Annotated in this window: 52 protein-coding genes and 1 pseudogene (1 of these 53 running past the window's edge); 44 read left to right on the forward strand and 9 right to left on the reverse strand. The window is 29.0% G+C overall.

Annotated features, from left to right (window positions below; translation table 11 throughout):
• Positions 1–264 precede the first annotated feature (264 nt).
• The 6 genes from L3B98_RS19270 to L3B98_RS19295 all read left to right on the forward strand — a co-directional run bounded on the left by L3B98_RS19270 (position 265) and on the right by L3B98_RS19295 (position 10,605).
• Complete coding sequence (locus tag L3B98_RS19270; protein WP_015395264.1) at positions 265–1,155, forward strand: AraC family transcriptional regulator; 891 nt, start codon at positions 265–267, stop codon at positions 1,153–1,155.
• A 194-nt stretch (positions 1,156–1,349) separates the two neighbouring features.
• The gene (locus L3B98_RS19275) at positions 1,350–5,555 is read left to right on the forward strand and encodes a DUF445 family protein (protein WP_238917893.1); all 4,206 of its coding nucleotides are present in this window, start codon (positions 1,350–1,352) and stop codon (positions 5,553–5,555) included.
• A 163-nt stretch (positions 5,556–5,718) separates the two neighbouring features.
• A complete protein-coding gene (locus L3B98_RS19280; RefSeq protein WP_238917894.1) occupies positions 5,719–6,105 on the forward strand; it encodes a hypothetical protein in 387 nt (128 codons plus the stop codon).
• A gap of 151 nt (positions 6,106–6,256) precedes the next feature.
• A complete protein-coding gene (locus L3B98_RS19285) occupies positions 6,257–8,113 on the forward strand; it encodes a TIGR03960 family B12-binding radical SAM protein (protein ID WP_238917895.1) in 1,857 nt (618 codons plus the stop codon).
• Entirely contained in the window at positions 8,097–8,846 is a 750-nt protein-coding gene (locus L3B98_RS19290; protein WP_238917896.1) for a TIGR03936 family radical SAM-associated protein, read from the forward strand. The genes L3B98_RS19285 and L3B98_RS19290 overlap by 17 nt, the downstream gene beginning before the upstream one ends.
• A gap of 310 nt (positions 8,847–9,156) precedes the next feature.
• Positions 9,157–10,605, forward strand: a complete 1,449-nt coding sequence (locus L3B98_RS19295) for an Rne/Rng family ribonuclease (protein WP_238917897.1) — start codon at positions 9,157–9,159, stop codon at positions 10,603–10,605.
• A 1,038-nt stretch (positions 10,606–11,643) separates the two neighbouring features.
• Here L3B98_RS19295 and L3B98_RS19300 read toward each other — a convergent pair.
• A complete protein-coding gene (locus L3B98_RS19300; RefSeq protein ID WP_238917898.1) occupies positions 11,644–12,582 on the reverse strand; it encodes a lysozyme inhibitor LprI family protein in 939 nt (312 codons plus the stop codon).
• A gap of 458 nt (positions 12,583–13,040) precedes the next feature.
• Between L3B98_RS19300 and rplU the strand changes: the two genes are divergently transcribed.
• From rplU to L3B98_RS19355, 11 genes are all read left to right on the forward strand, one after another.
• Positions 13,041–13,352, forward strand: a complete 312-nt coding sequence (gene rplU, locus L3B98_RS19305; RefSeq protein ID WP_015395257.1) for a 50S ribosomal protein L21 — start codon at positions 13,041–13,043, stop codon at positions 13,350–13,352.
• 4 nt (positions 13,353–13,356) lie between these two features.
• Complete coding sequence (locus L3B98_RS19310) at positions 13,357–13,743, forward strand: ribosomal-processing cysteine protease Prp (protein ID WP_015395256.1); 387 nt, start codon at positions 13,357–13,359, stop codon at positions 13,741–13,743.
• Positions 13,744–13,747: 4 nt separating this feature from the next.
• Complete coding sequence (gene rpmA / locus L3B98_RS19315; protein ID WP_015395255.1) at positions 13,748–14,047, forward strand: 50S ribosomal protein L27; 300 nt, start codon at positions 13,748–13,750, stop codon at positions 14,045–14,047.
• A gap of 332 nt (positions 14,048–14,379) precedes the next feature.
• Complete coding sequence (gene obgE, locus L3B98_RS19320) at positions 14,380–15,672, forward strand: GTPase ObgE (protein WP_077366289.1); 1,293 nt, start codon at positions 14,380–14,382, stop codon at positions 15,670–15,672.
• A gap of 189 nt (positions 15,673–15,861) precedes the next feature.
• On the forward strand, positions 15,862–16,164 hold the full coding sequence (gene yhbY / locus L3B98_RS19325) for a ribosome assembly RNA-binding protein YhbY (RefSeq protein ID WP_015395253.1): 303 nt from the start codon (positions 15,862–15,864) through the stop codon (positions 16,162–16,164).
• Positions 16,165–16,319: 155 nt separating this feature from the next.
• On the forward strand, positions 16,320–16,937 hold the full coding sequence (nadD, locus tag L3B98_RS19330) for a nicotinate-nucleotide adenylyltransferase (RefSeq protein WP_077366288.1): 618 nt from the start codon (positions 16,320–16,322) through the stop codon (positions 16,935–16,937).
• A gap of 154 nt (positions 16,938–17,091) precedes the next feature.
• Positions 17,092–17,670, forward strand: a complete 579-nt coding sequence (yqeK, locus tag L3B98_RS19335; RefSeq protein ID WP_238917899.1) for a bis(5'-nucleosyl)-tetraphosphatase (symmetrical) YqeK — start codon at positions 17,092–17,094, stop codon at positions 17,668–17,670.
• A gap of 50 nt (positions 17,671–17,720) precedes the next feature.
• On the forward strand, positions 17,721–19,013 hold the full coding sequence (locus L3B98_RS19340; RefSeq protein ID WP_238917900.1) for an LCP family protein: 1,293 nt from the start codon (positions 17,721–17,723) through the stop codon (positions 19,011–19,013).
• 32 nt (positions 19,014–19,045) lie between these two features.
• Positions 19,046–19,948 carry an RluA family pseudouridine synthase gene (locus L3B98_RS19345; RefSeq protein ID WP_238917901.1) on the forward strand — a complete coding sequence of 301 codons (903 nt, stop codon included), beginning with the start codon at positions 19,046–19,048 and terminating at the stop codon, positions 19,946–19,948.
• Positions 19,949–20,362: 414 nt separating this feature from the next.
• Positions 20,363–21,070 (forward strand): response regulator transcription factor, encoded by a 708-nt coding sequence (locus L3B98_RS19350; RefSeq protein ID WP_238917902.1) that lies wholly within the window; start codon positions 20,363–20,365, stop codon positions 21,068–21,070.
• On the forward strand, positions 21,060–22,823 hold the full coding sequence (locus L3B98_RS19355) for a HAMP domain-containing sensor histidine kinase (RefSeq protein ID WP_238917903.1): 1,764 nt from the start codon (positions 21,060–21,062) through the stop codon (positions 22,821–22,823). The genes L3B98_RS19350 and L3B98_RS19355 overlap by 11 nt, the downstream gene beginning before the upstream one ends.
• Positions 22,824–22,905: 82 nt before the next feature.
• Here L3B98_RS19355 and L3B98_RS19360 read toward each other — a convergent pair whose 3' ends face one another.
• Positions 22,906–23,802, reverse strand: a complete 897-nt coding sequence (locus L3B98_RS19360; protein WP_238917904.1) for a LysR family transcriptional regulator — start codon at positions 23,800–23,802, stop codon at positions 22,906–22,908.
• Positions 23,803–23,923: 121 nt separating this feature from the next.
• On the opposite strand from L3B98_RS19360, the gene asd reads away from it, so the two are divergent.
• The gene (asd, locus tag L3B98_RS19365; protein WP_077366281.1) at positions 23,924–25,009 is read left to right on the forward strand and encodes an aspartate-semialdehyde dehydrogenase; all 1,086 of its coding nucleotides are present in this window, start codon (positions 23,924–23,926) and stop codon (positions 25,007–25,009) included.
• Between the two features lie 216 nt (positions 25,010–25,225).
• Here the strand turns inward: asd and L3B98_RS19370 are convergent, their stop codons facing one another.
• Positions 25,226–26,455 (reverse strand): D-alanyl-D-alanine carboxypeptidase family protein, encoded by a 1,230-nt coding sequence (locus L3B98_RS19370; protein WP_238917905.1) that lies wholly within the window; start codon positions 26,453–26,455, stop codon positions 25,226–25,228.
• 166 nt (positions 26,456–26,621) lie between these two features.
• Here L3B98_RS19370 and L3B98_RS19375 point away from each other — a divergent pair, with 166 nt between their 5' ends.
• From L3B98_RS19375 to L3B98_RS19410, 9 genes are all read left to right on the forward strand, one after another.
• Positions 26,622–27,329 carry a helix-hairpin-helix domain-containing protein gene (locus L3B98_RS19375; RefSeq protein ID WP_238917906.1) on the forward strand — a complete coding sequence of 236 codons (708 nt, stop codon included), beginning with the start codon at positions 26,622–26,624 and terminating at the stop codon, positions 27,327–27,329.
• A gap of 245 nt (positions 27,330–27,574) precedes the next feature.
• Positions 27,575–28,276, forward strand: coding sequence for a hypothetical protein (locus L3B98_RS19380; protein WP_015395242.1), 702 nt, complete (start codon positions 27,575–27,577; stop codon positions 28,274–28,276).
• Between the two features lie 19 nt (positions 28,277–28,295).
• Complete coding sequence (locus L3B98_RS19385; protein ID WP_238917907.1) at positions 28,296–28,700, forward strand: RDD family protein; 405 nt, start codon at positions 28,296–28,298, stop codon at positions 28,698–28,700.
• Between the two features lie 176 nt (positions 28,701–28,876).
• Positions 28,877–30,235, forward strand: a complete 1,359-nt coding sequence (rlmD, locus tag L3B98_RS19390) for a 23S rRNA (uracil(1939)-C(5))-methyltransferase RlmD (RefSeq protein ID WP_238917908.1) — start codon at positions 28,877–28,879, stop codon at positions 30,233–30,235.
• Between the two features lie 406 nt (positions 30,236–30,641).
• Positions 30,642–30,755, forward strand: a complete 114-nt coding sequence (locus tag L3B98_RS19395) for a recombinase family protein (protein WP_238917909.1) — start codon at positions 30,642–30,644, stop codon at positions 30,753–30,755.
• An 8-nt stretch (positions 30,756–30,763) separates the two neighbouring features.
• Positions 30,764–30,958 carry a hypothetical protein gene (locus L3B98_RS19400; RefSeq protein WP_238917910.1) on the forward strand — a complete coding sequence of 65 codons (195 nt, stop codon included), beginning with the start codon at positions 30,764–30,766 and terminating at the stop codon, positions 30,956–30,958.
• Positions 30,931–31,203: a recombinase family protein gene (locus L3B98_RS28985; RefSeq protein WP_343073697.1), complete on the forward strand. Its 273-nt coding sequence runs from the start codon at positions 30,931–30,933 to the stop codon at positions 31,201–31,203. Before L3B98_RS19400 ends, L3B98_RS28985 begins: the two co-directional genes overlap by 28 nt.
• Before the next feature lie 26 nt (positions 31,204–31,229).
• Positions 31,230–31,388: a hypothetical protein gene (locus L3B98_RS28990; RefSeq protein ID WP_275298463.1), complete on the forward strand. Its 159-nt coding sequence runs from the start codon at positions 31,230–31,232 to the stop codon at positions 31,386–31,388.
• A 127-nt stretch (positions 31,389–31,515) separates the two neighbouring features.
• Positions 31,516–31,707 (forward strand): YwbE family protein, encoded by a 192-nt coding sequence (locus L3B98_RS19410; RefSeq protein ID WP_015395237.1) that lies wholly within the window; start codon positions 31,516–31,518, stop codon positions 31,705–31,707.
• Between the two features lie 414 nt (positions 31,708–32,121).
• Here the strand turns inward: L3B98_RS19410 and L3B98_RS19415 are convergent, their stop codons facing one another.
• Together L3B98_RS19415 and L3B98_RS19420 are read right to left on the reverse strand one after the other, a co-directional pair.
• Positions 32,122–32,472, reverse strand: a complete 351-nt coding sequence (locus L3B98_RS19415) for a WHG domain-containing protein (protein ID WP_343073698.1) — start codon at positions 32,470–32,472, stop codon at positions 32,122–32,124.
• Positions 32,473–32,697: a TetR/AcrR family transcriptional regulator gene (locus tag L3B98_RS19420; protein ID WP_238917912.1), complete on the reverse strand. Its 225-nt coding sequence runs from the start codon at positions 32,695–32,697 to the stop codon at positions 32,473–32,475.
• Between the two features lie 45 nt (positions 32,698–32,742).
• On the opposite strand from L3B98_RS19420, the pseudogene L3B98_RS19425 reads away from it, so the two are divergent.
• Positions 32,743–33,339: pseudogene (locus L3B98_RS19425) on the forward strand (ATP-binding protein); the annotation flags it as partial.
• 233 nt (positions 33,340–33,572) lie between these two features.
• Here L3B98_RS19425 and L3B98_RS19430 read toward each other — a convergent pair.
• Positions 33,573–34,598: a LacI family DNA-binding transcriptional regulator gene (locus L3B98_RS19430; RefSeq protein ID WP_238917913.1), complete on the reverse strand. Its 1,026-nt coding sequence runs from the start codon at positions 34,596–34,598 to the stop codon at positions 33,573–33,575.
• 658 nt (positions 34,599–35,256) lie between these two features.
• Between L3B98_RS19430 and L3B98_RS19435 the strand changes: the two genes are divergently transcribed.
• From L3B98_RS19435 to L3B98_RS19510, 15 genes are all read left to right on the forward strand, one after another.
• Complete coding sequence (locus L3B98_RS19435; protein ID WP_238917914.1) at positions 35,257–36,468, forward strand: maltose ABC transporter substrate-binding protein; 1,212 nt, start codon at positions 35,257–35,259, stop codon at positions 36,466–36,468.
• A 393-nt stretch (positions 36,469–36,861) separates the two neighbouring features.
• A complete protein-coding gene (locus tag L3B98_RS19440) occupies positions 36,862–38,886 on the forward strand; it encodes an alpha-amylase family glycosyl hydrolase (protein WP_238917915.1) in 2,025 nt (674 codons plus the stop codon).
• 330 nt (positions 38,887–39,216) lie between these two features.
• On the forward strand, positions 39,217–40,467 hold the full coding sequence (locus L3B98_RS19445; protein ID WP_238917916.1) for a glycoside hydrolase family 13 protein: 1,251 nt from the start codon (positions 39,217–39,219) through the stop codon (positions 40,465–40,467).
• Positions 40,468–40,781: 314 nt separating this feature from the next.
• Positions 40,782–41,714: a sugar ABC transporter permease gene (locus L3B98_RS19450; protein WP_015395230.1), complete on the forward strand. Its 933-nt coding sequence runs from the start codon at positions 40,782–40,784 to the stop codon at positions 41,712–41,714.
• 1 nt (position 41,715) lies between these two features.
• Positions 41,716–42,636, forward strand: a complete 921-nt coding sequence (locus L3B98_RS19455; RefSeq protein ID WP_238917917.1) for an ABC transporter permease subunit — start codon at positions 41,716–41,718, stop codon at positions 42,634–42,636.
• Between the two features lie 267 nt (positions 42,637–42,903).
• Positions 42,904–43,080 carry a hypothetical protein gene (locus L3B98_RS19460; protein WP_156875947.1) on the forward strand — a complete coding sequence of 59 codons (177 nt, stop codon included), beginning with the start codon at positions 42,904–42,906 and terminating at the stop codon, positions 43,078–43,080.
• A gap of 35 nt (positions 43,081–43,115) precedes the next feature.
• Positions 43,116–44,876 carry a glycoside hydrolase family 13 protein gene (locus tag L3B98_RS19465; RefSeq protein WP_238917918.1) on the forward strand — a complete coding sequence of 587 codons (1,761 nt, stop codon included), beginning with the start codon at positions 43,116–43,118 and terminating at the stop codon, positions 44,874–44,876.
• A 161-nt stretch (positions 44,877–45,037) separates the two neighbouring features.
• Positions 45,038–47,053: an amylo-alpha-1,6-glucosidase gene (locus L3B98_RS19470; protein ID WP_238917919.1), complete on the forward strand. Its 2,016-nt coding sequence runs from the start codon at positions 45,038–45,040 to the stop codon at positions 47,051–47,053.
• Positions 47,054–48,147: 1,094 nt separating this feature from the next.
• Positions 48,148–48,906 (forward strand): phage replisome organizer N-terminal domain-containing protein, encoded by a 759-nt coding sequence (locus L3B98_RS19480; protein WP_238917920.1) that lies wholly within the window; start codon positions 48,148–48,150, stop codon positions 48,904–48,906.
• A 104-nt stretch (positions 48,907–49,010) separates the two neighbouring features.
• On the forward strand, positions 49,011–49,943 hold the full coding sequence (locus L3B98_RS19485; RefSeq protein ID WP_238917921.1) for a DUF2935 domain-containing protein: 933 nt from the start codon (positions 49,011–49,013) through the stop codon (positions 49,941–49,943).
• A 168-nt stretch (positions 49,944–50,111) separates the two neighbouring features.
• The gene (locus L3B98_RS19490; RefSeq protein ID WP_077366266.1) at positions 50,112–50,507 is read left to right on the forward strand and encodes a YmaF family protein; all 396 of its coding nucleotides are present in this window, start codon (positions 50,112–50,114) and stop codon (positions 50,505–50,507) included.
• A gap of 220 nt (positions 50,508–50,727) precedes the next feature.
• Positions 50,728–51,015, forward strand: a complete 288-nt coding sequence (locus L3B98_RS19495) for a GNAT family N-acetyltransferase (protein WP_077366265.1) — start codon at positions 50,728–50,730, stop codon at positions 51,013–51,015.
• A gap of 24 nt (positions 51,016–51,039) precedes the next feature.
• The gene (locus L3B98_RS19500) at positions 51,040–51,468 is read left to right on the forward strand and encodes an HD domain-containing protein (protein ID WP_077366264.1); all 429 of its coding nucleotides are present in this window, start codon (positions 51,040–51,042) and stop codon (positions 51,466–51,468) included.
• Between the two features lie 64 nt (positions 51,469–51,532).
• Complete coding sequence (locus L3B98_RS19505) at positions 51,533–52,099, forward strand: TetR/AcrR family transcriptional regulator (protein ID WP_077366263.1); 567 nt, start codon at positions 51,533–51,535, stop codon at positions 52,097–52,099.
• A 129-nt stretch (positions 52,100–52,228) separates the two neighbouring features.
• Positions 52,229–53,209: a DUF5692 family protein gene (locus L3B98_RS19510; protein WP_238917922.1), complete on the forward strand. Its 981-nt coding sequence runs from the start codon at positions 52,229–52,231 to the stop codon at positions 53,207–53,209.
• Between the two features lie 81 nt (positions 53,210–53,290).
• Here the strand turns inward: L3B98_RS19510 and L3B98_RS19515 are convergent, their stop codons facing one another.
• Positions 53,291–55,018, reverse strand: coding sequence for a methyl-accepting chemotaxis protein (locus L3B98_RS19515; protein WP_238917923.1), 1,728 nt, complete (start codon positions 55,016–55,018; stop codon positions 53,291–53,293).
• 372 nt (positions 55,019–55,390) lie between these two features.
• Here L3B98_RS19515 and L3B98_RS19520 point away from each other — a divergent pair, with 372 nt between their 5' ends.
• Entirely contained in the window at positions 55,391–56,068 is a 678-nt protein-coding gene (locus L3B98_RS19520) for a peptidylprolyl isomerase (RefSeq protein WP_238917924.1), read from the forward strand.
• Positions 56,069–56,239: 171 nt separating this feature from the next.
• Here L3B98_RS19520 and L3B98_RS19525 read toward each other — a convergent pair whose 3' ends face one another.
• Entirely contained in the window at positions 56,240–57,568 is a 1,329-nt protein-coding gene (locus L3B98_RS19525; protein WP_238917925.1) for an efflux RND transporter periplasmic adaptor subunit, read from the reverse strand.
• Positions 57,569–57,602: 34 nt separating this feature from the next.
• Positions 57,603–57,671, reverse strand: the 3' end of a protein-coding gene (locus tag L3B98_RS19530) for an efflux RND transporter periplasmic adaptor subunit (RefSeq protein WP_238917926.1). 594 nt of this gene lie beyond the right edge of the window; the window shows 69 of its 663 coding nt (coding positions 595–663); the start codon falls outside the window, past its right edge — the gene reads right to left on this strand; it ends in the stop codon at positions 57,603–57,605.

Raw genomic sequence — 57,671 nt, forward strand, 5'->3', positions numbered from 1 at the left:
TATAGCGCCGATGGTACTGCATGGGAGACTGTGTGGCAGAGTAGGACGTTGCGAGGTAAGATAAAAAGATAGTCGTTTAGGCTATCTTTTTTTGTGTTAAAAAAGGTATAATTATATGAGTTATGAGTTATGAGTTATGAGTTATGAGTTATGAGTTATGAGTTATGAGGAAAGTATAGATATAATACTTACATATAAGAGCAAAAAATGTAGGGTAATATGATTTATATTTTGATATCCTTATATTAAAAGGGAGGGAGATAAATGGATTGGCTTCAAAGAATAAATGGTGCTATGAACTATATTGAAGATAATCTCACAGAGGATATTGATTATAGCAAAATAGCAAAAATTGCCTGCTGTTCATCCTATCATTTTCAGAGAATGTTTTCTTTTATTACTGATGTTACAATGGCAGAATATGTGAGACGAAGAAGGTTGACTTTGGCTGCTTTTGAGCTTCAGAATAGTAAAATAAAAGTGATTGATCTAGCTGTAAAGTATGGATATGAATCTCCAGAATCTTTTAGTAGAGCTTTTCAAAATATGCATGGAGTTACTCCTAGTTTAGCACGAGAAAAAGGAATTCAACTAAAAGCTTATCCAAGAATGTCCTTTCATATTTCAATAAAAGGAGATGTAGAAATGAATTATAAAATTGAAGAAAAGGATTCGTTTAAGGTATTTGGAGTAGAAGAGATAATTGATACTACAGGAGGAAATAATCTTGTTAGAATACCTAGAATGTGGAGTGAATCTTTTGAAAATGGGACATACAAGCGTTTAGAGGATGCAGCTCCAAAAGGACAAATTCAAGGATTATGCAGTGTGAATGCAATAATGTGCTATCGTTGTACTGATACAGATACTTTTCCTTATATGATAGGTGCAATTGATTTTAAAGGAGATGCAGAAGTTCCAGAAGAGTTCACTTCAATTTCTGTACCTGCATTAACTTGGGCTATATTTAAAACTGAAGAGCATAAAGAAGAAGAAACTACTGAAAAGATTCAAGATATATGGAAGCGTATTTTTCCAGAATGGTTTCCCAATTCAGGATATGAGCATGCAGAAGGTCCAGAACTTGAATTATATTATTCTTTAGGTAAAGATAGATGCTATTCAGAAGTGTGGATACCAGTAGTAAAAAAATAGAAAATTTATTTAGGTAAGACTCAGGCAAAAGCTTGGGTCTTATTTTAGGCATACAGAAAAGTAATCGAAAATTGATTTTTTAAATGTAATGTGGTTAAATTGATAGAGATAAGTCACATTCACCAAATGAAGCGTGTATTGTGGAGTATAAGATATATTTAAAAATACTTTTAAGTAAAAGGAGATTAGTACAAATGTTGACATCAATTTTTTTGTTAATATTTCAAGGGATTTCAGGTGGAGTCTCAGGATATATTACAAATAAATATGCAGTAGATATGCTTTTTAAGGAATATACACCATTAAAGTTAGGTGGAGTAATTAAAAAGAAAAAAGAAAAATTTATAGAAGAGATGAGTGAATTAGTTGAAAGAGATGTGATAAATTCTCAGACATTAAAAGCACAAATCTCAAGCAAAAATTTTAATACATATATTGAAAAGATAGCAGAAACTGTTTTTGAAAAAGGGTTAAAAAGTAATCTTGAAAACATTAAAATTAGTGAAATGCCTGGTTTTAGTACTACTGTAGCTAAAAGTGAAGAGTTTGCTATAAAAAATCTTAATTTATTCATACCAGAGATACTTGATAATATTGCTAACAACATTAAGTTAGACAATATTATAACTGATGAGCAAGTTTCTAAAATAGCAGAAGCTTGTTATGATTTATTAACAGAGGAAATTGAAACTAATAGTTCTGTAGATGACTTTCTATATAGTCTTTATAAAGAAAATGAAGACATAACACTTTCTAATGTTTTTTCAGATGATATACAGAAAAAACTTACTACAAATATTATTAATGAAGTTAAGTCTATTATAAAAGAGAATATTTTAAACAATGAAGAAAAATGTAAAATGTTTGTTGATAAGCTTCTTTTAAGTGCAAATGTTGATTTAACTCTTATAAAAGTACAGGGATTAATAGGAGATTATGAATTCAATCAAATTTTTAATAAATCTGATGAAAAGGAGTTTTCAGTAAGTTTATTTAAGAAAATTAATGAATTTATTAAATCTGAGAATGGGAAAAACTTATTAGAAAGTTTAACAAATGACATAATACTAATTGGTAAAGATATAGAATTTACTTTATATGAAATACTTCCAAGTGAAATTGAAGAATCTCTTACAGAGTTCATAAGAATAATAATTCCTAAAGTTATGCCATACATTTCAGAATGGATTTCTAGCAATAAGGATAATCTAGATGAAATGATTGAAGAAGCTATTGACGAAGCTATTCAAGGTGTTGATGAGAATATAAAGAAACTCATTATATCAAAAGTTAGAACTGCACTTATGGGGGATATCTCGTCAAAGAATAATATTGTAAGTAAAGTTATTGATTATCTTAATAATAATTTTAATGAGGAATCCTATAGTAAATTAGCTGATTACATAATAGCATATTTAAAGGAAACAAAAGTTAAAGATATTATTATTAATCTTGAAAATAAAAATTTAATTGATTTAGATAAATTAGTGAAGTTTCTTACAAAGGAATTTGAATTACATGGCGAAAAGTTAATAGGTAAAATAATAAAATTGCAATTTACTAAAAAGATACATAAAGTTTTCAATGTAGATTTAGTGAAATTATTTAATGAAAAGTTTAAACCAACATTATATAAAAACATATTTGATAATAAAAACAATATAGCAGAAAAATTAAATTATTTAATTGATAATTTCATTAATTCAAAAATAGATAAAATCTTTAATACTAAGTTGAGTAATCTAATATCAGAGGATTCTGTTAAAAACTATTCTAAAGACATTGGGAAATTAACTCACAAATACATAAATACTGATAATAGTATTATTGAAAGACAAATTAGTGATTATATAAGGTCTGAAGTTAAAAAAGCAGATTTATCGTTAAAGCTTAAGGAGTATAAAGTGGATATCTCTAGGTTTATTGTGGATAAGTCTATAGGGCTTATGAGCAAAACTGTGGATAATTATAAAAACTATGAATTAAAACAATTTGTTAATATGAATTTCACTAAAAAACAATTATCAGATATATTAATCAATGAAGGTTATCCACTATTGATTAATAAGTTGCCGGGATTAGTTGATGGAAAGATTAAAGAATTTGTTAAGAATAATTTAAATAAATACAATGAAGATGAAATTTGTGATATAGTTCAAGATTTTATGGGAAATCAGCTAAAACCTCTTTCTGTTTTTGGTGCATTTTTAGGGGTAATAGTAGGAGTAGTGTGGCAATTAATATATCCTATAAGTACATTAGGAAACTTTGGATTCCCTAATAATATTGTAGATGGATTAATATCTTGTGGGATTATGGCATTTATTGGTATTATTACAAATGTTATTGCTTTGTGGATGATATTCCATCCATATAAAGAAAACAAGATAGCAGCTAAAATACCATTTATAAAGAATTTTGCTACAGGATATATTCCAGCACATAAAAATGAATTTGCACTTGGTATGGCAAAATTGATAGATGAGCAATTATTAAATAAAGAAGAGATCAATAAGACTTTTGAATTACAAAAGCATAAGATCCAAAATTCATTAATGCATTTGGTTAAAAACAATGGTTACCAAATATTAATTGAGTATGTTAGAAATAAAAAATCGTCTATAACAAATTATGTTTACAAAAAAATATTAAAATATAGTGATGAAAATTCAGATTTATCAAGAAAACTATCGAAATTATTGGGTGAAGTTAAAGTTAATAAAATCTTAAAAGAAGAAAGTGTTTTTGATTTATCAGATAAGGTAATTAATAATATAATTAAGTTGAAAGATTGTTTAGTTAAGTTAGTACAAAATAAAATATCTTCTAATAATAAAGTAAATATTCTTATGCCAAAGGCACTTGTTTCTAAATTAGATGAATATGTTGAAGGTGAAACTTCAAAAGTTATTAATGAGAAAATTGAAGCTGTTGGAAATCTAAGTTTTGTAAAACAATATATTTATGAACAATATGAAGATAAATATAATACAACTATTGAAAAATCCTGTGAAGAAATTTTTGATAAAGAATTATTAGTTAATATTAAAAATCAGATGTCTGAAAAAGTATGTAACTACTTTTATAATGATTTTAAATATCAAGCAGCTAGTTCAGTAAAAGAATTTTTATCTAACGAATTAGATGGAAATAAGGATATTGGATCAATGTTTGATGGAAAAATAAAAACTTTAATCGAGGACAATTTATATCCATTAACTAATTTAGCTTCAAATAAAGTATTAACTTATTTACAAAAATATAAATTTGAAATCACACTAGAGGTTCAAGAAACAATTAAAGATGGATTAAATTTCTTTGAAAAGATAGCTTATGCAAGTTTTGGTGGAGATGAAATAGCAGGAAGAGTTGTAGAAATAATATTGAGTGAAAAACTACCAATAATGTTTAAGTATGAAACGGATAGTATGGTAGAGGTAGCAAAGGCTGCATTTAAAGACGGTATATATCCTGTGAAAATGAGTAGTTTAAAAATTGAAGCTGATGATTTTAATATATCTATAATAATGGATAATATTTCTGATAAGCTAAATAGAAATATTGAATCAAAAGAATATATCAGTAGGGGTGTAAAACTAATACTAGAGTCTATAAGTTCAACACCTATTGTTGATTACCTTAAGCCGTGCAATTTAAATAGTTTAGAGTTAATATATAATAAATTAAATAATGAATTTAGAATTATCGAAGAGGACATTTACAATAATATTAAAAAGAATAGTACAGTATTATCGAAAGAATTAAGTGGATTATTAAAGAAAGAAATTATTGTACCATTGTTAAACTGTGATAATTCCATAATTTTTAATGAAATAAAAGCAATAGAAATTGAAAAAAGTGTGAGTAACATTTTAAATTTAGTTACTTTAAGTAAAGAAACAAAGAAGTATCTAAATAGACTTCTAGAAAATATTCATAAAAATACAATTTCGAAATTGTCAATTGAAAAGTTCGTTGATATGGATGTATTAAATAAGGATATTAACAATGTTATTAAAAATATTTTTGGCAATAATGAAATTAAGGAAAGAAATGTGCTTATTATTAATCAGATTGTCAATAATGCAATAGATGATGGTTTTGAGTTTATTTCAGATGAAACTAAGGATTATTTATTAAATAAAACAATAGAAATAGGGTTATATTCAACGAATGAATACATTATACCAGTAGTGCAGGAAGTTGATTTAAGGGATATAACACTTAGACAAATGGATTTACTTAACCCAAAAGAAATTGATGTATTGTTTAATTCTTTTGCTGGAGATCTTTTCTATAAACTTAAGCTTTATGGAGTATTCGGCTTTGTGTTTGGAATTAATGTATGGCTTTCAATGATTTTATTGGCACTTGATATTAAGCACAGCAGTAGGAATTAGTTAGAGGAGTTAAGAGTTAGGAGTTGAGGGCGAAAAGCCTCTGGATTTTCTTGAATTAAGTTAGTGTAGAAATTCTTAAAGGAATTTCTACACTAACTGTAAACTGTAATAAGAATGTGGTAAACTAATGAAAGGAATGGAATTATAAGGAAGAGGTGAGAGAATGCCGGATATAGATTTATTTAGTATTGTAAGTAAATATGCAAAAGCCGAAAGTTTTGATTTCACTGGATATCTAATGTATAAGGATAAGGAAGTAGCAGAAATTAAAGATACAAACTTTGTAAAATCTTTTGATGATAATTTATTACCTGGTGTTCTTAATGATAAAGCATTAGAAAAAAGCTGGTACTCAACCTCATTTACTAAGAATAATTACAAACCTATATTAAATGAATATAATTATGAAATGCCAAATATAAATTTTGATAGCATAAAATTAATTATAAGTAATACACTTAAGGGTTTTCCGAGTTTGGAAAGTGATGCTGAATTCAAAAATGTAGTACTTAAAATAATAGAGAATAATTATAATGAATTGTTAAATTAGAAGTCAATAAAATTTAAACTGACTAACATGGCTAAGAATTTCAATGAAGAAATTCACAATAACAATTAATTGTGTTAGAATAGTGAGAGTAAATAAGGAAGTATAACAATTAGTTTTATACTTCCTTTATTATTAAGGAGGAAATTTACGGATGAATAAAATTTCAGATGATATCTTATTTAAGGTTGAAAAGCCAAGTAGATATACAGGCGGGGAATTAAATGAAGTTGTTAAAGACCCAAAAGAAGTTGACATAAGATTTGCATTTTGCTTTCCAGATGTTTATGAAGTAGGAATGTCTCATTTAGGGAGCAGAATACTTTATCATACTATAAATCAAAGACCAGATACATATTGTGAAAGAGCATTTGCACCATGGCCAGACATGGAGGAGCAAATGAGAAAAAATAATATACCATTATTTACATTGGAGACTAAAGATTCTTTAAAAGAATTTGATATTTTAGGATTCACTCTTCAATATGAAATGAGCTATACAAACATTTTAAATATGCTTGACTTATCAGGGGTTACCTTAAGAGCATCAGAAAGAGGAGAAGATGAACCTTTAGTTATGGCTGGAGGACCTTGTGCATATAATCCAGAGCCACTTTATGACATCGTTGATTTCTTTGAAATTGGTGAAGGCGAAGAAATGATGGACGATGTTTTAGAGGTTTATAAGAATTATAAAGATAAATGGAATAAGAAAGAATTCTTAAGAGAAATATCTAGAATTCAAGGGATATATGTACCTTCATTATATGATGTTATATATAATGAAGATAATACAATAAAAGAATTTAAGCCAAAGTATGAAGATGTACCAAAGACTGTAAGAAAGAGAATTATTAATAACTATACTAAGGTAGATTTTCCTACAGAAATAATAGTTCCTTATACTGAAATTGTACATGATAGAGTAGTATTAGAATTATTTAGAGGATGTACAAATGGATGCAGATTCTGCCAAGCAGGTATGATTTATAGACCAGTTAGAGAAAAATCCAGAGAAGATTTAAAAGAACTTGCAAGAAAATTAGTTAAGAGCACTGGATATGAAGAAATTTCTCTTTCATCTTTAAGTACTTGTGACTATTCAGATATAAAAGGCTTAATAACAGATTTAATAAATGAACATGAAGATAATAGGGTTGGTATAGCACTTCCTTCAATTAGAGTTGATGCTTTTTCAGTTGACTTGCTTAAAGATATTCAAAAGGTAAGAAAAACTGGATTAACTTTTGCTCCAGAAGCTGGATCTCAAAGAATGAGAGACATAATAAATAAAGGGCTTACAGAAGAAAAAATACTAGACGCAGCAACAAGTGCTTTTGAAGCAGGTTGGAAGACTTTAAAGCTTTACTTTATGGTTGGACTTCCATATGAAGAATTAGAAGACTGCAAAGGCATTGGAGAATTAGCGGAAAAAATGGTGTATAGATATAAGCAAGTACCTAATAAGGTAAACAATAATAAGGGCTTAAGACTTACAGTAAGTACTTCAATCCTTGTACCAAAGCCATTTACTCCATTCCAATGGTCACCAATGGCTAAGTTTGAGGATGTTACTGAAAAGATCAAAGCAGTTAAATCTTCAATTAAGTCTAAGTGCATAGTTTATAATTACCATGAACAAAAGACATCTGTAATGGAATCTGTTTTTGCAAGAGGAGACAGAAGATTATGTGATGTTTTAATAAAGGCCTTTGAAAAAGGTGCTAGATTTGATGGGTGGGATCAATACTTTAAATTCGATATATGGATGGAAGCTATGGAAGAATGTAATTTAAGTCCTGATTTCTATGCATATAGAGAAAGAAGTTATGATGAAGTATTGCCTTGGGATTTCATTGATATTGGAGTTAATAGAAAATATTTAGAAATAGAAAATGAAAAGGCTAAAAAAGTGGAATTAACACAAAACTGTAGAGAAGGCTGTACAGGTTGTGGATTCGATGTAAACTTTAAAGATGGGAAGTGTTTTGAAGGTGCGATACTTAACTAAATTTACTAAAGAAGAAAATATTAAGTTCATATCACATTTAGATGTGCTTAAAACTATTCAAAAAAATATTAGAAGAGCTGGATTACCTATAGAATATTCACAGGGGTTTAATCCACATATGAATACTTCAATAGCACAACCACTATCTGTAGGAGTATATTCAAGTGGTGAATATATGGATATGGTGCTTACAACTGAAGTAGATGAAAAGGAAATTATAGATAAATTAAATGAAACAGCACCAAGTGGAATAAAGTATATAAGTGCTACAGCAATTCCTTATAAAGAAGGAGAAAAGAAAGTACCACAAGCTATGGCATTAATCGATGCAGCTAGATATATTATAAAAGTTAAGTATTCTAATACTACTAAGTTAGAAGAAGAAATGGATAAGTTATTAGAAGTTAAAGAATGGATAACTATAAAGAAAACTAAAAAAGGTGAAAAAGAAGTTGATATAAGAGCTTTTATTAAGGAAATAAGCTTTTGGATAAAAGATGAGTATTTAGTATTAAATGTAGTAATAAGCACAGGAAGTAGAGAACACTTAAGTGCAGACTTACTAGTAAGCTACATTCAAGAAAAAACATCAAATGCTATGGTAGATTATTTTGTTAATATAAAAAGAGAAGAAATGTATTTCTATAAAAATGATAAACTTATGCCACTTGGTTCAGTTAAGAGTTACACCTATAAAAAGAGCAGCTATGCTGCAACAACGGAACTTAAATAAAAAGAGCAGCTATGCTGCAACAACGGAACTTAAAATGAGTTAAGAGTTTAGTTAGGAACTCTTCCTTTAAGAGTTATGTCTCTTCTTTTGGAAGAGTTCTAAAAGTTTAGAGTAATAAATAATATGAGTTTGAAAAATAATAAGCTGATGTTTGTAATTCTTAACTTGCTTATTGAAATATTGATTTATAGCGTTTATATTTTCAGTTGTACATTTTACATAGAATTTAATCTTCAAACCAAAACTGTAAACTGCCCACATGGTATTCTAAAAGGCATAAACTGTAAACTGGAAAGGCCGGTGTTTAAGAGTGAAAGAAATTTTTATTGAGAGAAGAGAAAAGATTTTAAGAATAGCTATTAAATCTAATAATGAATTGATTGAAAGTATTGTTGAAGAAAATAATAATGAGCCAATAATTGGTGAGATCTATAAAGGAAAAATAAAAAATATTCTCCCAGCTATAAATTCTATTTTTGTGGATATTGGATTAGATAAAGAAGGTTACATGTATTATAGTGAAGAATTAAAAGCTAAAGGCATCAAGAAAGGTGAAGAAATATTAGTTGAAGTAATTAAAGAACCTATTAATGATAAAGGTGCTAAATTATCTTCGAAGGTTTCAATTCCCGGGAAATATGTTGTATTAAATTGCTATGAAAAAGGAATAAATTTTTCAAAAAGAATAGAAGATAATGAAAAAAAGAATATTATTTTAAACAACATTAAACCTTTAGAAAATGTTAGTATAACAATAAGAACTGAAGGCATAAATGTAGATTTAGTAGAGCTTAATGATGAAATAAATAAGCTTTATAAGGAATTTGAAAATATAGATAATAAAATGAAGCATTCGCTAGGTCAGAAAAAACTTTACGGAGAAGACTTAAGTTTAATAAAGATATTAAACAATTCAGATAAAAATGAAACTACTAAAATTTATGTAGATACTGATATTGACTTTGAAAAAATAGAAATGTTTGTAAGTGGGAAAGAAAATGTCAAATTAGAAAAACATGATAATTTTAGAAATCTTTTTGACTTCTATGGATTAGAAAAGGAATTATTAAAATTAAGACACAATAAAGTGAATCTACCTTGTGGAGGATACATAGTAATAGATAAAACAGAAGCTATGTATGTAATTGACATTAATACAGGAAAGAATATAAAGGAAAGAAATTTTAATAAGACAATTTTAGAAACTAATTTAGAAGCAGCTAAAGAGATAGGAAAGCAAATACGACTTAGAAATTTAAGTGGAATTATAGTTATAGATTTTATTGATATGAGGGATAAAAGTCAAAAAGATATTGTAATGGATGCGCTTAAGGAAAGTTTAAAATCAGATAAGGGTAATATAAAGATATTTCCTTTTACCCAATTGGATTTAGTTCAAATCGCAAGAAAAAGACAAGGAAAAAGTGTATATGAGTATATGGAAGAAAAGTGTACCTTGTGTAAGGGAAGAGGAATGATTTTAAAGTTATCGTATATTGCAGGTTTAATTAAAAATGACATAGTAAGAATGAAAGAAGAAAATTCTATAAGCTGCTTTCATATAGAATTAGATAATATTTATAAAGATAGAGTTAATGAAGATATGTTTAATTTTATTAGAGAAATAGAAGCTTTAGATAAAGAAATATATTTAACTTATGTAGATAATATAGAAGGATATAAGATTGAACCGTTAATCTTCCAAGGGCAAAAAGATAATTTAAAAGATTATAAAGTTTCTGTTATTGAAAAATACTAGAAAGATACACACCTTTAAAAAGAGCAGCTCTGCTGCAATTAGGATCATCTCTTTAAAAAGATCAGCTCTGCTGCAATACGGAACTATTCTGCAATTAGGAATATTTTTAATTTTTGACATGTTAAGGATATCCAAAGCAAGAATTAGATATATGCGGAACTTACCGAAATTAAACACATATTTATTACAGCGGACTAATGAAATTTTCGCTGGATGGGTTCTAAGTGGAAGGATGCACCCATTTCTGCATGTTCCTAAAGTAAATTTATGACAAGCAGAAAGTGGAACAACCTTCCACTAATAACCATCACAGCTTAATTTCATATGCCGCTTGCACAAATATGTATCTAATTTCTAGTGTAGTGTTACGATTATAACTTCTCAATAATACACATATATTACATTTATAAGTTTGATTATTTATTTGGATATCTATATTTCTAAAAAAATACACAATTATAAAAAGGAGTTGTTAATACAGCTCCAATTTTTTTGCAAAAATTTTTTAAAAAAGATACACACCTTTAAAAAGAGCAGCTCTGCTGCAATTAGGATCATCTCTTTAAAAAGAGCAGATCTGCTGCAATTAGGATCATTTATAAAAAGGAGTTATTAATACAGCTCCAATTTTTTTTTGCAAAATTTCTTTAAAAAAAGATACAACGTTTACATCGACAGTGTTATAATATATATATAAACAAGTATATAATTAAGGGAGGAATAAATATGTTAGGTATAGTTATTCTTTTATGTCTTGTATTAGTTGCTTGTAATGCTTTCTACGATACAGATACAACTCAGCAAAATATGACTGAGATTAAATCAAAATCAAACAAATGATATTAAATAATTTAAATTTTAATTATATTTATAATATAGATCTTTAGCACATAATTTGTAAGCAATTACCACCTTACAAAAATATGTGCTACTTTTTTGTAAGGTGGTAATTGCTTAATATGTGATATTCATGGGGCACATTAATACATATTATAATTTCTTATTTTTTCTGTTAATATTGAATTATCTAACTTTTAATTATTTCATGTATCTATATACCAATTCATAACATCTGCTTTGAGTTGAATACGACAAAGATGCTTGGTATCCTATTTTCCCTAGTTGGCTTCCAACGCCTTGTAATTCTTCAGATTTTTTAGCCCTATTTTCTTTTTGTGTTATCCATAGAGTTTCTTCTTTGTTTAATCTTTTCATTTCATCAGATGATAATTCTTGTCCTAATAAACCATAGATTTCATTTAATTCTTTATCCCATTCATTATATTCTTTATCTGTTAGGACTAACATATCATGAGTTACACCAGACTCCGCATTTTTATATTCTTGAGATGACTGTATTTCTCTTTCTATGCTATCTAATTTATTCTTATAGTCTTGCTTATTAGCATTTATTTTAATCTTTGAATCTGTCATGTAATTATTCACTAATTCGTAACATCTATCTTTGGTTGACTGGTATAAAGATGAATTGTATGCGACAAGTTCAAATGTTCCACCTTTATAATCTGATGCTGATTTATTTGCTGAAGCTTCTTTCTGATTTATCCACTTAGTTTCTTCGCCTTGTAGATTTTTCATTGTGTTTTGAGGTAATTGCTCTTTTAATAAATTATAAATTTCATTTAATGCTTCATCATACTTTTCATAGGCTTCACCATAATAACTTCGCATAGCATTTGTTATTCCTTCATCTGAAGCTTTCTTTTCTGGTAAATTATCTAATTGCTTTTGTATGAAATCTAATCTTCCTAGAAATTCTTCACGTCTACCATCTATTTTATCTGCTGTTGTTGGTAATGATGACTCAGTATTACTTGTGCTGCCAGTTACTTGCTCATTTTGTTCTACTTTATCTGAATTATTTTGAGCTATTTTAGTATTATTACTAGCGCATCCAACTAATGTATTAAGTGATAATACTATTGAGACAATAATTACAGTTTTTTTATATTTCATTATTATTATTCTCCTTCAGAATACTCTGTTTATTTATAATTTATATAAGTATAATTAAAAAAGTAAAATATTATCAAGGATTTTTCTTCTTTATTAAACGCATTACTTTTTATTGCCTCTAAATCCTCATATGTTATATTATAACTCATATATGAAAGAATTAACTCGTGTATGATGTTATATATATCATCTAAAATTAATATAGCACTTATGAAGTTTCTCTTTTTTTGTTTTTTCACGACGATAATATGTTAATTATAGAAGATAAATCTGCAGGATAAAGGATTTCTTATTGTAACTCTATTAATTGACTAAAAAATAATATATGATTTTTTCTTTACACAATGAAAGAAATATGGTAAACTGGATTTTGTGAACCGCACACGTAAGGTTTTTTTAGAGAACAAAGTTAAATCTTTGTACCAAAAGTGGCGAGACCGTTATGAGGAGGTGTTTTAATGTACGCAGTATTAGCAACAGGAGGAAAACAATACAGAGTTCAAGAAGGAGACGTAATATACGTTGAAAAATTAAGCGCTGATGTTGACTCAACAGTAGAATTAAATGAAGTTTTAGCTGTAGGAACTGAAGAAGGTATCAAAGTTGGTACACCAGTTGTTGAAGGAGCTAAAGTTGTAGCTAAGGTTGCAGCACAAGGTAAGGCAAAGAAGGTTATAGTTTTCAAGTATAAGTCTAAAAAAGACTATAGAAGAAAAAATGGACATAGACAACCTTACACTAAGCTAGTAATCGAAAAAATCGAAGCTTAATATTATGATTAGTGTCAAAATTAATCAACACAAAGATAATATTGTTGGTTTTATAATAGATAATCATGCTATGCCAGCTGATCGTGACTTTCAAAATGATGTTGCATTAGTAGGTGAGGCGTTTGATATGGTATGCAACTCTGTATCAGTACTTTCTCAAAGTGTGGTTATTGGTTTGGATGAAGTTTTAATGCTTAATTCAACATATGAAATCAGTGATGGATACTTAAAACTAGATCTTCAAGATTTTAATCAAGAAGAAATAGAACAAGCGCAAGTTTTACTAAAAACTTTTGAAAAAAGCTTGGAAAGTGTTATTTTAAGTTTGGATGAAACTTTTGGATGCAAAAGACGTAGAGAATATATAACTTTAATGAAAGAGGAGGTGTAGTCACATGCTAATTATGAACCTTCAATTATTCGCTCATAAAAAAGGGGTTGGTAGTTCTAAGAATGGTAGAGACTCTGAATCTAAGAGATTAGGAGCTAAATCTGCTGATGGAGAATTTGTTCTAGCTGGAAACATTCTTTATAGACAAAGAGGAACTAAGATCCACCCAGGTGAAAATGTTGGAAGAGGTAAAGATGATACTTTATTTGCTAAGATCGATGGAATTGTTAAATTCGAAAGACTTGGTAGAGATAAGAAGAAAGCAAGTGTTTACCCAGTAGACGTTGAAGCAATAGCTGAATAATTATTAAGAAATAAAGCACTCTTAATTTAAGAGTGCTTTTTTATATGATATGATATAATGAGATAAGATTTTATACATATGAAGAAAAGTTATACAATGATTATTAGAAGCATATTTACATAATAATTAATTTTTAATATATAAGTTCTAATTAAGATTATACATCTCAATTCAAGAAATCCTGAAGGAATTCTTTATTGATTGATAATTGAACAATGATAATTGGAATATATATTACGTTGTAGAGAGAATATATTATATTGTGATTAGGAAGACTTTAATTATTGTAGTAATTATTAATAGGAAAAATATATAAAGAAAGGTGATTATATATGTTTATAGATAAAGCCAAGGTTTTTGTTAAATCAGGAAAAGGCGGCGATGGTGCTATTTCATTTAGAAGAGAAAAATATGTACCATTAGGCGGTCCTGATGGTGGTGATGGAGGAAAAGGCGGAAGCATAATTTTCCAAGTTGAGACAGGTATAACTACATTGATGGATTTTAAATATAAAAAGAGATTTATTGCAGAACCAGGTGAAAATGGTGGAGGCCAAAAGTGCTATGGTAAAGATGGTCAAAGTCTTTACATTAAAGTACCAATGGGAACTATCATAAGAGAAGCTGAAAGCAATAAAATAATTGCAGACCTTTCTCATAAAGGTCAAGAATTAGTTCTACTTAGAGGTGGAAAAGGTGGAAAGGGTAATGTTAAATTTGCTACACCTACAAAGCAAGCACCTCATTATGCTGAACCAGGAATGCCAGGAGACGAATTAAACATAGTATTAGAATTAAAGTTACTTGCTGACGTTGGACTTTTAGGCTTCCCTAACGTTGGAAAATCAACATTTCTTTCTATGACAACAAAGGCAAAACCAAAGATTGCAAATTACCACTTCACAACATTAAATCCTAATTTAGGAGTAGTTGCTGTAAATGGCATTGAACCATTTGTAATGGCAGATATTCCAGGAATAATTGAAGGAGCAGCAGAAGGTGTTGGTCTTGGAATACAATTTTTAAGACATATTGAAAGAACAAGACTTTTAATTCATGTAGTTGATATTTCAGGAATTGAAGGAAGAGAACCTTTTGAAGACTTTGTAAAGATCAATGAAGAATTGAAAAAGTACTCTGTTAAGCTTTGGGATAGACCACAAATAGTAGTAGCTAATAAGAGCGATATGCTTTATGATGAAAGCGTATTTGAAGACTTTAAAAAGAAAGTTCAAGAAATGGGCTTTGATAAAGTGTTTAAAATGTCAGCAGCTACAAATGAAGGTGTTGAAGCTGTAATGAAAGAAGCAGCAAGAATGCTTAAAGAAATTCCAATTAAGGAATTAGAAATTGCAGAAGATGAAATGTATATCCCAGAAGAAAAGAGATTTACTTATGAGATTACTGTTGAAAACAATGCAGAAGAAGGTTATGATGTTTACGTAGTTGAAGGTACATTTGTAGACAGATTATTAAGCGCTGTTAATGTAAATGATGCTGACTCATTAAGATATTTCCATAAAGTTCTTAGAAACAAAGGTATCTTTGATGAACTTAGAGAAATGGGAATTAAAGATGGAGATATGGTAAGATTAAACGACTTTGAATTTGAATACGTACTTTAATCAGTTAAGAGGTAGGAGTTAGGAGTTGAGGTAGAAAAGCCTACGGCTTTTCAAAAATATAATTTAGAAATTACGAAGTAATTTCATCCACAACTCATAACTCAAAACTTATAACTATATCAAACCCCCTGGGATAATTAAATTAATACAACATGATATGTTGAGAAAGAATTTAGGAGGAACATAAAAATGATAACAGGAAAACAAAGAGCTTATTTAAGAGGCTTGGCTAATAATTTAACACCTATATTTCAAATTGGTAAAAATGGTGTTGAAGAAAACTTTTTAATACAACTTAAGCAGGCATTAGAAGCTAGAGAGTTAATAAAGATAAAAGTTCTAGAAAATAGTGGCTTAGATACTAGAGAAACTTCAGATATGATTTGTAAAGCAATTAAATGTGAAGGAATTCAAGCAATCGGAAATAAAATAGTTTTATATAAGCAATCAAGTAATCTTAAAAAAAGAAAAATTGAATTACCAACTAAATAAATTTAATATTGTTGGGAACAACTAATAAAAGAAGCTAGATAAAAATAGCTTCTTTTTTAAAATTTAAGATAATATAAATAATATTTTAAGTCCTTCATGATATAATGAAAAAGGAAATTTAATCTAAAAATGAATTAACTTTTGGAGGAAAGCTTATGAAACGGTATGGTATAATAGGTGGGACATTTGATCCTATTCATTATGCACATTTATATATAGCTTATGAAGCTAAGGAACAATTAGATTTAGATGAAGTTATTTTTATGCCAGCAGGAAAACAGCCATTTAAACTTAATAATATAGTTACAGATTCAGAATTGAGATATGATATGGTTAAAGCTGCTATAGAGCCTTTTGATAATTTTTCTGTTTCTAAATATGAAATAGATAAAGGTGGAATTAGTTTTACTTATGAAACCCTAGAATATTTTAAGAGAAGGGGCATTAATGAAGATGAAGAAAGTGAATTGTTTTTTATAACAGGAGCTGATTGTCTTCTTAATATTGAGGAATGGAAAGAGGTTGAAAAAATATTTTCATTGGCAACTCTTGTTGTATTTTCAAGAGAAGGTATGAGTCAAACGGAAATAATAAATAGAAAAAAAATAATAGAAAACAAATTTAATAAAAAGATTATTTATTTAGAGCTTAATAAATTAGAAATCTCTTCAACAGAAATAAGAGAAAGAGTAAGTCAAAATAAGAGAATTGATTTTTTTGTACCTAAAAAGGTAATGGATATTATTTCAGAGAATGGTTTATATAACAAATAAGAATATTTTAGTGGTGGAAATAACAGTAATGAAAATTTTAAAATATTTATATTGTAAAAAGGTTGAAGACTTAAGGCTTTTCAAAGGAAATCACTAATCATTGATAATTGAAATATATATTTAATTAAATTACTAGATATAGGAGGAGAGGCATTTGTTATCTATAGAAGAAATGAAAATATATCTTAAGGAAAATTTAATGGAGAAGCGTTATATTCATACTTTAGGAGTAGCAGAGACAGCAAAAAAATTAGCAAAATTAAATGGCGTTTCTGAAGAAAAAGCTGAAATTGCAGGTCTTGCACATGATGTTGCAAAAAATTTATCTATAGAAAAAATGAAAAATATAATAGAACAGAATGGAATTATTTTATCAAAAATAGAAGAGAATAATCCTAGCTTATGGCATAGTATAATAGCTCACATAGAAGCAAAAGATAAGTTAAAAATTGAAGATGAAGAAATTTTAGATGCAATAAGATGGCATACTACAGGAAAAGAAAATATGTCAACCTTAACTAAAATTATATACATAGCAGATATGATTGAACCAGGCAGGAAGTTTGAAGGAGTTGAAGAACTTAGAAAAGTTACTTTTGAAGATTTAGATAAAGGTGTTTATGCTGGATTAAATGGAAGTTTAAAGGTTTTGTTAGCAAGTAACCTATTAATAGATGACAATACTATAAAGGCAAGAAATTATTTCTTATTTAATAGCAATGTCAAAGCGTAGAGTGAAATACTATATTATGTTAGTCATAATGTGTTTCAAGAGGTGAAAATATGAGGAGAAGACAGAAAAGTAAAAATAAAATTTTATGGTTTTTAAATATATTTAGAAAAGACAATGATTCTGTGTCAGTAAAAGAGAAAATAGCTCTTGGAGTAATATCACTTATAATAACATTTATTATATTCTCAATTCTGTCAGGGGCATATGCACTAATGAAGATTGGTAGTAAATCAATGCCAAGCAGTATAAAGGCAGCATCAGATAAGCCAGTAAATATTTTGATTTTAGGAACAGATATAGGAAACGTAAAGCAGGTTGATAATCAAGGAGACAAGCGGACAGACACCATAATGGTTGCTAATTATAATCCACAAAATAAAACCTTACATATTGTATCAATTCCAAGAGATACTTTAATAAATGTAAATGGCAAAAATGCTAAAATAAATGCGGCTTATGAAATTGGAGGTTATCAAAAGATTAAATCAGAAGTCGAAAACATATTGAATGTAAATATAAATTATATGGTTAAAATTGATTACAATGCCTTTGATGAAATTATTGATGCCATTGGAGGGGTTGATATGGAAATTGATAGAAATATGATTTATGATGATGAAGCTCAAAATTTACATATTAATTTTAAAGCAGGAGAAACAGCTCATTTAGATGGAAAGAAAGCAGAAGAATTCTTTAGGTGGAGAAAGAATAATGATGGAAGTGGATTTGCTAATGGTGATTTGGATAGAATAGAAAATCAGCATAAATTTATATCAAGCGTTGTTAGTAAATGTACAAGTCCTTTAATAATATTCAGAATGCCAGGCATAATGTCAGCGATAGGCAATAATGTGGAAACTAATATGTCATCTTTTGAGGTGTTAAGCTATGGTACTAAATTCATGGGGTTGAAAAAAGATAATGTGATAATGAGTACGGTTGCAGGAACACCAAAAACTTTAAATGGACAATCATATTTGATTATTGATAAGAATGCAAATAAGAGTTTATTATCATCACTTGCATCATCAGAAGTACCATCATCTTCAAAGAATTTAACTTCAAGTGAATCAAAGAGTGATATTAAGATAAAAATAATAAATGGAACTAAAACTAGTGGCTTAGCAGCTAAAGCAGCTGAAAAATTAAAGAATGCTGGATATACAAAGGTTGATACTGGAAATGGTGAAGCAAGTGAGAAAAGCGTTGTACTTTCAAATGATAGTGAAAATGTAAATGAAATAAAGCAAGTTTTGAATATTAATGAAGTTAATAAGAAGGAAAATAAGTCTGAATATAATGATTATGATGTGATTATAATTTTAGGAAAGAAAAATAATTAAGTTAAAAATTATACAAGGAGCAGATAAGCTGAATGAGTATTTTAGAAAAACATGTTGATAAAATAGAACAAGGAACTAAAATAAGAGAATATTTAAAAACAGAACTTGGATTATCTACGAGATTAATTAGAAGTGCATCTATTAATCAAAAGATATTTGTTAATGATAAAGTAGTAAAGATGAATAGAGTGCTAAATCCTGGAGAAATAATAAAAATTGATTTAGCAAAAGATGAAAGTCAAGATATAGCTCCAGAAAAAATGGATATAGATATAGTATATGAAGATGAAGATATATTGGTGGTTAATAAGAAGCCTTTTATGGTGGTTCATCCTACAAAAAGCTATCAAAGTGGAACGCTTGCTAATGGAGTTATTAATTATTTTAGGGAAAGTGGCCAAAACTATATAGTTCGACTAGTTTCTAGATTAGATATGAATACTTCAGGTCTTATAATTATTGCAAAAAATCAATTTTCTCATGGAATGTTATCAAAAGAGATGACTGAAAATAAAGTGGAGAAAAGATATTTAGCAATAGTCCATGGAATAATGAAGGAAAAGCAAGGGACAATTGATCTACCTATATATAAGCCAGAAGGAATTGAAATGGGGACTCGCAGGGTTATAGATGAAAGAGGTCAAAGAAGCATAACTCACTATAAAGTTGTAGAAGAATTTAAAGCTGCAAGCTTAGTGGAATGCAAGCTTGAAACTGGAAGAACTCATCAAATAAGAGTTCACTTAAGCCATTTAGGACACTCTATATATGGGGATGTGTTATATGGAGATGGAGATAATGAAGGAGATTTAATTAAGAGGCAGGCATTACATGCATATGGCTTAAACTTCAAATCACCAAGAAGTGGAGAAGAACTGGCACTTAGAGCAGAACTTCCAGAGGATATGAAAGAGTTAATTAGTAAGTTAAAATAGATAATGTATAGATATTAAACGCAAGAATTATACTTATGCAAAACATACCTGAATCAGATACATATTTATTACAGCGGACTAATGAAATTTTCGCTGGATGGGTTCTAAGTGGAAGGTTGCACCCATTTATGCATGTTCCTAAAGTAAATTTATGACAAGCAGAAAATGGAACAACCTTCCACTAACAACCATCATAGCTTAATTTCATATGCCGCTTGCACAAATATGTATCTAATTTCTAGTGTAGTGTTAAGATTATAATTTCTCAATTATGCATGTATATTCCATTTATATTATTTTTAAATTGTAAAGCAGTCAAAAGTCACATTGTTCAAATGAATAATGTGATTTTTTATAGAGGACAGAAAAAATACATATAGCACTATTATCATGTAAGAGGAAGGGGGAAACAAATTGGCTTATAAGATTCTATTGGTGGAAGATGAAAAAAGGATGCAAGAGATAATCAAAGACTATTTTGAAATAAAAGAATGTGAGGTGGTTTGTGCAAATGATGGAATTGAAGCTTTGGAAGTAATGGAAAGTGAGAGTTTTGATTTAGTGTTACTAGATATTATGATGCCTAAGCTGGATGGTTTTTCAGTTTGTGAAAGAATTCGAAAAGAGAAGTTGGAAGGTTCTTTAAATAGCAGTGATATACCTATTATTTTTATCACAGCAAAAAGTGATGAAGATGAGAATCTTTATGGTTATAAACTAGGCGCAGATGATTATATTACTAAACCATTTTCATTAAAAGTATTGTATGCTAAATGTATTTCTTTGATTAAAAGATCAAAGGGAATAATGTTAGAGGACAAGCTTTATGCAGATGAGATTTGTTTGGAATGCAAAACTCATAGAGTTTATGTAGAGAATGAAGAAATATCGCTTCCTAAGATGGAGTATGATTTACTTTATTATTTCATTGTGAATAAAAATAGGATTATAGAAAGGGAACAGCTCTTAATTAAGTTTTGGGGATATGATTTTGATGGAAATGATAGAGTACTGGATACACATATTAAAAAGCTAAGAAGGGCATTGGGAGAAAGCGCACGTCATTTACATACAATCATAAAAGTTGGATATAAATTTGAGGTGAGGACTGATGAAAACTAAAAAGGCATTTAAAAGTATATTTTTAAAGACAGCTCTTATGTTTTTTACGTTTTATTTTATTGCTGTAATTGGATTTACTGGAATATACTATAAATCTAAAGTTAGTGAAAATAATGCTAAGTTTGATAATATGGAAAGTGTTTTACAAGAGCGAATATCTAGAAATATGCTTGACAATGAGTATGAAAGATTATCAGATGGAAGGACAGGATATTGGGAAGATGACCAAAACTTATTGAATAAGGATATAAATTATTTGACAAGTTTAAATAGCGAATTAACAGATTTTACATCAGCATTTAGTAAAGAGATGTTTTCAAGAGCTTATTTATATGATGAGAATTTCAATATTCTAGCAAGATCTAGAAATATGTTGATAGTTGGAGAAGAAGAAATTGAAAAATCTAATACAGACCATTGTAATATAAACAGATATATTGATTTAGATAAGTATTTATCAGAAGATGAAAAGATAGAATTTCTTAAAATTTATAATCAAAGGAGTAAAACAAAAAAATATTTCATTAAAGGACAAGGATATATTAAGGGAAATGAAATAATACCACAAGTATTAGAAATTTACGAGAGCATAATAGATGAACCAGTTAATGCAGATGAAGGTATAGAAAGAGGAGAGAAAGTTAAAACATATAATTTTAATATTCAGGGAGTAGATGGATTAAAAAAAATAGATATAGTTAATTATTTTGATTTTCATTTGGAAGTTGCATATAGTAGAGATATTTATAATGTAAGCAATAGTAGTGATTTATATAGAAAAGTTTTTCAAAAGTATAGCAATTTTAAAGAGTATAATGAGGATGAAATAAGAAGTTTAGAGGATAAGAAGGGACATAGTATATGTAAACTTAATACAAGTGAAAGCTTTTTTAAAGTTAACTACGAGTATATTAATACTTTATTTATAAATGGGCATGAATATTATGTATGTATAAAGGCAGACTATTATCCATGGGAGGATATAATTCCAAAAGCCATACCATTGTATTTAGTTTCATTTATAATGGTTCTTGCCATGACAGTAATATTATCAAAAGCTTTAAACAAGACATATGAAAAGCAGGAAATGATAGAGAAAAATAGACGAGAACTTACAAGTGCTATAGCTCATGAATTAAAAACTCCTCTAGGAATTATAAGGACCTATGGAGAAGGTCTTAAAGAAAAGATAGCAGAAGATAAAAGGGACAAGTATTTAGATGTAATAATAGATGAAACCTATAAGATGGATAAGATAGTTTTGGAAATGCTGGATTTATCTAAAATGGAAGCTAAAGCATATGAATTAAAATTAGAAGAGTTTTGTTTAAATGATCTTATTAAAGAAATTTTAAAGAAACATGAGAAAATATTTATGGACAATAGCCTTCATATAAGTTATTCGGCAGATAAAGTATATAATTTAAGTGCTGACTATATGCTTATGGAGAGAGTTATAAATAATCTGCTTTCTAATGCTGTATATCATACGGAAGAAAACAAAACAATAAGTATAACATTAAATAATAATATTTTTAATATTGAAAATGAAGGTCAGCATATTCCAAAAGATAAAATAAATTTAATATGGGATACTTTTTATAGAGCTGATAGCTCAAGGGATAGAAGTGAAAGAAGAACAGGTATTGGATTAGCTATAGTTAAAAATATTTTACAGCTTCATAGTTTAAGTTATGGTGTAGAAAACTCAGAGATTGGAGTAAAGTTTTGGTTCAAATTTTCTAGTGTTTAGTTAAGAAAACATTATTGAAGCAAAATAAATCAAGAAGATAGTAGTTTGAAATTGAATTGATCTACTATTTTCTTGATCGTCTTTATTTAAAATAAGATTCCATAAAATTTTTTGATAACTTAAGAAATTCGATTAAAGCAGGAGAAATCCATTTATCCTTATGGTAAAGAACTTGAGAAATTATTTGGAAATCTGGACCTGACCAATTTAATGGAATAAGCTTTCCACTATTTATTTCATCTTCAACTGCAACCTTTGGAAGGAGTGTTATGCCAAGGCCACTCATTGTAAATTGTTTAATAGCTTGCACACTGCCAGTTTCTAATGCTACGTTTGGTTTCACATTGCAGTTAGTTAGGATATTTTCTAAAGCAGCTCTATAACTACAACCTGTTTCTGTTAAGATAAGAGGTTCATTTTCAATATCCGCTGGTAATATTGCTTTCTTATTTATAAGTGGATGTCCTGGATAAGCTAATAAAAGCATGGGTTCAGGAATTTCAACTTCTGATATAAACTCATCTGAATCTATTTTTATCCCTAAAGAAAATGCCACATCAATGATATTGTCAGCTAAAAAATACCTGAAATCTGAGCAACTTCCGAATTTTAAGGAAACTTCAACTTCCGGATAAAGTCTTTTATATTCTTTAAGTATTTCAGGCAGTCTCAATACACATAAAGATTCAGCAGCTCCAATAGTTAAAGTTCCACTTGGAGTTTCTTTGTTAAAAACAGTATTTTTTATATCATTTGATAATTTTAACATTTGCTTTGCATAAGGCAAAAGTTTTTTGCCTTCATGTGTTAGAGTTACGTTTTTACCTATTCTTTCAAAAAGTTTTACTTCAAGTTCATTTTCAAGAAGTTTAATTTGAGTAGTTACACTAGATTGAGCATAACCTAAGGCTTCAGCAGCTTTAGTGAAACTTTGAAACTTGCTTATTGCTAGGAAGGCATTAAGTTGTTTAAAATCCATAGAATCATCTCCATCAAAAAAATTGATTATAATAATAGAAATTATCAATTTTACTAATATATGTATAAATGATATCATATCTATAAGTGATAAGCAAAATTAATTTTGAGGGGTGTTTTTAATGAACAAGAAATTAAAGGTTGGAATAATAGGAGCAACAGGTATGGTTGGACAGAGATTTGCGTGTCTATTGGAAAATCATCCTTGGTTTGAAGTAACTGTACTTGCTGCAAGTAAAAATTCAGCAGGGATAACTTATGAAAAAGCGGTTGAAAACAGATGGAAGATGAATATTGCTTTGCCTGAAAAATATAAAAATATGATAGTAAAGGATGCCTTTGAAGTTGAAGAAATCAGTAATATGGTTGATTTTGTCTTTTGTGCAATTTCATTAGATAAAGAGCATACAAAATTACTTGAAGAAGACTATGCAAAGCATGAAACTCCTGTTATTTCTAATAATTCAGCTAATAGAAATGTTGAAGATGTACCAGTGTTGATTCCAGAAATTAATGGTGAGCATGCACGAATTATTGAAAGCCAGAAGAAGCGTTTGGGTACTAAGAGAGGATTTATAGCAGTAAAGCCTAATTGTTCAATTCAAAGCTATGTGCCTCCAATAAATGCTCTTATGGAATATGAACCACAAACAATTCTTGCCTGCACCTATCAAGCAATTTCCGGTGCTGGAAAGACATTTAAAGAATGTCCAGAAATTTTGGACAATGTTATTCCTTTCATTGGTGGTGAAGAAGAAAAAAGTGAAAATGAACCATTAAAAATATGGGGACAAATAGAAAATGGAAAAGTTGTAAATGCTAAAAATCCTATTATTACAACTCAATGCATAAGAGTACCAGTAACAAATGGGCATTTAGCAGCAGTTTATGTAAGCTTTAAGAAAAAGCCTTCAAAAGATAAAATAATAGAGTTATGGGAAAATTTTAAAGCACCAGAAGTAGTTTTAAATCTACCAAGTGCTCCTAAAAAGTTTTTGAAATATTTTACTGAGGAAAATAGACCTCAAACTAATTTAGATAGAGATTATGAAAATGGAATGGGAATATGTATGGGAAGATTAAGAGAAGATAAGATATTTGATTACAAGTTTGTATGTCTTTCTCATAATACCTTAAGAGGAGCAGCAGGTGGAGGAGTTTTATCTGCTGAATATTTAACAGCTTGTGGATATTTGACTTCAAAATAAAGTGATTAGTTGTCAATTATAAATGGGTCAATTAATGAAGCGGGTTCATGTTTCAAAATATAAAAGCTGGGTATATGAACTTTTTGATTCTCGCATATTGGATATTAACTTTTCCTTCAGAGAATCTTCATTAATTGAGATGTACCATATTAATTAGATCTTATATATAAATTAAGGGAAGCATAAATTTGCTTCCCTTGATTTATATATAATTAACTATTTTTTAGATTTAATATCTACGAGTTTTTTTATTCCAAATAATCCTGCTAAAATGACTGCTGCACTGCCGATATATACAGTAGGAGAAGCGTTTTCAGTTAAAGCCTTCACAGATAAATCATAATGATGTGAAGCTCCTGCCTGCAAATCAACAGTCATATAGTTTTTCCCATTAACCAATACAGTTCCCTTTAAAATATTATCATTTTTTTCAAAGGATTCTTTACTCAAATCTTTATCATCAATTTTCATTTCAGAAGTTACTGAATTTTCTTTTCCTTTAGGAACAACATAATCTATATTTTTTGAACTCAAAACTGGTATAGTGAGATTATTTGTTATTTTATATTGAGAAACTTCATCACCCTGTTTATAAAGATGAACTAAAGAATAATTATTAAATCCATAATTAAAAACAGATTGCATGTCATGGAAATTTTGATCTTTGTCAAGTGCATTTAAAAAAGCAGCTACAAGTACATGCCCATCTTTTTCAGCAGCGGCTACATAAGTGTGGTTTGACTTTGTAGTATACCCATCTTTTCCGCAGATAGCAAATTGATAAAAATATCTAGAATTTTTATTAATCAAGTAATTCTTATTATTTACTGGATAAGTTCTACTTGAATCATTTTTTAATGTTAGGGTGTAAGAAGGAGTCTGAGAGATTTCCATATATAATTTATTATTCATAGCTTCTCTTAAAAATAGAGCTAAATCATGTGCTGTAGTTATATGCTCAGGATCAGGCATACCACTAGGATTCTTGAAGTTTGTATGTGTAGCACCAAGTTCTTTAGCTTTTTCATTCATAAGTTTAGCAAATTCATCTACATTTCCTGAAATATGATCAGCCAAAGCATTTGCACAAGTATTATCAGAATGCAAAATAAGACCATAAAGTAAATCACGAACAGTTAATACATCGCCTTTTAATAAACCTACACCTGTTCCGCCTACCTTTAGATAATCCTCTTGAACAGTGACTTCGTCATCAAGCTTACACTTTTGTAAAGCAATTAGAGCAGTCATTACCTTAGTTGTTGAGGCAGGTTCAAAAGTAGACTCCTCATTTTTACCAAATAGTACTTGACCAGTAGATGCGTCAAGTAAGGCACAACCTTGAGCATTTATTTCAGGTGGAGTAGTTTCCGCTTGTGCAGTTGTATAGACGAAGCAAAATAAAAATAAAAATAATATATTAATTCTTTTTAAAATTCGTTTCATAAAATTCTCCGCATTTAATTAAAATATTTAAAGTACATTCAAATGTTATTTTACCAAAAAAAATAAAATTACGCTATATAAATTTTAAGGCTTATACAATAATGGTATAATTTGTGAAAAATTAGGGGAGAATAATTATAAAGTAAGTTTGGAAGTGAGAAATGCAATGATAGAAGAATTACTAAAAGATAAGAAAAAAGTTGGAATGCTAATATTGCTAGTTATAACTATTGTCATAATAGGAATTGTATACATTAATTCAGGATATAAAGAATTAAGAAAAAATGATACAGAAAGTATTTTTAAAGAAGATACTGCAGCTAATTCAAATATGAATGATAATAAGCAAGAAAGCAATAAAAATAGTAGTTCAAAGAATAATATAAAGCAAAGTAAAGCAGAATCAGTTTCAAATGTAGATAAAAATAATGAAGACAAAAATATAGTAGTGGAAATCAAAGGAGAAGTCAGAAAACCTGATGTGTATACATTGCATGAAGATGCTATAGTAAGAGATCTTATTGAAATGGCAGGTGGACTTACAGAAAATGCTGATTTAACTAATATAAATAGGGCTAAGAAATTACAAAATCATGATTTGATTTATATAGAAAACAAAAATGGAGCAAAAAGAGATTTACAAAATACAAATACTAGTATTGGAAATGGAGTTAGTTCCAATGGAAAGGTAAATATAAATACTGCTACAGCCGAGGAATTAAAGAAACTAAGTGGTATTGGAGAGGTTAAAGCAAAGAATATACTTGATTATAGGCAGAAAAATGGCAATTTTAATTCAATAGAAGATATAAAAAATGTCAATGGAATTACGGAAAAAATATTTGAAAAAATAAAAGAACAATTAGAAGTTTAAAAGTATCAAGGTTATTTTAATGTGTCACTCCTGTGATAATAATTGCAAGGGAGAGCAAAAAAATATATAATAAACATGCACGTTTAATTAATGTTAATAAATTAAAACAATTATAATATAGAAGATTAACAAAAAAAGTATAATATTGACACAGAATTGTAATACAAAAGTTATAAAATTGTATTATTGATTTGCCAGGAATTAGACATAAAAGTAACAGCTATCAAATTTAAGGGGGAAATTTCATGTCTAAAAAATTAATAAGTATATTCATGAGTATAGTAGTAGCAGCATCATTGGCAGCATGTACAAATACAACTAGTAATACAGAAAAGAAAGCTGAGACAACAACAGAAAGTCAGTCTGATGAGAAGGATAAAGCTTTAGAAGGAACATGGGCAAAGAATTATTCTTTAGAGCAGACACAAAAGCTTTATAAAGATAGATTAGCTAAAATTGAAAGCATAACTAAGGAATCAGGATTAAAATATTCAAAGGATGAAAAAGTAAAAAAGGATAACGGTCAGTCAGTAAATGATAATTCAATATATTTTGACAATCCTAAACCAGAAGCTAATAAGATTGAAAGTATGTACTTTGGTATGAAGACTTATGGAGATGATTTAGCGACAGGAGACATAACCTTAAAGTTGAGTTTGAAATTTGATGGTGAAAATGCTATAAAAAATAATGATTTTGATTTAGGTAAGACCTCTTTCAAAAAATACATAGAAGCTTTTACAGGTCAAAAAGATAAAGATTATTCAGACATAAACAAGCAAATAATTGAGAAATTAAAAAATGGAGACAAACAAGTCGAGATAAATAACACTGTTGATGGTTTAAAAGAACAAGTTTTGGCCACTAAAGAGTGTATTATATATATATTATCTACTAAAAAATACAAGTTTGCTGACAGCAATGTAAGTGATGCAAGTATGGAGTAGAAATGAGGGGGAAACTTTGTTGGAAAAAGATGAAATAAAAGAAAATCAAATTGTAAACAATGAAGAAGGAACAGAAGAAACTTCATTAAATGTTGAGGAAACGAATATAACTTCAGTTATAGAAGATCAACAAGATATAGAAGTTAATGCAGAAGATAAAAGTAATGAAAAAAATTCAATTGGAGCATTATTTGCTGCAAATTTACTAGATCAATTAATAATGACTGCAGCGTCTGCAGTTTTAGTATATTTAATTGATTTAATAATGAGAACTGCTTCTGGATATATGTTTGTTAGAGATAACGGAGCGCTAATTTTGGCAGGCGGAATAATATATTTTATTTTAAACTGTATATATGCTCCAATATTAGAAAGAACAAAGCTAGAAAATACTTTTGCAAAGAAAATATTAAATTTAAATTAATTAAAAATTTTTAATAAAACTATAGAATATAAAATACTATTTTATATTCTATAGTTTTATTAAGAGGAAAATAGTATATAAGTGTTAAGTAAAACTTTTCAATCCAATTGACAATTGATAGTTGAGCATTGATAATTGAAATATCCATTAAAGAATATATATTATAGGAGTAGATGATGAAAAGAGGAAGCGAATTAAGCGTTAAAATAGAAAAAACACAATTTCCATCGACAGGAATGGGATATGCTGAGGATAAAATAATATATGTTAAGAATACTTTCCCAGGTCAAACTATTACTGGAAGAGTTAAAAAGAAAAAAGAAGAGTATGCAGAACTTAAATTATTAAGTGTTGAAGAAAAGGCTGATTATGAAGTTGAATCAGTATGCTCTCATTTCGGTCTTTGTGGAGGGTGTTCTTCACAAACTATACCTTATGAAAAGCAATTAGAATTTTTAAGTGAAGAAGTTAAGAGCTTATTCAAAGAAGCTGATGTTGATATGGGCGAATATTTAGGAATAATGGGAAGTCCTGATCAATGGGAATACAGAAACAAGATGGAATTCACTTTTGGAGATGAAGCTAAAGGTGCACCACTTTCTCTTGGAATGCATATGAGAGGAAAGTCTTTTGGAATAGTAACAGTTGATGATTGCAAACTTGTTGATGAAGATTATAGAAAAATAATAAAATTAACAGTAGAATATTTCAGAGGAATAGATTTGCCTTATTATAGAGTAATGAAGGCAGAAGGATATTTAAGACATTTAGTAATAAGAAAAGCGCAAAATACAGGTGAAATCTTAGTTAATCTTGTTACTACAACTCAAATAGATTTTGACTTGGGTGAATATGTTAAATTACTAAAGGATCAAAGTTATAAAGGAAATTTAGTATCAATATTACATACAGAAAATGATTCAAGATCTGATGCTGTAATCCCAGAAAAGGTTAATGTATTGCACGGAAAAGATTACATTAGAGAAACCTTATTAGGATTACAATTTAATATATCACCATTTTCTTTTTTTCAAACAAACACAAAAGGAGCAGAAAGTCTTTATTCAATAGTTAAAGATTTTATGGGAGATAGCCAAGATAAAGTTGTATTTGATCTTTATTGTGGTACTGGAACTATCGGCCAAATAGTAGCCCCAAATGCTAAAAAAGTGGTAGGAATAGAACTTATAGAAGAAGCAGTTGAGGCTGCAAAAGAAAATGCTAAGTTAAATGGACTAAATAATTGTGAATTCTTAGCAGGAGATGTAGCTGAAATAATTAAAACAATAAAAGATAAACCAGAAATAATAATTCTAGACCCACCAAGAACAGGAGTGCATCCTAAGGCTTTAGATTATGTAATTAAATTCAATGCACCTGAAATAATTTACGTTTCTTGTAATCCAAAGACATTAGTTACTGATTTAAAGGTATTAACTGAGAGAGGATATAAGGTGATTCAGACTAAGGTGAAAGACATGTTCCCAAATACACCTCACGTTGAGACAGTTGTTAAGCTGGCATTGAACACTTAATGAAATCAAGCAAGCGCAGATTGAATTTAGTGTGAAAGCCCGCATACCGAAGCTTGCCTGAGGTATGTGTTCCTTGTAACAATTGCTGATATCAAAGGGTTTCAAGGTTTTTAAGAAAATTTCATAGTGTGTTTTATGTTCCCCAAGACTTCGGCGTTGGGGAATTTTTGCTTTAGGGGGTCTAACTTTTACGCAGAATTAATGATTTTGAGTATTTGTATGAGTTTTGCGAAATTGTTTAATATAAATAATGTATTGTTAAACTCCTAAGTAGCTGAGTAGTTTCAATAAGTATAATATAGTTAGATGGTACTGGTGTTGGCCAGAAAATAGATTTAGAACATTGAAAGGTCACTTAAAGGCTAAAAAAATTTGGTGATGGTATTAAAGATCTGGTTTCCAAGAAATGATCTTTGATAGTTATGAAAATTATTTTGATATTATTCTAGTCAAGTCAATTAGCCGCTTTAGCAGAAATACTGTTGATTTAATAGATACAGTTAATAAGCCAGATCTTTAGGAATTGAAGTGATATTTAATCAGGAAGATGTAAGTAGCAAAGATAGAGATAGTGACTTAGTTATGGCACTATCAGCTTCACTTGCTCAATCAGAAAGTGAGTCATTAAGTGTAGCAATTAAATGGGGATTAAAGTGTGGATTTGAATCTGGAGAATCAAAGCTTTATACTCGAAAGTGTATGGCTATGGCCAGTCAGAAATAGGTGAATTAGTTATTAATGAGGAACAGGCTGAGGTGGTAAGAAAAGTTTTTGATTTGTATTTAAGTGGATATAGTATAAACATGATTATGAAGGAATTAGCATTTAACAATATAAAGTCTTCTACAGGAAAAGATATATGGTCCAAACGTACTATTCAGAAAATGCTTACAAATGAAAAGTACATAGGTAATGTAATTTTAGGAAAAACATATACTGGACAGTTCCTAATACCCAGCAAAAAATAAATTATGGAGAACAGGAACAATATTTAATGAAAGATTCTCATGAACCTATTATTATTAACGAGGTATTTCAGAAGGTTCAAGAAGAGATGAAATCTAGGAGTAATATTGAAGTAGTGAATGGGAAAACAAAAAGAAAGGGTACGCATTACAGTTCAAAGGATATAGAGAGGCAGGATACTAATTAGGTATAGAAATAAGTGCGTAGAATAGATTAACTGTTCTAAGGTAAGAATTATTATGTGAAAGATTTAAATAATAATTAGTTTAGTGTAAAATGAGATAAATATTAAGCATAGATGAGAGGAAATCGAAATGAACGGAACAAAGAGAAGTAATATTAAAATAGGAGCGACAGTTCTAGTTGTTCAAAAGCAAGATCAACGTACAGGAAAATTAACAGAAGGAATAGTGGCAAAGATACTTACCAATTCATCAGAGCATCATCATGGTATAAAAGTGATGCTTGATAATGGTATTGTTGGTAGAGTGAAAGAGATAAAGTAACAGTTATTATATATAAAAGTATGGAATATTGCTAAAAAATATAGAGAGTACAACTAGGAATTGGTACAATTTTGCGGATTTATTTAGAGTACCTATTACACGTTGAAACAGCGGTAAAGATAGTAAAGAAATAGGTTGGTATGAAAGGCTTTCAAGGATTTTAGATAAATATTGAAGTGTGTTTTATGTTCCCTCAGATTACGGTTTGAGGGGATTTTACTTTTTAGGGCTAACTTTTACGCAGAAATAGGGATACTTGCGTTAAGACCTAGGTTTTGAGTATTTGTTTATTTTGCAGTGAAAAACATACATTTCGTGCATCATATGTAAAACCTGTGCAGTATATCTATTAACAGCACAGGTTTTGCATAATCCGGAACTTTTGAAAACATGAGTTATTTAATGTTTTATAACTTAAACAAAAATCAAATCTATAAATGAATTAATTAAAGCAGTTGGATCATCTAATCCTTTTTCAGGTTCCATATGTCCAGCAGAATTAAGCTGAACAAGACCAAAAATAAATGAAGATGCTATTGCTGTTAATTGTTGTGGTGATTTACTGATAGTATGTTTTTGTTCATGTGCTTTTTCAAAACATGAATAGATTAGTCCAAACAGTTCACGTGCTGAAATGTGTAGGTCAGGATATTGATCATTGGCGAATTGTTTGCTAAACATTAGTTGATAAAGTTCTTGATTATTTATACCAAAATCATAAAAAGTATAGAAAACTTCATAAACAAGCTTTCTAGGCTCGTTTATCTATTCAATCAATTTGCAGATGCAACTTTTTAGCATTTCAAAATCTTCAGTTACAATGGCTGCAAGTAAGTCTTCCTTATTTTTGAAATATACATAAACTGCACCTCTAGATAAATTCATTTCTTTTCCAAGGTCACGCATGTTAACTGAATTAATACCACTTTTATCAATCATTTGTCTTGTGACATCGATCAGCTTTTGTTTTGTATCATTACCGTTTTTCATAGTATCCTCTTTTCTAAAACAGCAATTTTTAGTATGACGTTTTTATTGCTTAATATAGAATCAATATTGCGTATTAATTGGGAAAATGTAAGTGTTTTAAAAAGTGGTGCTTTACAGTTCCACATTACAGCATATTTTGTGTTTAGCGTAATCTTTGCATTAGGAGTAAGTTTATTTTCAGCATGGCTATATTACTACTTTCAATATGATAGAATCAAGCAGCTTACACACAGACAAAAATTAGAAAGAATGATATTAGAAAATAAATGGTATGAAGCAGAGCAAGTGCAATCAAGCAGTTTCTTCAAAGACTTACCTTCTGGAAAAACAAAGGAAAGAATAACTCATTTTTCAAAAATGTACTACAGGCTGAAAAATGGTTTGATTCATATTCAAGTAGAAATTACATTAGGTGAATATCAAGATCAACTTTTACATCTTGAAAATGGTCTATATTGTGAACTTACTGGCAAAGAATTGAAAGATTCTTATGTAGAATACACATTGCTTTATGATACAATAGCAAACAGTATTTCTATTGAAGATGTGCAGGCTGAACATGGAAAGTTAAGATTAATGAAAAATATCTACGGGGAATATGATAAACTACCTCATATGTTTATTGCAGGTGGTACTGGTGGATGAAAAAGTTATTTTATTCTCGCACTAATTGAATCTCAAAATCCTCGCTATATGTTGAAAACAAAGGCATTTAAGCAATTTCGTAGACTAAGGAGATAATTATATTTTGCATGTCGTGCTACAGTTGAACAGTTCTGCAACAGAGTATTTTTTAGAGTATAGGAATTTATATAGAGTTAATCAAGATTAATTTAAAATGTTTTTGTATAGAAAAACCATGAAATTGCTCAGGTTCATGGTTTTTTCAATAGGCTAGATTCACGTATAAGTAATTTAGGTGATATTAGGGTTATTTCATTCTGAGAATTTGGATTTTGAATTTTTTTCATTATAATTTCAGCTGCCACTTCACCAAGTTTAAATGTATCTACATCTAGACAAGTTAAGGATGGAGTGGTATAAGCAGAAAATGGTTCATTGTCAAAAGTCACAATTCCAATATCTGTGGGGCTATTTAGGCCCTTTTCTTTAAGTGCTTTAAGTACACCAAATGCAACATAATTATTTATACATAGTATGGCATCTATTTCAGGAAAATCTGATAATAATTGAAGTGTAAGTTCATAACCACTTTCCTTGTCTGAGTTGCCTTCTTTTATGTATAAATTATTTTTAGTAAAATTTAATTTAGAAAGTATGTTTTTATAACCAAGAAGCCGATTGAAAGATATTATTTCATTTGACTTGCCACCAATAAAGGCTATATTTTTATAACCTTGTTCTATTAAATGACATGTGGCCAGTTCTCCTCCTACAGTATTATTAACATCAACCCAGCTGGTACTATTCTTAAATTCCTTTGGCTGACCAATAAGTACATAAGGAAAGTTTAAACCGTTGAGTTTACTAATAATTTCCGAATTGACTATTGAGGTAGGTATTATGATTCCATCTACTTTTTTACTATATATCAATCGATTTAGAAATTCTGCTTTGCATTCTAGTGAATTTATGTTTGATAGGGTTAACTCATAGTTATTGATTCCAACTATACTTTCAACTCCACCAATAATATTATAGAAAAAGAAATCAAGAAAATATTCCTTTCTGCTAATATCTACTAGAAGACCTATATTAAAACTATTTTGGCGAGCTAGCTGCCTTGCCGAATTATTTGGAATATAGTTAAGCTCTTTCATAATGTTTCTTACTTTGAGCTTTGTACTTTCAGAAATAGATTTATGATTATTTATAACTTTGGATACCGTTGATTTAGATACATTTGCTGCGTGAGCTATATCATTTATAGTAACTTTCATTTTTAACTCCTTATGTGTGAAATTGATTATTTAAATATTATAAAACATTATTTAATTTTTTTCGATATGTACATTGTTATTAATAATATTACTATTTATTGTAAAGTATTTTAGAAATTTTTTATACTTCTATAAGTTTAGCATAATAATCTAAAAATACATATATAGTTGCACATTTCAGAGTTAAAGATTAAATTTATTTATATCATCTAAATCCTCTTAAACTCATTTAAACTTCATTCTCTAAATTGAAAAATGGATTTCCAATTGTACTCATTGCATAATTTATAAATTTGTTCACAAGCATAAAGACTATTACCTAAAATGTAGGTATTAAGTGTTATAAACTTATATTTTAATTTTTTCATAAGTCTTTTGGCATGTGCCTTATTAAAACAATATATCCGGTGGAAGTTAATACAATATATTGAAATTTATTCAATATTGCAGTATACTAAAATAAGTAAACCGGTTTCCTGAATTTGCAATATATTTAAAGAATTTGTAAGACAGAAGAATATAACTTTCTATTTCATAATATGCTTATTTGAATGAATTAATAAAAAGATGATTTTTAGTATTTTGTTTATAAGCCCAGTAGTTACAAGAAGTAAATATTTTCTGTAAAAGATTATAAATTAGGAGGGAGAATTGAAAAATGGTAAAAAAAAATAAAGTATTAGCATCAATCGTGGCAGCAACTTTAGTTGTAGGAACATTTGTAGGATGTGGAGGAACAACAGCTACAAGTAACAATGCTAAAGAAATTACAGTTTGGTCACATTTGAAAGAAAAAGAGATTGCAGAGCTTACTAAAGTAGCGGAAAAATGGGGAAGTGAAAAGGGAGTTAAGGTTAATGTTGTAGATGATAAAGGGGAGATGCAAGCATATATACAAGCCGCTAATAGTTCTAAAGGTCCAGATATACTTTTTGGTGTACCTAATGATAACTTAGGAACATTTCAAAAAGCTGGTTTACTTTCAGAAGTGCCAAGTGGTTTTATAGATGAGAGTAAATATACATCTAAACAAGTAATAGATTCAGTGACTATAGAAGGAAAAAAATATGCAGTTCCATTAGCAGCTGAAACTAGTGCTCTATTTTATAATAAAGATAAAGTTTCAGAAGTACCAAAAACTATGGAAGAAGTTGTTGAATTAGGCAAAAAAGTAGGATTTGAATACGATGTAACTGATTTATACAGAAGTTATGGATTTTTAGCATCGCAAGGTAGCTATATTTTTAAAAATAATAATGGAACTGTTGATTCAAACGATATTGGATTAGGCAATGAAGGTGCGATAAAAGGGTATCAATTCATTCAAGATTTAATTGTTAAAGACAAATTAATGTCTCAAGATATTACTGATGATATAGCTAAAGCAGATTTCCAATCAGGTAAATCAGCATTTTATATTTCAGGACCATGGGATATAGAAGCATTTAAAGATTCAGGAATTGATTTTGGTATAGCTCCAATGCCAACATTAGGTGGGAAAACTGTTTCAACGTTGATGGGAGTTCAAACTGCATTTGTAAGTTCAAAGTCACCTAATCAAGACTTATCATGGGAGTTAATGAAGTATCTTATGGAAAATAGTGATGATCTAATGATTAAGCAAGGAAATAGAATTCCAGTTTCAAAAGCAGGTATAGAAAGTGATGCGTTTAAAGCGGCCGGAAACATGGATGTATTTGCTAAACAATTAGAAGTTGCTACAGCAATGCCTAATATTCCAGAAATTCAAACTACTTGGACTCCGGTAAAAAATAATATAATATCTTTAATAAGCGGATCAATGGATTCGAAAGAAACTGCAAAACAAATAGTAGATCAAATTAAAGAAGGTATAAAGCAACAAAAATAAAAAAGTAAATTAAGAAAATAACATGTAGTGCTAAAGTGATTGAAAACAATTAACTTTAGCATCTTTTTAATATTAATATTTTCAAAATACACAAGCCAAAAGAAGTTCTCTAGCTATATAGTGGATTTTAGTGTACATTCTATGTAATTACATTGGTAAATGTTTTCAGAAATGTATTGAAATCCATTTAAGATGGTAGTATACTAAATAGGGAAACCGGTTTACCTAATGTAATATATTTAAAGAAATAAAGGAATGCGAAGACGACGATATTTTTGATTTTTATGTGCTTATTTTGATGAAATTATGACAAGGTAATTTTATAAAATCATTTATTAGTTTTTCATAATTATGTGAATGACTAATAAAAATATATAATAGTGGGGGAAAGTTATGTTTAGAAGAAAATTTAACAAGGTAATATTATCTATTTTAGTTGCAACAATTGTTTCGAGTACTAACGTGTTTATGAGTGGAACCAAGGCACAAGCGGCAATTGGAAATTTAAGTGAAAACGATACTATTTATCAAATTATGGTAGACAGATTTTATGATGGAGATAAAACAAATAATGCTACAGGAGATGCATTTCGTAATACAGAAAATCTTGAAGATGATTTTAGATATATGCACGGCGGAGATTGGCAAGGTATTATTGATAAGTTAGATTATATTAAGGACATGGGATACTCAGCCATTTGGATATCACCGGTTGCGGAACCACAAATGTGGTCTAGAGCTGATAGCACAGGAAAAGTATGGCCTACAGCTTACCATGGATATAATGTGAAAGATCCTAATAAGGCAAATCCTTATTTTGGAACAAAAGAAAAGCTAAAGGAGTTAGTAGATAAAGCTCACGAAAAGGGGATTAAAGTAATAATAGATATAGTTCCAAATCATGTTGGTGATTATATGTCAGGAAAACAAGCTTATTATGACATCAAGGGGTTTGAGCCGGCAGCACCTTTTAATAATCCAAATTGGTATCATCATAATGGCGATATTGATTGGTCAAGAGAACACTCTGATCCCCAAATGTTAGAAGATCATGATTTGGGTGGTTTAGATGATTTAGATCAAGATAATTCTGATGCTAAGGCAGCTATGAATAATGCTATTAAGTCATGGTTTGATTATACTGGAGCTGATGCAGCAAGGGTTGACGCAGCAAAATGTATGAAACCATCCTATATTAACGAGTTACAAAAGTATATAGGAGTTAATACTTTTGGAGAAAATTTTGATATGAATGTAGATTTTGTGAAGAAGTGGGTTGGATCCAATGCAGAATGGGGAATGCTAGATTTTCCATTATATCAAGCAATAAATAATGATTTTGCATCAGGACAATCTTTTGATGACATGTCATCATCAGGTACTTGCTCTATTAAAAATATTTTAGCACAAGACAATAAATATAATGGTTATGCAAATCATATGGTAACTTTTATAGATAATCATGATCGTAATAGATTTTTAACAGTAGCAAATGGTAATGTAAAAAAACTCCAAAATGCACTTGTTTTCATGTTTACTGTAAGAGGGGTACCAACAGTATTTCAAGGTACAGAGCAAAACAAAGGTAATGGAAATGGAGCAATTCTAAATGGTATTGCAGATACATGGAATCGTTGGTCAATGGTTAAAAAGGACTATAATGGAAATGTAATTACAGATTATTTTAATGAGAATACAGATACTTATAAACTAATTAGCAAATTGAATTCATTTAGGCAAAAATATGAAGCCTTAAGAGAAGGTACTCAAAGAGAAATGTGGTCTTCACCACATTTATATGCATTCTCAAGAAGGATGGATTCAGGAGAAAATGTTGGACAAGAAGTGGTAAATGTATTTAATAATTCAGATGGAGATCAAAGTGCGACCATTCCAATTAGAGCTGAAAGTACTATAAAAATTGGAGATAAACTTGTAAATCTTTTTGATGTAAATGATTCGATCACAGTTCAACAAGGAGGTGTTACAGGAAAACAAATATCAGTGAATTTAGGAGAAAATAGTGGGAAGATTTATGTTGTTAATAATGAAACACCAAATCCAGATCAAAAGAACGTACAATATAAAGTTTTATATAAGAATACTAATGCAAAAAAAGTAACACTTCATTATGGAACTAATGGATGGAAAAACATTCAAGATGTAAATATGACTAAGAATTCCAATGGAGAATTTGAAGCAACTATTACAGTAAATAATAATGATATTCTAAATTACTGTATTCATATTATTTCACCAACAGACTATTGGGATAATAATGGTGGACAGAATTGGAATGTGAAAGTGACTAAGGCAGAAGATTATATAAATGATGGTGTGAAGAGTAATTTGAAGAGCGTTAATACAACTACATCAGCAGCGATAGAATCTGGTATTGATAGTACTGTAAATCGTTAAATATAAATGTTAATTTAAAGAAAAATTCCATCATGCACATTATATAGAGAAAAAATGTTGGAAATGCTAAAATCACTAAAACTGAAACACTTAAAGGTATATCTCAATTGAATCAGAAAAGATACTATAATTATTGTGTTTATATACAATTATCAAAAGATTATTGTAATAATAATGAAGTTAATTTTGGCACATAAAAATATTAAATATCTACTTTTCGCTTCTAACTGGAAAAACCGCATGGAGATCCTAAAGCCTTATAAAATCCATGTTTCCATAATGAAGCGAAATATAGGTAGATAATAATGTATAAATTAGGAGGAATAATTGATGAAAGGTGAAATAATATATCAAATTTTTCCAGACAGATTTAATAAATCAAGACAAAATAATAATGTTGAAGGTTTAAAAGAATGGGAAAGTGAAGTTGATGGACAATGTGTTATGGGAGGTGATTTAATTGGAATTAAAGAGAAACTTGATTATCTATCAAAACTCGGTGTTAGTGCAATTTATTTAAATCCAATTTTTCAGGCAAATTCTAATCATAAGTATGATACTGTTAACTATTATAATATAGATAGTTCTTTTGGAACTTTAGATGATTTTAGAGAATTAGTAGATTCATGTCATAAAAAAAATATAAAAGTTATTATTGATGGAGTTTTTAACCATACTAGCCCAGATTTTTTTGCTTTCAAAGATATATTAGAAAATCAAGAGAGATCAAAATATAAGGATTGGTATACTATTTTTAGTTATCCAGTTAAAGTGGAAAGTCTACCTAATTATAGAAATTTTGGAGGATGTATAGATATGCCGCGTCTTAATACTGAAAATGTTGAAGTTCAAAAGTATATAGTTGATGTTATTAAGTATTGGGAAGGGATGAAAATAGATGGATTAAGACTAGATGTACCATATTATATTGAAGACTCTATGTTAGAAAAAATAAGAAAATCTACTAGCTTATATATAGTAGGTGAAATATGGGGGTGTGGCAAGAAATTTGTGCCTCAATATTTTGATGGAGTAATGAATTATTCATTTAGAGATTTAGTGCAAAAAGCAGTTATAAGACAAAGCATTGATGCCTCAATATTCATAGATGAATGGAATTTCATAGAAGAAACATACGGGCAGAATATACATTGCTGCTTTAATATGTCTGGAAGTCATGATACAGAAAGGATTTTTAATTTCTGCAGAGGAGATATAAAGAGAGAAAAATTATTCTATGCATTTTTATTTTTATTCCCAGGAATGCCTCTTGTATATTATGGAGATGAAATAGGTATGAAAGGAGAAAATGACCCTTATTGTAGAGGAACTATGGAATGGAATGAAAGTAAATGGAATTATGATATATATAATCATGTAAAAGGTTTAATAGAACTTAGAAATAGTAGTGAAGCATTGCAAAAAGGGACTATACAATTTGTTGGACATAAAGAAATGATGTTTGCATTTGAAAGAGTGCATGGAGAAAAAAGAGTTAAAGTATTTATGAATTTTGGACATAGCAAACAGTCTATTGATGGATTTGAACTAGATGGTCTTAGTTACAAAGTTATAGTTTAGCATTCAAGGATAACTTTGCAAGTTATAAAATAGCAACTTTAAACAATCAATGTTCTTTAATTGGACATTGGTTATCACAATATGTTTATCTGTTTGGATAAATATATGAATAAATTTCATTGATTTTATTTTTTTCCATGATAAAAATCATAGAGAAAAAGGCATATATTTAAATTTGGCTTTATTAGTAAATTCAATTAGTATAATATATTTTAGTGATATTGACATAAGAGATTAAATAAATTATTTATATAGAAAAGTAAGATTAAGAAATACTAGATTTAAATTTTTTTATATCAAAGAGGTGGGCAATTATGAAACAAGCCAAAACAAAAAAAATAACACATACTTTGAAATCAGTGCCGTATTTATTACCAGCCATTATTTCAATAATTATATTTTCAATATTACCAATACTTAATACAATATATTTGGCATTTACAGACTATACTATGTATTCACAAGGAAAAATTAATTTTGTAGGAATTGCAAATTTTAAAGAAGTATTTGCTGGTCCATTTAAAGAAGTATTTTTTCCGGTATTTATATGGACATGTGTCTTTGCTACATTGGCAACTGCAGGAACATTTTTGTTAGGACTAATTATGGCAATTCTTGTAAATAATGAAAATATAAAAGAACGAGGGCTTTATAAAGCAATTTTAATTATTCCATGGGCATTACCAGCTACTGTTGCAATACTTTCATGGCAAGGTTTATTAAATGGAAGTTATGGGGCAATTAATAATTTACTTATAAGTGTACATGCTATTTCAGCGCCTATTCCATGGTTAACTAATCCATTATGGGCAAGAATTGCAATAATCATAGTAACTATATGGCTAGGATTTCCATATGCCATGAATATTTGTTTGGGTTCACTTCAATCGATACCTAAAACATATTATGAAGCAGCTGACGTTGATGGAGCCAGCAAGTTTGTAAAATTTATTAAAATAACTTTACCTTCGCTTGCACAAACAGCATATCCATTAGTTATTTCATCCTTTGCATTTAACTTTAATAATTTTGGTCAAGCATATTTAATTACTAATGGTAATCCGGCAAGACCTGGAACACAATTTGCAGGTTTCACAGATATATTGGCTTCAGTAAATTATAAATTGTCAATAACATTTGGAAGATATGAAATTGCTTCCACTATAAGCATTATTATATTTATAATTTTAGCTACAATTTCATACATACAAATGAAAGCATCAGGACAATTTGAGGAGGTTGATTAAAATGACATCAAATGCAGGGAATTTGAAATTAAATAATACAGAAGGACAAAGTGAAGAAATACAAAACATAAAATTAAAATATGTAAAAAAATTAAGACCAGCAGAAATAAGAACTGCATGGATTTCAAGGATAGTACTTTGGATTATGATTGTAATAGTTCTTATTCCAATCATGGCAGTTGTTTCAGCATCTATGGCTAAAGGTAATTCATTTACGCAAACCTCTATTTTTCCTAAATCATTTACTTTAGAGAATTATGTAAAAGTAATAACTCAAACTAAGTTTTTAATATGGGCAAGAAATTCATTAGTTGTTTGTTTTAGCGTTGCTATGATGCAGCTAATCATGACAATTCCAGCAGCTTTTGCGTTTTCTAAGCTTAGGTTTAAAGGTAGAAAATTTGGACTTATGGCACTTTTGATATTACAGATGTTTCCAAATACAATGGCATTACCAGCAATTTTAAGTGTTGCATATAATATTCGGGGTGGAATGGATAATTTATTACCATTAATATTAATTATATCAGTAGGTAGTGCATATAACATCTGGCTTATGAAGGGATACATGGATGGAATTCCAAAAGAATTAACTGAAACTGCATATATAGATGGAGCAACAACTTTTCAAGCTTTCATTAAGGTAGTATTGCCACTAATAAAGAATATGATAATAGTAATATTTATATTTGCTTTTGTTGGAGCTTATAGCGAATTTTTATTTACATCAGCTCTTATAAAAGATCAATATACAGAAACTCTAGCAACAGGTATGCAAGGATTCATTAAAGATCATTTTTCAGCTAACTGGACTCAATATTCAGCGGCTGCAATAATGGCATCATTACCAGTTGTTTTGATATCAGTATTTTCACAAAAATTCTTTGCAAAAGGATTAACTGCTGGATCAGTAAAAGGCTAAAGTGTGGACGTGAGTATATAATGAAGCCAACTAAGGGTTAGAAAATAAGTAGCAATTTTAATAAAATTAAAAAGTTTTTCTATAAAAATCTTTCAACTAAAGAAAATTCAAAAAACAATGATGTAACTATTAAAAAATCTAAAAGTTTGCATTTTAAATTATTGGAAAGTATATTCTGTATTTCAATTATTCCAATAATAATTATTTGCAGCGTTACTTTTATTAAAATTAATTTTATTAAGTAATGTTAATTCATAAGCTGAAGATGTGAATTCAGAATCATTGATTTTAAATGATAAAAGTAAGGAATTATCGTTAGCTATATCTAATGTAAATGAGACTTTAGGCAAGATTGATCTTGGAACTATAGATTCTACAAATAATTTGGAATCTTTAGTGTTAAATATGGAGGAGGTATCAAATCCAATGATCAAAGTAGCGTAATAGTTATATATAAGTGAAAAGGGGAAGGAATTCTTATGAGATTCGAAGCTGTATATCATAGAGCCTCAGATAACTTATGTTATTCAATTGATAAAGACAATTTAATTGTAAATATAAAGACTGGTTATGATGTAGAAAAAGTGTTTATATATTATGGTGATCCATTTGATGGAGGAATTTTAGGTGGCGAATGGAAATGGAAAGGAAAAAGAGAAGAAATTCCATTTAAAAAGAGATTAAAGCACCAAATATGGTGGACAACTACTTTGAAACTGAAGTATAAAAGATGTAAATACTATTTTGAATTAACGGGGAATGAAGAAACCTGGTTTTATTTTGAAGATTGTTTTTTAAGTGAAAAACAAATGCAATTGGACGGAAAAATGTTGCAATGTTTTACATTTCCATGGATGAATGAAGCTGATATAAATAAAACACCAGCATGGGTAAATGATATGGTTTGGTATCAGATATTCCCAGAGCGTTTTTGTAATGGAAATCCTTCAATTAATCCCAAAGGGGTCCAGCCTTGGCATAAAGGAGGCGTTACAAATGAAGAGTTTTATGGTGGGGATTTGCAGGGGATAATAAATAAATTAAATTATTTAAAAGAAATAGGAATTACAGGCATATATTTAAATCCAATATTCGAATCTCCGTCAGCACATAAATATGATACAACTGATTATATGAAAATAGATCCTAATTTTGGAGATGAAAATGTATTTAGAAAGCTTGTAAATAAAGCACATGAAAAAGGGATTAGGATTATGCTTGATGGAGTGTTTAATCATTGTGGAGCTAAGTTTGGGCCATGGTTAGATGTACTTGAAAATGGTCCTAGTTCCAAATATTATAGTTGGTTTATGGTAAATAAGTGGCCTTTTGATGATAATAAGCACGATACAAAGGATGGACGATTTTATTCTTTTGCCTTTAATCAGAAAATGCCAAAATTAAATACAAATAATCCAGAAGTAATTGATTATTTAATTAAGGTATGTGAGTATTGGGTAAAAAATTATAAGATTGATGGATTAAGATTAGATGTTGCAAATGAAATTTCGCATAAGTTCTGTAAGAAGCTTAGAGAAAAAATGAAATCGTTAAATCCAGACTTCTATATTTTAGGTGAAATATGGCATGATTCTATTCCTTGGCTTAGAGGTGATGAATTTGATGCTATTATGAATTATTCACTAACTAGTAGTATATCAGACTTCTGGATAGATAAGAGTTTAACTAAGGATGATTTTGAGTACACAATAAATAGATGCTATACAATATATATGCAGCAAAATAATGATGTGTTATTTAATTTGTTGGATTCTCATGATACAGAACGCTTAATTTCAAGAGTAAAAGACATTAACGTATTTTATCAACAGCTAGCTGTACTATTTACGATGCCAGGAAGTCCATGCATATTTTATGGTACAGAAGTTGCACTTGAAGGAAAGTATGATCCCGATTGCCGAAGATGTATGCCATGGGATGAAATAAAAAGTGGAATTTATGATGATAAGATTAATATAATGAAGGCGTTGATTAATTTAAGAAAAGAGCAAAAATTATTTAGAAGCCGTAATTTTCATTTTCCAAATACAATTAAAAATAGCAGGGTAATAGAATATATTAAAATAGATGAAAATGAAAATAGGTTAGAAATTTTACTAAATTGTTCAAATATAGATGTTTTAATAGAGAATAATGGCAGTGTTTTGTTTAGTAATTTATATTCTAATAATAGACTGCTTAAAAAAGGTGTATTAATTAGAAAGATTGATTCTATATAAGGTTCAATCAAATAAATAACAAGTCCGTTTACATCATGGGCTGATAAAAAATATCCATTTTGCGATTTGATTTTATTTATAAATGAAAAATATATTTAATTAAATCAGCAATATGTACTTATTAATTATAAATGAAAAAATAATTTTGAAGAGGAGTAGTCATGGAATTAACATATAGGTTCGGAAGAGGATACTGGAGAAATATAAAGGAAGGAAACGAGAGAGAATGGATGATAGGCAATGGTATTGGCGGGTATAGCAGTCAAACTATCATTAATAGTGGATTTAGATGTCATAATGGGTATTTAATAGCAGCAATGAATCCGCCAGTAGAACGTTATTCAATATTATATAGAACTCAGGAAAAAATCGTCACAGATGGAAGAACATATGATTTGACTTGTCAGGAATATAAGGATTATACGAAGAATGGTTATGAGTATCTCAAAAGTTTTATATTTGATTCAGTGCCTCAATATATTTATCAAATAGAAGATATAAATGTAAAAAAAACTATAGCTATGGAATATGGATATAATACTGTAGCTATATGTTATGAGATTGAAAATGGAAGTTCTAAGGCTAAAATTGATATTACACCACTGTTTAATTTTAAGGAAGCTGGTACATTTAAGGCTTCTGAGCAGCTGGATTTTAAAACTGAATTACAAGACGATATATTAAAATTGTATCCTAATGAAGATGATAAGAAGATAATAAGTTTTATGTCATCAGCAGGCATATTTAAGGACAGAAGTCTTATAAAAGTACAGAATGATTTTAATTATAATCCATTAATTGAAGAGAATCATTACTATGAATTTGAAAATAGAAATGGATTTATTGGGTTAAATAATCATTATACGCCATATGATATTGAAATTGAATTAGAGCCTTTTGAAACTAAAAAGTTTTATTTAAAATGTACAGTAGAAGAGTTAGGTGATAAAGACGGATTTGATATCGTTAAAGAATATAAGGAAAGAACAAATGAATTATTGAATAGATCAGGCTATAAAGATTTTTTTGCATTAAATTTAGTAAAAGCAGCTGACCATTTTATTGTAGATAGAAAAAGTACTGGATTGAAAACAATACTTGCAGGATTTCCTTGGTTTGTTGATTGGGGGAGAGACACTATGATAGCTTTTGAAGGTTTAACGCTGTGTACAAAGAGATTTGAGGATGCAAGAGAAATATTAAAGTCTTTTACAGAATATATAAAAGATGGACTTGTTCCAAATGTTTTTGCGGATAAAGGAACACAAGCGTTTTACAATACTGCAGATGCATCATTATGGTATGTACAAGCTGTATATAAGTATTTAAAATATACTGGAAAGAAAAGTGATTTTAAGTTTGTTAATGATAAATTATTCGACAAGTTAATTGAAATTATTGATGCTTATTCAAATGGAACACATTTTTCAATAGGTATGGATGATGATTGTCTTATTCATGCTGGCAGCGGATTGGATCAAGTAACATGGATGGACGTAAAAGTAGATGAAATGGTTGTTACTCCAAGACATGGTAAGCCAGTAGAAATAAATGCTCTTTGGTATAATGCCCTTTGCATAATGGATTGGTTATGTAGAAAGTATGAAATGAATGGATCAAAATATGAAAGTTTAGCGAGAAAAGTTAAAAACTCCTTTAACAAAAAATTCTGGAATGAAAAAGAACAGTGTTTATTTGATGTTGTTGATGATTATGATGGGAAAGTTAGGCCAAATCAAATATGGGCAGTATCATTGCCATTTACTATGTTAGAAAAAGAAAAGGAAGCGAAAGTTGTGAATAAAGTATATAAAGAATTATATTCGACTTATGGATTGAGATCGCTGTCATACTTAGATAAAGATTTTAAGAGCGAATATATAGGACCACTTATGAAAAGGGATTTAGCATATCATATGGGGACAACATGGGCATTCTTAATAGGGAGCTTTATATCAGCATATTGTAAGGTAAATAATCACTCTAAAGAAGCAGTAAGTAGAGCAAAAGAAATGTGTGAAGTATTTCAGGATCATATGAAAGATGGATGTATAAATGGAATAGCTGAAGTATTTGATGGAAAATTTTCAGCTACAGGCAGGGGATGTTATAGTCAAGCCTGGAGTGTAGGCGAAGTTTTAAGAGCATATACTAACGATGTACTGCCATTTATTTGATTCACTTTGCATAGTATTAGAAAAATAATTTTATAAGAAAAATAAATCGCTAAAGAAGTTCAATTATTTAAATATAAAATTTAGATAGTTGGACTTTTTACAAATAGGACATGGGGAATATTGGAGTTAATAAACTCTGAATTAGGATTACTTATAGTATTAGTTTTAAGTTTGTTTATTCACTAATAACTTCTATACATATTTAAATACAGCAACTGGAGCTTTATCCCGTGTTTTAAATTGATTTCCATAAAGCCATCACATTTCATTTTTCCTCCAAACGATTCCATAGGAGCATTATCGGACATATTACAGATATGTTCAATATAGAATCGTGTTAGTTCGTCTGTCGGGAAATCGTTATGATAATCATGGTAGAGCAGGTCATATAGCCAATCAATACTGTAGCTGGGAAAAGAGTTTTGCCAAGTATCCTTGAAAGCATTCAGATAACTTTTTAAAAGATCGCTTTGAAAATTGCAACAAATTTCATCTCATTTGGAAGTTATTGAACAAAAGGTGGAAAGAAAGTCTCTACTATTTTATGGTTGTAGGCTGGATAGTGTAAAGTGAGCTATGAAAAAACAGAAATAAAAAATGGATACCAACATAAGTTGAAATTATTCAACTTAGTAATATGATAACTAATTTTAAGTACAACAAAAGACCTCCGTCGGCGAAGAAGATAGATTTTATATTAGAGATCACCACGAAGCTATTATTAATGAATAAACTTTTGAAAAGGCACAAGCGATTTTAGAAAGAAGGAATCAAAACAGGGTTAAAATTAGTGATGGAAATATTAAATAAAGAATTATCGAATGAACTTGGTAAGGGTTTTTCGCGTTCAAATCTTCAGAATATGAGAAATTTATATTTGTGTTATCTAAATTACCAGACACTGTCTGGCGAATTAAGTTGGTTGAATTACTAAAAAAATTTTTGAAATTTCATGTGATTTCCTTTAATTATTCATATATATTAAATAGACACCTATAAAAAGAGCAGCTATGCTGCAATCCGGAACTATTTGCAATATCGATCATTTGAGTATGGATTTATTTAATATATAAAGTTGAAGGAGAATGATTAAGATGAGAGAAAGAAAGTTTGTAAAATTCAGAGTAGACATGCCAGATGATACTAAATTAAAAATAATAGATATGAAACCAGAAAGGGATCTTATTCATTATATATGGTATAGACTTGTGCTTTTATGCGGTAAAGTTAACTTAGATGGAGAATTATATATGTCAAAAAATATTCCATATACTACAGAAACTTTAGCAATAGAGTTTAATAGAGAGATTAACCAGGTTGAATTGGCCTTAGATGTATTAATTGGGTTAGAAATGGTTGAACTTACTGAACATAAGGTTTATTGTGTAAAAAACTTCGCTAAGCATCAAAATATAAAAGTTAAGGAAAAAACTGAAACAGGGAATAATGAAGTCATTGTAAATAACAATGTACAAGCAGTTGATAATATAAAAGACGAAATTAATAAGAATGATAACAAAAAATATCTAAATCGAGTTAATACAAATGAAACTCCAATCGTTCCAGTTAACAATGAAAAAGATAACGTGGAAAATGTAAAAGATAATAAAAGTAATGAGCCTAAAAATCAAGTTAGTGCTGATGAAGTTGCAATTACTACAGTTAATAATTTAAAAGATAATATTGTAACAACTTTAGATAGAGAGAAGAATAAGAAAACTAGGAAAAAGAAGAAAGAGAGTATCTATAATGTTACAGATGAAGAAAATGATGATAGAGAAATATGTACACTGACAAGTGGTGAATTTGTCCTGGGTAAAGGTGAGAAAGTTATCTCTGCATGGACGTATTAGAGAACTCAGAAATCAAATATTTGTAGGCCTGAAAGTGGAACAGTTAGCAGAGAAAATTAATATAATGGAATTGTTATTGAATTATTTTATTGGGAGAAATTAACATGTTATCTAGTAATAAATTTATACGACAATCATTAGAATTACATCTTTTCTTTGCAAGAATTATGAAGGAACATTCATTTTTTTTGGAAATAGGGTTTACACCAAAGAATTCAAATTATATAGATGAAGCAGATGCTTTTAGAATGGGCTTCGATAATCTTTTATATGATGTAATTACTATGTCTGAAGGTATTGTAAGCAGTGATGTATTACAATCTGGTGAAGTAGTAACTCCTTTTACCCTTGAAGCTGAAAAAGCATCAGCATATTTTACAGGAGTGAAAATTGCGACTGATCTTACTAAGGTAGAAGCTGAATTAATGAGTAGTTCCTTTAGCAGACATAATCATGAAGAGCTTGAGAAAAAAGTATTTGCCATTAACAACAGGGCAATGGAATTAACTAGAGGCTTAATAAGATTTAAGACTGGATTATTATCAGAGGTTTTATCCTGCAAGATATTTACGGTTAATTATCCATTGCTTATAGATCATATTTTAAGAGAAGCAAAGTTTTATTTTATGCTAGTTCAAAGGCTTCAAAGTCGTGAAGAAATTGATATAGAGAGAAAAGCTTATGAACAAGAAGTTTTCTGGAATAGAATTATGGCTGAACATTCAAAATTTATACGAGGATTACTAGATCCAACTGAAGATGAACTAATAAATACAGCAAATAACTTCGGTCATCAGTTTGATATATTAACTAGAGAAGCAAAAGAAGCTATGAATCAATCAATACCAATTTCTAAAGTTACAGATGAAAGTTTTGAAGCAACCAAATCGATAAGAAGCTTTAAGGCACAAGGGACTCAAGGGTTAGTAGAATGCAAGATTAAGTCTATAATAATACCATTGTTAGGAGATCATACATTACGTGAAGCAAGTCACTATTTAAGATTATTAAAAATATTTAGAAAAGCTGAAGATTGATTGTAAATTCTAATAGATTTAGAAGGTATAGCTTAAGGTGAGAATTTTATATAATAGAGAAGAATGGGTGTATATGATTAGCATATGCACTTATTTTAAATTATATATTTCACTTTTTAAAATTCAATGAATAGTATATAGTATTGAAATTATTTGGAGGATATTTTAATGGAAAATAATTATAACAACTACGGGAGTTATAATGACCAAAATCAGAATAAAAACAGTAAAAGAGAAACTCATAATCATGAATTCCAGTCAAGCGTAGATTATGTAAAGGATGATGAGGGAATAGAACATAGTCATCACATTGCAGGTATTACTGGGCCATCAATTAGGTATGGTCAATCTCATGTTCACAAAGTAAATGTATTTATAGATACATCTGCTCATCATTATCATGAGATAAATGAAACTACTGGTCCAGCCCTTTATCTTAATGGAAGAAAACATGTTCATTTATTGAGAGGAACAACAACTTATGATGATGGGCATGAGCATAATTATTATCTTATAACTCAAGTAGAAGATCCTACAAGCATGCCAAAGGAAAATAATTACTAAAGAAATCTTATAGAGAGTGTTATATTTTTAATATGTAAATGGTATGGTAAGGACTAAAGGAATATATAAATAATTATATAATGAATAGAAGAAATACTTTGAGTAAAAAGAGCTTAAAGTATTTCTTTTTATTATTTTTTGTTAAATAAGCTATATTTGGTTATAATAGAATTATAAGAAAAATATGTAAATTAATTTATGTTAGTAAGGGGATTGAATTATGGAGATAAAAAAAGGGACAAATAAATTTTATATTGGAGATTCAGAAGAAAAACCTTTAGCTCAGATAATATTAAGTGATATGGAGAAGGAAATAATAAAAATAGAGCATACTTATGTTTATGAAGAGTTAAAAGGAAAAGGCGTAGGAAAATTGTTAGTAAAGAAAGTAGTGGATTTTGCGCTTTTAAACAATAAAAAGATAATACCAGTATGTGAATATGCCAAAAAAGAATTTGATAAGAATGATGAATATACTAGCGTTTTATATAACTCATTAGAACAATAATTATTTTTTTGGAGGTGTTGTTAAATGCTTGAAAAAGCTATAGCATTAGCTGCAAATGCACATGAAGGCCAAGTAGATAAAGCCGGCGAACCATATATATTACATCCACTAAGGCTGATGCTTTCAAGGAAAAATGAACCAGAAAGAATATGTGCAGTACTTCATGATGTAATCGAAGATACAGATATTACATTAGATAGCTTAAGAAATCAAGGGTTTTCAGAAGAAGTAATAACTGCCTTAGATGCATTATCAAGGAGAGAAAATGAAAGCTATGATGATTTCATAAGTAGAATTCTTGATAATAAGTTAGCTTGTTATATAAAATTAGCTGATTTAAAAGATAATATGGATTTATCAAGAATTGAAGTTCCAACAGAAAGGGATTATCAAAGGGCAGAAAAATATCGTAAAGCGGCAGATAGAATAAGTAATGTTCTTGAGAAAGAGTAAAATAAAATTTCTAAATTTTAGCAATTATGAATAAATGACATTTAGCTAATAGGAGGAAAAGCTTATGAAACAAAATGCCAAAATTGCAATTATTAATTCATTTAAAGAGTTATTATCTAAGCAATTCATAGACAAAATAACGATTAAGGAAATTTGCAATCACTGTAATGTAAATAGACAGACTTTTTATTATTATTTTACTGATATAATGGATATTTTTAAATCTATAGTTTTAGAAGAAGTAACTAAAGAAATAGCACAAAATAGAACCTTTGAAAATTGGGAGGGAGGCTTTCTCGCTACCCTTAATTATTTAAAGAACAACTCAAAAATGATTCTTCATGTTTATCACTCTTCATATTGGTCAGAAGCTAATATTTATTTTACTGATTTTACTAATAAGTTGCTTGGTGATGTTATTACAGAGTGTGTAAATAAAATGAAAGTGAAATTATCTAAGGAGGATAAGCTCTTTATTATCAATTTTTACAGACATGTATTTAATGGTTTAATTATAGATTGGATAGATAAAGATATGATGGTAGAACCTAAAATTATGCTTAAGAAATTATTAATAATGATAACAGGAAGTATTCCTCGATCTGTAGCTTCCTTTGCTAAAGAAGCATAGAAAAGATAATTTAATAGTTAATACATGCAATTCATACAGATTAGCTGATTTGTCTATTGAATGAAACGTTTTCGAGAACCTATAATTAATATGTAGATGGTAAAAATTTCATAATAAGGGGGATCTTAAATGTTTACTTTCAATTATGCAGAAGGAGCATCCGTATTGAGTGTATGGGGTGTTTGGGTATTAGTTTTTGTTGCACTGTTTGGGTTAAATGAGGTTACTCGTAGATCGAAATATGTTGGATTTTTTTGTTTTGTTATTTTACCAATAGGTCTTTCGATTTTGTGGTTTACAGTGTTAAAAGATACAACGTATACGGATTGGTTTCATTTAGCAAAAGTATATTCTTCAACAGCGGGATGTATAGGTTTTTGGTGTATTAGACATGTTAAAGGCAAAAATAAATTGACTGGTAAGGAATGGAAAATGGCTGATATGAAATGGGCATTAATCTTTCCTCCACTAATTCTTGCCATTAATATTGTTGAAGCTGTAAGTCGTGACTTTCAAGTTGGGATGCAATATGCTGGAGGCGGAATCTTAGCAGATGAGGCAATGTATGTGCTTGGAGGCCCTTGGAATTTCATGAATGGAATTGCAGGAATTTTGAATATTATTACTATAACTGGATGGTTTGGAATTTGCATTAGAAAAAAGACTTCAAAGGATGGAAGTATGGATATGTTATGGCCAGACATGTTATGGTTTTGGATTGTAGCCTATGATCTTTGGAATTTTGCATACACTTATAATTGTTTACCAGGTCATGCTTGGTATTGTGGGTTTGCATTATTATTAGCACCTACAGTTTGCGCTTTTACAATAGGAAAAGGAGCGTGGCTACAACATCGTGCACAAACTTTAGCCTTATGGTGTATGTTTGCACAAACTTTCCCAGCATTTATGGATAAAGGAACCTTTGCAGTTTCTTCCACATATAATGCAGTTCCACTTTTTGCATTTAGTTTTGCAGCATTAATTTCTAATGTAGCAGTATTTGTATATATGATTTGGAAAATAGTTAAGACAAGAAGAAATCCGTATCTTGGTGAATTATATACAGATTTAGTTAAATATAGAGAAGTGGAAACTCTTGCACAATAAAAATTAAAAGAGTATATCAACTAAGCTCATTTGGTTAAAAATACTTGGTTGATATACTCAAAGATAAATTGTAAAAAATACTTAAGAAATCTTAAATTTAGATACTAATAAGGATAAAGTATTAATACTTTCCTTCATTGAATTAGTTTGCTTTGTGATATCTGAAATCATTTCTACTACAGTAGTAGTTTTCTCAGCTATACTAATAGTTCCTTCAGCTCCTTCATTTGTAGCCATATTTATGCCTTCAAGAGAAGCTGCAATATTTTGCATTAACTTACTTATCTGTGTAGTTGCAGTACTAAAATCATTAGATAAACTATAAATATTTTCAGCATCTTTGTTATATGTTTCACCTGTTTTGACCATAGAACTATAATCTTGTTTAACACTTTTATCAACAAATTCTAATAGTTCATTAGAACTAGCAGCAAGATTTTCTACAGAAGTTAATACTGTTTGGGTTACATTTTGTATTTCATTTACAACACTTTCAGAATCTTCAGCAAGCTTTCCTATTTCGGCAGCTACAACTGCAAAGCCTTTTCCAGCTTCACCAGCTCTTGCAGCCTCAATTGATGCGTTAAGTGCAAGTAGATTTGTTTGTGAAGTAATTTCTAATATAGAATTAGATAACGTTCTAATTTGTTCAACAGCTTTAGATTGTTCTATAGCTTCTCTTAAATTTTTATTAGTTGAAGCATAGATTTCATCTGCACTCTTTTGAGAAGAAATAGCATCTGTTTTTACCTTATTAGCTCTATTACTTATATCTGTTGATACATTTGAGCTTTCAGTTGCCTTTGTAGCAATTATTTTGACAGTAGCCTGTATTTCTGTTGAAACAGAATTCATTTTTTCGGTTGAAGCAGCGGTTTCCTGCATTCCTGCAGAAAGCTCTTCAGTAGTTGATGAGACATCTTGCATTTCATTTGATAATCTTTCTATATTACTATTAGTAGTACCAATCATATTTACAATATTTGAGGATTCATTAATTACTGAGCTTAACAATTCTTTGATGGATTTTTGCATCTTGTCAACGGCTCTTAGCATTTGTCCAATTTCATCTTTAACATTCAATAATTTTGGTGAAATATTGCTGGTGAAATCACCAGTTGCAAGTATTCCAAGATAATTTGTTGCTATACTTAGTACAGAAGTAATTGGTTTTACTATCAGATAAGTAATTATTATTCCTAGAATTATTGATAGTATAATAATAATTGAAAGTGTTTTTATAGATTGAGCATTAGCACTTTGTGTTTTTGTATATATATCGTCAGCGTTTTGAATATTAGATTTTAAAAGTGCATTAGCGCTACTACGAAAAACATCTAGAAGGTCTTTATTTTCAGCCATAAAACTAGTTATTTCTTGAGTTTTTATATTTTCAGAATAAGCCATATCTTTTATTTTATAACATAGACTTTTATATTGAGGCAGATTGCTTTCAAGTTTGTTTATATCATCTTTTTCATCATCAGTTAAATCTAAAGCTTTATATTTGGCTATAGCATTTGTTATGCCATCAATTTTTTCATTCATTTCTTTTAAATAGGCAGCTTGATTGTCAGTATCACCTTTGTACATAATAAGGTTAACTAAATCATATTGACAGGTTCTTGCCTGAATTCTAATATCATCAAGTATATTTATAGCTTTCATATCGCTATTATACATTGTTGATAAATTTTCATTAGAATTTTTAGTGAAGGAATAACCTGTAAATCCAACAATACAGGTGAAAATTAAAAGTATCACAGATAAAAGTGTTACTTTATGAAAAATTTTTAGATTTTTTAACATTTATTATTAGCTCCTCTCATATACAATAATTACTTATGAATGTGTATTTTAGCCATATGTTCTAAGAAAATATGGTAATTAATTATAAGAATAGAATAATTGGTTATACCATACTATAATCGAATAAGAAAGTTTTATCTTTAGACTTGCAAGTTAAGCTTATACTTCTAAAATAGGCTATGGATATTTATATAAATAATTTTTATTTGATAAATAAAAATTATTTTAAAGGATATAATTATTAATGGTAATTTTATATTTAAATAGATAATTTTAATTAAATTAGACGGTTGAAGAGATTTCTGATATTATATAGTAATGAAAAACTAAGATGATCTTGAGAAATTAAAAAATAAATAAGGTGGAAAAAGTATGAAAACAAAAAGATATTTAAGTTTATTTTTCATAACAATATTAGCAAGCTTATTTATGTTAATGGGTTGTGGAAATAATGTGTCCATTGCGAAAGAAAAGTCTAATACTGAATCAAAAGCTAGTGAAACTAGTGAGAAAAGTTCTATAGAAGAAAATAAAAATTTGCCAATAGCAACTATAACAGTAAATGGATATGGTGTTATTAAAGCAGAATTATATCCTGAGATTGCTCCAAATACAGTTAATAATTTTATAGATCTAGCTAATAAGAATTTTTATAACAATTTAAAATTTCATAGAGTGATAAAGAATTTTATGATTCAAGGTGGAGATCCGAAGGGTGACGGAACTGGGGGACCTGGATACTCAATTGAAGGCGAATTTACTTCTAATGGATTTGCAAACAGTTTAAAACATACAAAAGGAGTCCTTTCAATGGCAAGGACTAGTGATCCTAATAGTGCTGGAAGCCAATTTTTTATAATGTCAGGAGATGCAGCAAATCTTGATGGTGAGTATGCAGCTTTTGGTAAAGTGATTTCAGGCTTGGATGTAGTAGATAAAATACAAAATGTATCAACTAATTCAGCTGATGCACCTAAAGAAGATGTTGTTATTACATCAATTACTGTAGACACAAGAGGCGTGCAATATAGTGAGCCAAAGAAAAAATAAAGTAAAACTCCTCAGTAATATATAAAATATATTTTGAGGAGTTTTATTATGATGTATAGTTGTAAAAATAATTGTTCAAAATTTAAAGATTTCCAAAGAAAGTCATCAATCAATGTTCAATGATAATTTAGTAATGATAATTGAGTATTGATCATTGACAATTGAAATATATTAATTACTCTTAACTATATTAAATTTCCCGTTATCTTTCATATTTGAACTACCTTCAACTACTACTTGATCATCAGCTGATACGCCATCTTTAACTTCAATATATTGATTTTTTGCTTGTCCAAGCGTTACAACTCGTTTAGTTAATTTATCACCATTAATAACATATATATAGGAGCTGCCATCTTCATTAATTACAGATTCATTTGGAACTAATAAAGAATTATCTGACTTTGAATCTACAAGTGAAATATTAGTTACCATACCTATTTTTATTTTATCGTCTGGATTAGTAATATTTATCTTAACATCAAACATACCTGTTTTTTGATCTGCTGAAGGTGAAATTGTAGTTATGGCTCCATCGTAAGATATTCCAGTAGATGGTACAGATATTTTTGCAGCCATTCCTACAGCTATTGAATTTATATTTGTTTCAGTAACTTTAATGAGAACATTAAGGGCAGCTTCATTTTCTAAAACAAGTGAAGGGGTTTGAGTAGGAGCTAATTCTCCAACTGAAATATTTTTTGCACTTATTTTCCCATCAATAGGAGCAGTTACAGTTGCATTTTCAAGCTGATGATTTGCTATATCTAAGGCAGCCTTAGAACTATCCACTTGAGCTTTTGCAGCAGCAATATTATCAGGATTTAAAACTGAACTTGTAATTGAAGCATTTTGGCTTGCAGCAGCAAAACTAGTCTTTGCATTATTTAGCCTTGTTTCAGCGGTAGCTTTTGCTATATCTAAAGCAGCTGAAGCAGTATCCAATTTACTTTTTGCAGTATCTAAATCAACCTTTGTAGCTGCAGATGCTTGATAAAGGGTATTAGTACGGTCATAATTTGCTTTTGCATCATTATAAGCAGTTTGAGCAGAAGCAATGGCAGTATTATTTTGATATTGATTTTGTGCATCCTTTAACTCATTCTTTGCTTTTTCTAAAGCAGTTGCAGCATCATTTTGAGCTTGTTTAGCTGAACCACCAGCAGTTTTGGCATATGCTATATTAGCAGCATCATAGTTTGCTTGAGCTTGATTCACTTTATAGGTTAATTCTGTATTATCAATAGTAAAAAGAGTATCGCCTTTTTTTACAGATTGTCCAACATCTACATTTATTGTTTGAATCTTACCTGCGGCACTTGGAATTATAGAAATTTTATCTCCAGATTCAACATTTGCAGTATAAGTATTATCACTTATTGAATTAGACATTTTTACTTTAGTGACAGTTACATTGGCTATATCTGAATTATTATTGCAGCTTATTAATAATGTACTTGTACATATTAAACATAAAGCACCTAAAATTACTTTCTTCATATCTATCCAATCCTTTCGTATTATTTAGAATTAGTTATCTGAGTTTTATTGAAACTACTGCATTCATCCCTAAGGTCATAGGTAGCTTCTCATTATTATCTAT

The sequence above is a fragment of the Clostridium sp. YIM B02555 genome, assembly GCF_022320955.1.
GTDB lineage: Bacteria > Bacillota > Clostridia > Clostridiales > Clostridiaceae > Clostridium > Clostridium saccharoperbutylacetonicum.

Bases quoted from the DNA above. Each gene is read 5' to 3' on its own strand.
- L3B98_RS19270 (WP_015395264.1), top strand. From the start codon at position 265: ATGGATTGGCTTCAAAGAATAAATGGTGCTATGAACTATATTGAAGAT.
- L3B98_RS19275 (WP_238917893.1), top strand. From the start codon at position 1,350: ATGTTGACATCAATTTTTTTGTTAATATTTCAAGGGATTTCAGGTGGA.
- L3B98_RS19280 (WP_238917894.1), top strand. From the start codon at position 5,719: ATGCCGGATATAGATTTATTTAGTATTGTAAGTAAATATGCAAAAGCC.
- L3B98_RS19285 (WP_238917895.1), top strand. From the start codon at position 6,257: ATGAATAAAATTTCAGATGATATCTTATTTAAGGTTGAAAAGCCAAGT.
- L3B98_RS19300 (WP_238917898.1), bottom strand. From the start codon at position 12,582: ATGAAATATAAAAAAACTGTAATTATTGTCTCAATAGTATTATCACTT.
- rplU (WP_015395257.1), top strand. From the start codon at position 13,041: ATGTACGCAGTATTAGCAACAGGAGGAAAACAATACAGAGTTCAAGAA.
- L3B98_RS19310 (WP_015395256.1), top strand. From the start codon at position 13,357: ATGATTAGTGTCAAAATTAATCAACACAAAGATAATATTGTTGGTTTT.
- rpmA (WP_015395255.1), top strand. From the start codon at position 13,748: ATGCTAATTATGAACCTTCAATTATTCGCTCATAAAAAAGGGGTTGGT.
- obgE (WP_077366289.1), top strand. From the start codon at position 14,380: ATGTTTATAGATAAAGCCAAGGTTTTTGTTAAATCAGGAAAAGGCGGC.
- yhbY (WP_015395253.1), top strand. From the start codon at position 15,862: ATGATAACAGGAAAACAAAGAGCTTATTTAAGAGGCTTGGCTAATAAT.
- nadD (WP_077366288.1), top strand. From the start codon at position 16,320: ATGAAACGGTATGGTATAATAGGTGGGACATTTGATCCTATTCATTAT.
- L3B98_RS19340 (WP_238917900.1), top strand. From the start codon at position 17,721: ATGAGGAGAAGACAGAAAAGTAAAAATAAAATTTTATGGTTTTTAAAT.
- L3B98_RS19345 (WP_238917901.1), top strand. From the start codon at position 19,046: ATGAGTATTTTAGAAAAACATGTTGATAAAATAGAACAAGGAACTAAA.
- L3B98_RS19355 (WP_238917903.1), top strand. From the start codon at position 21,060: ATGAAAACTAAAAAGGCATTTAAAAGTATATTTTTAAAGACAGCTCTT.
- L3B98_RS19360 (WP_238917904.1), bottom strand. From the start codon at position 23,802: ATGGATTTTAAACAACTTAATGCCTTCCTAGCAATAAGCAAGTTTCAA.
- asd (WP_077366281.1), top strand. From the start codon at position 23,924: ATGAACAAGAAATTAAAGGTTGGAATAATAGGAGCAACAGGTATGGTT.
- L3B98_RS19370 (WP_238917905.1), bottom strand. From the start codon at position 26,455: ATGAAACGAATTTTAAAAAGAATTAATATATTATTTTTATTTTTATTT.
- L3B98_RS19375 (WP_238917906.1), top strand. From the start codon at position 26,622: ATGATAGAAGAATTACTAAAAGATAAGAAAAAAGTTGGAATGCTAATA.
- L3B98_RS19380 (WP_015395242.1), top strand. From the start codon at position 27,575: ATGTCTAAAAAATTAATAAGTATATTCATGAGTATAGTAGTAGCAGCA.
- rlmD (WP_238917908.1), top strand. From the start codon at position 28,877: ATGAAAAGAGGAAGCGAATTAAGCGTTAAAATAGAAAAAACACAATTT.
- L3B98_RS19395 (WP_238917909.1), top strand. From the start codon at position 30,642: ATGATCTTTGATAGTTATGAAAATTATTTTGATATTATTCTAGTCAAG.
- L3B98_RS28990 (WP_275298463.1), top strand. From the start codon at position 31,230: ATGAAAGATTCTCATGAACCTATTATTATTAACGAGGTATTTCAGAAG.
- L3B98_RS19410 (WP_015395237.1), top strand. From the start codon at position 31,516: ATGAACGGAACAAAGAGAAGTAATATTAAAATAGGAGCGACAGTTCTA.
- L3B98_RS19420 (WP_238917912.1), bottom strand. From the start codon at position 32,697: ATGAAAAACGGTAATGATACAAAACAAAAGCTGATCGATGTCACAAGA.
- L3B98_RS19430 (WP_238917913.1), bottom strand. From the start codon at position 34,598: ATGAAAGTTACTATAAATGATATAGCTCACGCAGCAAATGTATCTAAA.
- L3B98_RS19435 (WP_238917914.1), top strand. From the start codon at position 35,257: ATGGTAAAAAAAAATAAAGTATTAGCATCAATCGTGGCAGCAACTTTA.
- L3B98_RS19440 (WP_238917915.1), top strand. From the start codon at position 36,862: ATGTTTAGAAGAAAATTTAACAAGGTAATATTATCTATTTTAGTTGCA.
- L3B98_RS19445 (WP_238917916.1), top strand. From the start codon at position 39,217: ATGAAAGGTGAAATAATATATCAAATTTTTCCAGACAGATTTAATAAA.
- L3B98_RS19450 (WP_015395230.1), top strand. From the start codon at position 40,782: ATGAAACAAGCCAAAACAAAAAAAATAACACATACTTTGAAATCAGTG.
- L3B98_RS19455 (WP_238917917.1), top strand. From the start codon at position 41,716: ATGACATCAAATGCAGGGAATTTGAAATTAAATAATACAGAAGGACAA.
- L3B98_RS19465 (WP_238917918.1), top strand. From the start codon at position 43,116: ATGAGATTCGAAGCTGTATATCATAGAGCCTCAGATAACTTATGTTAT.
- L3B98_RS19470 (WP_238917919.1), top strand. From the start codon at position 45,038: ATGGAATTAACATATAGGTTCGGAAGAGGATACTGGAGAAATATAAAG.
- L3B98_RS19480 (WP_238917920.1), top strand. From the start codon at position 48,148: ATGAGAGAAAGAAAGTTTGTAAAATTCAGAGTAGACATGCCAGATGAT.
- L3B98_RS19485 (WP_238917921.1), top strand. From the start codon at position 49,011: ATGTTATCTAGTAATAAATTTATACGACAATCATTAGAATTACATCTT.
- L3B98_RS19490 (WP_077366266.1), top strand. From the start codon at position 50,112: ATGGAAAATAATTATAACAACTACGGGAGTTATAATGACCAAAATCAG.
- L3B98_RS19495 (WP_077366265.1), top strand. From the start codon at position 50,728: ATGGAGATAAAAAAAGGGACAAATAAATTTTATATTGGAGATTCAGAA.
- L3B98_RS19500 (WP_077366264.1), top strand. From the start codon at position 51,040: ATGCTTGAAAAAGCTATAGCATTAGCTGCAAATGCACATGAAGGCCAA.
- L3B98_RS19505 (WP_077366263.1), top strand. From the start codon at position 51,533: ATGAAACAAAATGCCAAAATTGCAATTATTAATTCATTTAAAGAGTTA.
- L3B98_RS19510 (WP_238917922.1), top strand. From the start codon at position 52,229: ATGTTTACTTTCAATTATGCAGAAGGAGCATCCGTATTGAGTGTATGG.
- L3B98_RS19515 (WP_238917923.1), bottom strand. From the start codon at position 55,018: ATGTTAAAAAATCTAAAAATTTTTCATAAAGTAACACTTTTATCTGTG.
- L3B98_RS19520 (WP_238917924.1), top strand. From the start codon at position 55,391: ATGAAAACAAAAAGATATTTAAGTTTATTTTTCATAACAATATTAGCA.
- L3B98_RS19525 (WP_238917925.1), bottom strand. From the start codon at position 57,568: ATGAAGAAAGTAATTTTAGGTGCTTTATGTTTAATATGTACAAGTACA.